This is a genomic window from Pseudomonas sp. NC02, assembly GCF_002874965.1.
Classification (GTDB): Bacteria; Pseudomonadota; Gammaproteobacteria; order Pseudomonadales; family Pseudomonadaceae; genus Aquipseudomonas.
The window spans coordinates 4,336,738-4,393,641 of sequence record NZ_CP025624.1; the positions used below are offsets into that span (position 1 = coordinate 4,336,738).

Here is a 56,904-nt window from a genome sequence, read left to right on the forward strand (position 1 = left end):
CGCCAAGCAACAGCTTGAAGAAGAGGCTGCGCGCTTCCGTCCGGAAGACTGGGGCATGAAGCGCTCCGGCACCAACGAGGACTACATGTTCCTCAACCTGGGCCCGAACCACCCTTCGGCTCACGGTGCCTTCCGCATCATCCTGCAACTGGACGGCGAAGAAATCGTCGACTGCGTACCGGACATCGGCTACCACCACCGTGGTGCCGAGAAGATGGCCGAGCGTCAGTCGTGGCACAGCTTCATCCCGTACACCGACCGTATCGACTACCTCGGCGGCGTGATGAACAACCTGCCGTACGTGCTCTCGGTCGAGAAGCTGGCCGGCATCAAGGTGCCGGACAAGGTCGACACCATCCGCATCATGATGGCCGAGTTCTTCCGGATCACCAGCCACCTGCTGTTCCTGGGTACCTATATCCAGGACGTCGGCGCCATGACCCCGGTGTTCTTCACCTTCACCGACCGTCAGCGTGCGTACAAGGTCATCGAAGCCATCACCGGTTTCCGCCTGCACCCGGCCTGGTACCGCATCGGCGGCGTCGCCCACGACCTGCCGCGTGGCTGGGAACGCCTGGTCAAGGAATTCATCGACTGGATGCCCAAGCGTCTGGACGAATACCAGAAAGCCGCCCTGGACAACAGCATCCTCAAGGGCCGGACCATCGGCGTCGCCCAGTACAACACCAAAGAGGCCCTGGAATGGGGCGTCACCGGTGCTGGCCTGCGTTCCACCGGTTGCGATTTCGACCTGCGTAAAGCACGCCCGTACTCCGGCTACCAGAACTTCGAATTCGAAGTGCCGCTGGCGGCCAACGGCGATGCCTACGACCGCTGCATCGTGCGCGTCGAAGAAATGCGCCAGAGCCTGAAGATCATCGAACAGTGCATGCGCAACATGCCGGAAGGCCCGTACAAGGCGGATCACCCGCTGACCACGCCGCCGCCGAAAGAGCGCACGCTGCAACACATCGAAACCCTGATCACGCACTTCCTGCAAGTTTCGTGGGGCCCGGTAATGCCGGCCAACGAATCCTTCCAGATGATCGAAGCGACCAAGGGTATCAACAGTTATTACCTGACGAGCGATGGCGGCACCATGAGCTACCGCACCCGGATTCGTACGCCAAGCTTCCCGCACCTGCAGCAGATCCCTTCGGTGATCAAAGGTGAAATGGTCGCGGACTTGATTGCGTACCTGGGTAGTATCGATTTCGTTATGGCCGACGTGGACCGCTAAGCATGAATAGCACGCTTATCCAGACAGACCGTTTCACCTTGAGTGAAACCGAGCGCTCGGCCATCGAGCACGAGCTGCATCACTACGAAGACCCGCGCGCGGCGTCGATCGAAGCCTTGAAGATCGTCCAGAAGGAACGTGGCTGGGTGCCGGACGGCGCCCTCTACGCCATCGGCGAGATCCTCGGCATCCCCGCCAGCGACGTTGAAGGCGTGGCGACGTTCTACAGCCAGATCTTCCGCCAGCCGGTCGGCCGCCACATCATTCGCGTGTGCGACAGCATGGTCTGCTACATCGGTGGCCACGAGTCCGTGGTCAGCGAGATCCAGAGCAAGCTGGGCATCGGCCTGGGCCAAACCACTCCGGACGGGCGCTTCACGCTGCTGCCGGTGTGCTGCCTGGGCAACTGTGACAAGGCGCCGGCGTTGATGATCGACGACGACACATTCGGCGACGTGCAGCCTGCTGGCGTCACCCAATTGCTCGAGGGCTACCCATGACCCTGACTTCCTTCGGTCCTGCCAACCGCATCAAGCGGTCGGCCGAGACTCACCCGCTGACCTGGCGCCTGCGTGACGACGGCGAGCCTGTATGGCTTGACGAGTACCAGGCCAAGAACGGTTACGCGGCCGCGCGCAAAGCCTTTGCCGACATGGCCCAGGACGACATCGTCCAGACCGTGAAGGACGCAGGCCTTAAGGGCCGCGGCGGTGCAGGCTTCCCCACGGGTGTCAAGTGGGGCCTGATGCCGAAAGACGAATCCATCAACATCCGCTACCTGCTGTGCAACGCGGATGAAATGGAGCCGAACACCTGGAAAGACCGCATGCTGATGGAGCAACTGCCCCATCTGCTGATCGAAGGCATGCTGATCAGTGCCCGCGCGCTGAAAACCTACCGCGGCTACATCTTCCTGCGTGGCGAATACACCACCGCCGCCAAGCACCTGAACCGTGCCGTGGAAGAAGCCAAGGCCGCTGGCCTGCTGGGCAAGAACATCCTTGGTTCGGGTTTCGACTTCGAACTGTTCGTGCACACCGGCGCAGGGCGTTATATCTGCGGTGAAGAAACCGCACTGATCAACTCCCTCGAAGGCCGCCGCGCCAACCCGCGTTCCAAGCCGCCCTTCCCTGCCGCCGTGGGCGTGTGGGGCAAGCCGACCTGCGTGAACAACGTTGAAACCCTGTGCAACGTGCCGGCAATCATCGGCGACGGCGTGGAGTGGTACAAATCGTTGGCCCGCGAAGGCAGCGAAGACATGGGCACCAAGCTCATGGGCTTCTCCGGCAAGGTCAAGAACCCGGGCCTGTGGGAACTGCCTTTCGGCGTGACCGCACGCGAGCTGTTCGAGGACTACGCCGGCGGCATGCGCGATGGCTACACCCTCAAGGCCTGGCAGCCAGGCGGCGCCGGTACCGGCTTCCTGTTGCCAGAACACCTGGACGCTCAAATGTACGCCGGCGGCATCGGCAAGGTGGGCACCCGTATGGGTACCGGCCTGGCCATGGCCGTGGACAACACCGTGAACATGGTGTCGTTGCTGCGCAACATGGAGCAATTCTTCTCCCGCGAATCCTGTGGCTTCTGCACCCCGTGCCGCGACGGTTTGCCATGGAGCGTCAAGCTGCTGATGGCCCTGGAAAACGGCGAAGGCCGCGAGGGCGACATCGAGACCCTGCTGGGTCTGGTCGGTTTCCTCGGCCCAGGCAAGACCTTCTGTGCTCACGCACCGGGCGCCGTGGAGCCATTGGGCAGCGCGATCAAATACTTCCGCTCGGAGTTCGAAGCCGGCATCGCGCCTACCAGCGCCGCCGTCCCGCCTCTGGCAAGGCCGATCGTAGTCGGCGCGTAACGCTTAAAAAGGCGAAGGGTCCGTGCCCTTCGCTTTCTCATGTGCTGACGCCTTCAAGGCTGTGTTGATGCACATGAATAACAAGATTCCATTAGCCACGCCCGCTGACACCGGGCCAACGAAGAACTTTGAACCATGGCCACTATCCACGTAGACGGCAAAGAGCTCGAAGTCGATGGGGCAGACAACCTGTTACAGGCGTGTCTGTCGCTAGGCCTCGACATTCCATATTTCTGCTGGCACCCCGCCCTTGGCAGCGTTGGCGCTTGCCGCCAGTGCGCGGTCAAGCAGTACACCGACGAGAACGACACCCGTGGTCGTATCGTCATGTCCTGCATGACCCCTGCCACCGACGGCAGCTGGATCTCCATCGAAGACGAAGAAGCGAAAGTGTTTCGCGCCAGCGTCGTCGAATGGCTGATGACCAACCACCCGCACGACTGCCCTGTGTGTGAGGAAGGCGGCCACTGCCACCTGCAAGACATGACCGTGATGACCGGCCACAACGAGCGCCGGTATCGCTTCACCAAGCGTACTCACCAGAACCAGCAACTGGGCCCGTTCATCTCCCACGAGATGAACCGCTGCATCGCTTGCTACCGCTGCGTGCGCTTCTATAAGGACTACGCCGGCGGTACCGACCTCGGTGTGTTTGGCGCCCACGACAACGTGTACTTCGGTCGCGTTGAAGACGGCACCCTCGAAAGTGAATTCTCCGGCAACCTCACCGAGGTCTGCCCGACCGGTGTGTTCACCGACAAGACTCACTCCGAGCGCTACAACCGCAAGTGGGACATGCAGTTCTCGCCGAGCATCTGCCATGGCTGCTCCAGCGGTTGCAACATCTCCCCGGGTGAGCGCTACGGCGAACTGCGTCGGATCGAAAACCGCTTCAACGGTTCGGTCAACCAGTACTTCCTGTGCGACCGTGGCCGTTTCGGCTACGGCTACGTCAACCGCGAAGACCGCCCGCGTCAGCCACTGCTGGCCGACGGCGCCAAGCTGAGCCTCGACGAAGCACTGGATAAAGCCGCTGACCTGCTGCGCGGTCGCAACATCGTCGGTATCGGTTCGCCCCGCGCCAGCCTCGAAAGCAACTACGCGTTGCGCGAACTGGTGGGTGCCGAGCACTTCTACTCGGGTATCGAAGCCGGTGAACTGGAGCGCATCCGCCTCGTGCTGCAAGTCTTGAACGACAGCCCGCTGCCGGTTCCGAACATGCGCGACATCGAAGACCATGACGCGATCTTCGTCCTCGGTGAAGACCTGACCCAGACCGCTGCCCGTGTCGCCCTGTCCCTGCGCCAGTCGGTAAAAGGCAAGGCCGAAGACATGGCCGACGCCATGCGCGTCCAGCCATGGCTCGACGCTGCGGTGAAAAACATCGGCCAGCACGCGCTGAACCCGCTGTTTATCGCCAGCCTGACCGCCACCAAGCTCGACGACATCGCAGAAGAATGCGTACACGCCGCGCCTGACGACCTGGCCCGCATCGGTTTCGCCGTGGCCCACGCCCTCGACGCCAGCGCGCCTGCCGTAGAAGGCCTGGACGCTGAAGCCGCTGAACTGGCCAAACGCATCGCCGACGCCCTGCTGGCCGCCAAGCGTCCATTGATCATCGCCGGCACCTCGCTGGGTTCCAAGGCGCTGATCGAAGCCGCGGCCAACATCGCCAAAGCCTTGAAGCTGCGCGAGAAGAACGGTTCCATCAGCCTGATCGTGCCAGAGGCCAACAGCCTCGGCCTGGCCATGCTCGGTGGCGAGTCCCTGGACGCCGCCCTGCAAGCCGTGACCGACGGCAGCGCCGATGCGATCGTGGTACTGGAAAACGACCTGTACACCCGCACTGATTCGGCCAAGGTCGACGCAGCGCTGAACGCGGCCAAAGTGGTGATCGTTGCCGACCACCAGAAAACCGCCACCAGCGACCGTGCCCACCTGGTACTGCCCGCCGCCAGCTTTGCTGAAGGCGACGGTACCCTGGTCAGCCAGGAAGGCCGCGCCCAGCGCTTCTTCCAGGTGTTCGATCCGAAGTACATGGACGCCAGCATCCTGGTTCACGAAGGCTGGCGCTGGCTGCATGCCCTGCGCGCCACCCTGCTGAACCAGCCGATCGACTGGACCCAGCTCGACCACGTGACCGCTGCCGCCGCTGCCGCTGCACCGCAACTGGCACGCATCGTCGACGCTGCACCGTCCGCCGCGTTCCGCATCAAGGGCATGAAACTCGCCCGTGAACCGTTGCGTTACTCCGGTCGTACCGCCATGCGGGCTGACATCAGCGTGCATGAGCCACGTACACCGCAAGACAACGACACCGCGTTTGCCTTCTCCATGGAAGGTTACTCGGGTTCGGTCGAGCCACGTCAGCAGGTGCCTTTCGCCTGGTCGCCGGGCTGGAACTCGCCGCAGGCCTGGAACAAGTTCCAGGACGAAGTCGGTGGCCACATTCGTGCCGGCGACCCGGGCACCCGCCTGATCGAAAGCACCGGTGACTCGCTGAACTGGTTCGCCAGCGTTCCGCGTCCGTTCAACCCGGCCCAGGGTACCTGGCAGGTTGTGCCGTTCTTCCACCTGTTCGGCAGCGAAGAGACTTCTTCCAAAGCCGCGCCGGTACAAGAGCGCATTCCAGCCGCCTACGTGTCCGTAGCCAAGTCCGAAGCCGACCGCCTGGGCGTCAACGACGGTGCCCTGCTCAGCGTGAACGTCGCCGGCAAGACCCTGCGTCTGCCGCTGCGCATCGACGAAGAGTTGGGTGCTGGCCTGGTTGCATTGCCAAAAGGCCTCGCGGGGATTCCTCCGGCGATCTTCGGCCTTACCGTTGACGGTCTGCAGGAGGCAGCTCAATGACCTGGTTCACCCCTGAAGTGATCGACGTGATCATCGCGGTGGTCAAGGCCATCGTGATCCTGTTGGCCGTGGTCGTGGCGGGCGCCCTGCTCAGCTTCGTCGAACGTCGCCTGCTGGGCTGGTGGCAGGACCGTTACGGTCCGAACCGCGTTGGCCCGTTTGGTATGTTCCAGATCGCCGCCGACATGCTGAAAATGTTCTTCAAGGAAGACTGGACCCCGCCGTTTGCCGACAAGGTGATCTTCACCCTGGCACCGGTCGTGGCCATGAGCGCCTTGCTGATTGCCTTCGCAATCATCCCGATCACCCCGACCTGGGGCGTGGCGGACCTGAACATCGGCTTGCTGTTCTTCTTCGCCATGGCCGGCCTGTCGGTCTACGCGGTGTTGTTCGCCGGTTGGTCGAGCAACAACAAGTTCGCCCTGCTGGGCAGCTTGCGGGCCTCGGCCCAGACCGTGTCCTACGAAGTGTTCATGGGCCTCGCGCTGATGGGCATCGTGGTGCAGGTGGGCTCGTTCAACATGCGCGACATCGTCGAGTACCAGGCGCAGAACCTGTGGTTCATCATTCCGCAGTTCTTCGGCTTCTGTACGTTCTTCATCGCTGGCGTCGCCGTGACTCACCGTCACCCGTTCGACCAGCCGGAAGCGGAACAGGAACTGGCCGACGGTTACCACATTGAATACGCCGGCATGAAATGGGGCATGTTCTTCGTTGGTGAATACATCGGCATCATCTTGATCTCGGCCCTGCTGGTCACGCTGTTCTTCGGCGGCTGGCACGGTCCGTTCGGCATCCTGCCGCAGCTGGCGTTCTTCTGGTTCTTCCTGAAGACCGCGTTCTTCATCATGCTGTTCATCCTGCTGCGCGCTTCCATCCCGCGTCCACGGTATGACCAGGTGATGGATTTCAGCTGGCGATTCTGCCTGCCGCTGACCCTGATCAATTTGCTGGTGACTGCTGCCGTTGTGTTGTTGAACACGCCAGCGGGCGCGGTTCAGTGAGGATTTGACCCATGTTCAAATATATTGGCGACATCGTTAAGGGTACCGGTACCCAGTTGCGAAGCCTGGTGATGGTGTTCGGTCACGGCTTTCGCAAACGCGACACCCTGCAATACCCGGAAGAAGCGGTGTACCTGCCGCCGCGTTATCGCGGCCGCATTGTCCTGACCCGCGACCCCGACGGCGAAGAGCGCTGTGTGGCCTGCAACCTGTGCGCCGTGGCGTGCCCGGTGGGTTGCATCTCGCTGCAGAAAGCTGAAACCGAAGACGGTCGCTGGTACCCGGACTTCTTCCGCATCAACTTCTCGCGCTGCATTTTCTGCGGCCTCTGCGAGGAAGCTTGCCCGACCACCGCGATCCAGCTGACACCGGATTTCGAGATGGCCGAGTTCAAACGTCAGGACCTGGTGTACGAGAAAGAAGATCTGCTGATCTCTGGTCCCGGTAAAAACCCTGATTACAACTTCTATCGTGTTGCAGGTATGGCCGTTGCCGGTAAGCCGAAAGGCGCCGCACAAAACGAAGCCGAGCCGATCAACGTGAAGAGCTTGCTGCCTTAAGGAAGAAAGATGGAATTCGCTTTCTATTTCGCATCGGGTATTGCAGTGGTGTCCACGCTTCGCGTGATCACCAACACTAACCCTGTGCACGCCCTGCTCTACCTGATCATTTCGCTGATCGCCGTGGCCATGACCTTCTTCAGCCTCGGCGCACCGTTCGCCGGTGTACTGGAAGTGATCGCCTACGCCGGCGCCATCATGGTGCTGTTCGTGTTTGTGGTGATGATGCTCAACCTGGGGCCGGCGTCTGTCGCCCAGGAACGCGTCTGGCTCAAGCCCGGCATCTGGCTCGGCCCGGTGATCCTCGCAGCCCTGCTGCTGGGTGAACTGCTGTATGTGCTGTTCGCTCACCAGAGCGGCCAGGCCATCGGCCACACCACCGTAGACGCGAAAGCCGTGGGCATCAGCCTGTTCGGCCCGTACCTGCTGGTGGTCGAACTGGCTTCGATGCTGCTGCTCGCTGCAGCCATCACCGCCTTCCACTTGGGCCGCAACGAAGCCAAGGAGCAATGACGATGCCTGCTATCCCTTTGGAGCATGGTCTGGCGGTCGCCGGCATCCTGTTCTGCCTTGGCCTGGTCGGCCTGATGGTTCGCCGCAACATTCTGTTCGTGTTGATGAGCCTGGAAATCATGATGAACGCCGCGGCACTCGCGTTCATCGTGGCCGGTAGCCGTTGGGGCCAGCCGGATGGACAAGTGATGTTCATCCTGGTGATCAGCCTGGCAGCCGCCGAGGCCAGTATTGGCCTGGCGATCCTGCTGCAACTGTATCGTCGCTTCCACACGCTTGATATCGACGCTGCCAGTGAGATGCGCGGATGAACATGATCTTTCTGACTTTCGTATTTCCCCTGATCGGTTTCCTGCTGCTGTCGTTCTCCCGTGGACGCTGGTCGGAAAACCTCTCGGCCCTGGTCGGCGTGGGTTCCATTGGCCTGTCGGCAATTGTCGCCGCCTACGTCATCTGGCAATTCAACGTCGCACCGCCTGAAGGCGGTCACTACACCCTGGTGTTGTGGCAGTGGATGTCGGTGGAGGGCTTCAAGCCCAACTTCGCCCTCTACGTCGACGGCCTGTCGATCACCATGCTCGGCGTGGTGGTGGGTGTGGGCTTCCTGATCCACCTGTTCGCGTCCTGGTACATGCGCGGTGAAGCCGGTTACTCGCGCTTCTTCGCCTACACCAACCTGTTTATCGCCAGCATGCTGTTCCTGGTGCTGGGCGATAACCTGTTGTTCCTGTACTTCGGCTGGGAAGGCGTGGGCCTGTGCTCGTACCTGTTGATCGGTTTCTACTACAGCAACCGCAACAACGGTAACGCCGCACTCAAAGCCTTTATCGTGACCCGGATCGGTGACGTGTTCATGGCCATCGGCCTGTTCATCCTGTTCCAACAGGTGGGCACGCTGAACATCCAGGAACTGCTGGTGCTGGCACCGCAGAAATTCCAGGTCGGCGACTTCTGGATCACCCTGGCGACCCTGATGCTGCTGGGTGGCGCGGTCGGTAAATCCGCGCAACTGCCGCTGCAAACCTGGCTGGCGGATGCGATGGCCGGTCCTACCCCGGTTTCGGCACTGATCCACGCCGCGACCATGGTAACCGCCGGTGTCTACCTGATTGCCCGTACCCACGGCCTGTTCACCCTGGCGCCGGAGATTCTGCACCTCGTGGGCCTGGTGGGTGGCGTGACCCTGGTACTGGCAGGTTTTGCTGCCCTGGTTCAAACCGACATCAAGCGTATCCTCGCCTACTCGACCATGAGCCAGATCGGCTACATGTTCCTGGCCCTGGGCGTTGGCGCCTGGGACGGTGCGATCTTCCACCTGATGACCCACGCCTTCTTCAAGGCCCTGCTGTTCCTTGCTTCCGGTGCGGTGATCGTTGCCTGCCACCACGAGCAGAACATCTTCAAGATGGGCGGCCTGTGGAAGAAACTGCCGTTGGCCTACGCCAGCTTCATCGTCGGCGGCGCGGCCTTGTCGGCCCTGCCACTGGTGACCGCAGGTTTCTACTCGAAAGACGAAATCCTCTGGGAAGCCTTTGCCAGCGGTAACCACGGCCTGCTGTACGCCGGCCTGGTAGGTGCGTTCATGACCTCGCTGTACACCTTCCGCCTGATCTTCATCACGTTCCACGGTGAAGCCAAGACTGAAGCCCACGCAGGCCATGGCATTTCCCACTGGCTGCCACTGTCGGTGCTGATCATCCTGTCGACCTTCGTCGGCGCCATGATCACCCCGCCACTGGCCGGTGTTCTGCCGGAAAGCGTCGGCCATGCCGGTGGTGCAGCCAAGCACAGCCTGGAAATCGCCTCGGGCGCCATCGCCATCGCGGGTATCCTGCTGGCGGCCCTGCTGTTCCTCGGCAAGCGCCGCTTCGTCACCGCCATCGCCAACAGTGGCATTGGCCGCTTCCTTTCGGCCTGGTGGTTCGCTGCCTGGGGCTTCGACTGGATCTACGACAAACTGTTCGTCAAGCCGTACCTTGCGATCAGCCACGTACTGCGCAAAGACCCGCTCGACCAGACCATCGGTTTGATCCCGCGTGCCGCCAAGGCCGGTCACACCGCCCTGAGCCGCAGCGAGACCGGCCAATTGCGCTGGTATGCAGCTTCCATGGCGGCCGGTGCCGTCCTGGTAATCGGCGCCATCATCGTGGTCGCGGTCTGACTATGCACATTGCGAACTTTGCGAACTTGCGAAAGGAAACGAGCCCGTCATGATTCTGCCCTGGCTAATCCTGATCCCCTTTATCGGCGGCCTGCTCTGCTGGATGGGTGAACGCTTCGGCGCCACCCTCCCCCGCTGGATTGCGTTGCTGACCATGTCCCTGGAACTCGCGCTCGGCCTCTGGCTGTGGGCCCACGGTGACTATTCATTTGCTCCGGCACCGGGTGTCGATCCCACCTTCGCGCTTGAATTCAAGCACGTGTGGATCCAGCGCTTCGGCATCAACGTGCACCTGGCCCTCGACGGCCTGTCGCTGTTGATGATCCTGCTGACCGGCCTGCTGGGTATCCTCTCGGTACTCTGCTCCTGGAAAGAGATCCAGCGTCACGTGGGCTTCTTCCACCTGAACCTGATGTGGATCCTGGGCGGCGTTGTCGGCGTGTTCCTCGCCCTCGACCTGTTCATGTTCTTCTTCTTCTGGGAAATGATGCTGGTGCCGATGTACTTCCTCATCGCGCTCTGGGGTCACAGTTCTTCGGACGGCAAGAAAACCCGGATCTACGCGGCGACCAAGTTCTTCATCTTCACCCAGGCTTCCGGCCTGATCATGTTGGTGGCGATCCTGGGCCTGGTACTGGTCAACTTCAACAGCACGGGCGTGATCACGTTCAACTACGCCGACCTGTTGAAAACCAAGATGTCCCTGACCACCGAGTACATCCTGATGCTGGGCTTCTTCATCGCGTTCGCGGTGAAGCTGCCGGTGGTGCCGTTCCACTCCTGGTTGCCTGACGCTCACGCCCAGGCGCCGACTGCAGGTTCCGTCGACCTGGCCGGTATCCTGTTGAAGACGGCGGCCTACGGCCTGCTGCGTTTCGCCCTGCCGCTGTTCCCGAATGCCTCGGCCGAGTTCGCGCCGATCGCCATGACCCTCGGTCTGATCGGGATCTTCTACGGTGCGTTCCTGGCCTTCGCCCAAACCGACATCAAGCGTCTGATTGCCTTCTCGTCCGTTTCCCACATGGGCTTCGTACTGATCGGCATCTACTCCGGCAGCCAACTGGCGCTGCAAGGCGCAGTGATCCAGATGCTGGCTCACGGTGTGTCGGCAGCGGCACTGTTTATCCTCAGCGGCCAACTGTACGAGCGCCTGCACACTCGTGACATGCGCGAGATGGGTGGCGTGTGGTCACGTATCGCCTACCTGCCGGCCATCAGCCTGTTCTTCGCCGCCGCATCCCTGGGCTTGCCGGGTACCGGTAACTTCATCGGCGAGTTCCTGATCCTGATGGGTGCCTTCGTGCATACGCCGTGGGTCAGTGCAATCGCTACGTCTGGCCTGGTGTTCGGTTCGGTCTACTCGCTGATCATGATCCACCGCGCATACTTCGGTCCGGCTAAGTCCGACACCGTGTTGCACGGCATGGACGGTCGCGAACTGATCATGGTGCTCGGCCTTGCGGTACTGCTGGTGTTTATCGGCGTGTACCCGCAACCGTTCCTGGATACTTCTGCCGCAACGATGCATGGCGTGCAGCAGTGGTTCGGCACCGCCTTCTCTCAACTCGCTTCGGCCCGGTAAGAGCGCTATGGAATTCACGATCCAACACTTTATCGCGCTTGCGCCGCTGCTGATCACCAGCCTCACCATCGTGGTGGTGATGCTGGCGATCGCCTGGCGCCGCAATCACTCGCAAACGTTCCTGCTGTCCTGTGCGGGCTTGAACCTGGCCCTGCTGTCGATTATCCCGGCACTCAAGGTCGCGCCACTGGCCGTGACCCCGCTGATGATGGTCGATGACTTCGCGCTGCTGTATATCGCGCTGATCCTGGTTGCCACCCTGGCCTGCGTCACGCTTGCCCACGCCTACCTCGGCGAAGGCGGCACCGGCTACCCGGGCAACCGCGAAGAGCTGTACCTGCTGATCCTGCTGGCTGCGGCCGGTGGTATCGTGCTGGTCAGCGCGCAGCACCTGGCCGGCTTGTTCATCGGCCTGGAACTGCTGTCGATCCCGGTCTACGGCCTGGTGGCGTATGCCTTCTTCAACAAGCGCTCCCTGGAAGCCGGCATCAAGTACATGGTGCTGTCGGCTGCCGGTTCGGCATTCCTGTTGTTCGGTATGGCCCTGCTCTACGCAGAAGCCGGCAGCCTGAGCTTCAGCGGTATCGGTCACGCCCTGGCAGCCTCCGGCAGCCCTGCGCCAATTGCCCAACTGGGCCTGGCCATGATGCTGATCGGCCTGGCGTTCAAGCTGTCGCTGGTGCCGTTCCACCTGTGGACCCCGGACGTGTACGAAGGCGCCCCGGCGCCGGTGGCTGCTTTCCTGGCTACCGCGTCGAAAGTCGCCGTGTTTGCCGTGATGGTGCGTCTGTTCCAGATCTCCCCTGCGGCCAACACCGGTGTACTCAGCAACGTGCTGACCATCATCGCCATCGCTTCGATCCTGTTCGGCAACCTGCTGGCGCTGACCCAGAACAACCTCAAGCGTCTGCTGGGTTATTCGTCCATCGCGCACTTCGGTTACCTGCTGATCGCCCTGGTGGCGAGCAAGGGCCTGGCGATGGAAGCCATCGGCGTGTACCTGGTCACCTACGTGATCACAAGCCTGGGTGCATTCGGTGTGATCACGCTGATGTCCTCGCCTTACAAAGGCCGCGACGCCGACGCCCTGTACGAATACCGCGGGCTGTTCTGGCGCCGTCCGTACCTGACCGCCGTACTGACCGTGATGATGCTGTCCCTGGCGGGTATCCCGCTGACTGCGGGCTTCATCGGCAAGTTCTACATCGTGGCCACCGGTGTTGAAGCGCACGAATGGTGGTTGGTCGCTTCCCTGGTACTGGGCAGCGCCATCGGCGTTTTCTACTACCTGCGCGTGATGGTGACCTTGTACCTGATCGAGCCAAACCTGCGCCGTGTGGACGCCGAGTTGCACTGGGAACAGAAAGCAGGCGGCGTGATGCTGCTGGCAATCGCCCTGCTGGCGTTCTTCCTGGGTGTGTACCCACAACCGTTGCTCACCCTGGTGCAGCATGCGGTGATGGCGGGTTGATCGCTTAGTTAAACGCAGCAAGCAAAACGGCGCCTTCGGGCGCCGTTTTGCGTTTCTGGCGTATTAATTTGTTGTCTGACACACAAAGGGAATTTTCCTCGTCGAGATGCCTCCCCTTCCGGCATCACCCTGCCTGGGTCGCTCGTATCGTGGTTGCGTTTTAGGAAACATCCCACAGCAGGGTCACTTGACCCACCGCAGATGGGCCACCAAACTATACGCAGGCTACGTACAGAACATGGATGCTCTATTTATCGAATTGCCGGCCTTTGAGCGGCACCGCGGGGATTATCTGAGTGATGAGTTATTTCACGGCTTTCAACAAGAGTTGATGAGAAACCCGCAAGCGGGCAACGTGATAGAGGGAACCGGCGGGTTACGCAAGGTGCGCTTTGTCGACGAGCGACGCAACAAGGGCAAACGGGGTGGCCTGCGAGTCATCTATTACTGGTGGTCGGGCGGTACGCAGTTCTGGCTGTTCACCCTTTATGGCAAACACGAACAGGACGACCTGAGCGCTCAACACAAAACGGCGCTCAAACACCTGCTGGACAGGGAAATCAAAGCGAGAAAATCTTATGAAACGTGACATCTTTTCCGAACTGGTCGAAGGCTTCGACGCGCTGGCAGATGAACGAGAAGGCAAGGTAACGCTGCGCAGCCACAAGGTGCAGTTGAGCAAGCTGGCACCGCTCACTGCCGACGAAGTAGTCGCTGTGCGTCAACAACTCAATCTGTCGCGCTCGGTGTTTGCGATGTACCTGCGCACCAACACCCGGACCCTGGAAAATTGGGAGCAAGGCCGGGCCACACCCAATGCTCAGGCGGCAACCTTGATTCGGCTGGTGTCGAAGTTTCCGGAGACGGTGGAACGTTTGGCGCTGTTGACCTGATCGATCAATCCAGCCAAGCCCGTCGGCAACGGGACGTTGCCGATGGCTCAAGCCTGCAATCAAATCCTGAACTGCCCCACCAACTGACCCAACCGCTGCCCCAGGTCCGCCAGGCTGCGAGAGGTCTCGGCACCCTGTTGGGTTTCATCGGCCACGCTGTCAACCGCCACCGCGATCTGATGCACGCTGCGGTTGATCTCTTCGGCCACGGCGGTTTGTTCTTCCGCCGCGCTGGCGATCTGCGCGTTCATCGAGTTGATGGTGCCGATCAGTTGCGCCATGGTGTCCAGGGACGCTCCGGCTTCGTTGGCCTGGGCGGACGTGCCGTCGCCGGCATCGCTGGAGCGGCGCATGGATTCCACGGCGGCCTCGGTGCCTTTTTGCAGGCGGTCGATCATGCCCTGGATTTCCTGGGTGCTTTGCTGGGTGCGGCTGGCCAGCGCCCGTACTTCGTCGGCGACCACGGCAAACCCACGGCCTGCCTCCCCTGCCCGCGCGGCTTCAATGGCGGCGTTGAGGGCGAGCAAGTTGGTCTGCTCGGCAATCGAGCGGATCACACCAAGCACGCTGACAATCGACGACACATCCTGCTGCAAGCTGTCCAGGGACACGCCGCTGCTGCGGATGTCGTTCACCAGCGCGTGAATCTGCGCGATGCTGCCATCCACGACTTTTTTCGCGGCCTGGCCTTCGGCGTCGGTTTGCTGCGCAGCGACGGCTGCGCCTTGGGCACTGCGCGCCACTTCATGGGCCGCGGAGGACATTTCGTTGATCGCGGTAGCCACCTGGTCGGTCTCGTGACGCTGGCGCTCCATGGCCTTTTCCGAGCGGTTGGCTTGCTCGGCGACCTGGCTCACCAGGCCGGTAAGCTGGGAGGTCATCTCGGTGATCTGGCGTACCAGGCTGTGGATCTTGTCGACAAAGCGGTTGAAAGAGCCTGCCAGTTCGCCAAGCTCGTCCTGGCTGGTGATGGCCAGGCGGCGGGTCAGGTCACCCTCACCGGCGGCGATGTCGTCGAGGTTGATCTTCATCAGGTGCAACGGCCGCAGGATGGTATTGGCCACCAGCATGCCCACGGCGGCAATCACCAACAGCACCACCACGGCAATGCCGATGATGCTCAGCACCACGCCTTCCATGCGTTTCTCCACCTTGGCCTGAACCTCGGCAACCTGGGCGTCGATGCCATCCAGGTTCACCGAGGTACCGATCACCATGTCCCACTTGGGCAAGTATTCGGTGTAGCCAAGCTTGGGCACCAGCTCGGTCTGGCCGGGCTGCGTCGAGCTGTATTGCAGGTAGTGGGTGCCGTCCTTGCCGACTTTCACCAGGTCGCGGTTGACGTAGACGCCGTTCGTGTCGCGGTTGTCCTTGAAGCTTTTGCCGACGCCGTCCGGGCTGTTGCCCTTGAACAGGCGAATGGTCTCGGAGTCGTAGCCGAAGAAATAACCGTCCTTGCCATAGCTGATGTTGGACAGCAGCTTGACCACTTGCGCCCGTGCGGCCGTATCGCCTTGGGCGGCAGCGTCGTACAGCGGCTTGATGGTGGTCATGGCCACCTCGACGTAACCGCGCAAGGTGGTCTTGGCGTCGTTGAGCAGGTTCTGACGGGTTTCTTCAACCTCGTTACGGGCCTGCTCCCGGAGGATCCAGACCGTGGTCAGGCTGATGATCACGGCAAACAACAACACGGGCAGGACAGCAAGGGACAGTACTTTGGCCTTTAGACTCAGACGCATGGCTCTTCTCTCTTGAGGGACAACTCAAGAGGTTAACGGCTAGTTACAATAAATCTGTAGGACAATCCCGTCAGAGCGTCATCGCGGCAAACCAGCCAAACGCCAGCAGCGGAATGTTGTAGTGCAGGAAGGTCGGCACCACGGTGTCCCAGATATGGTGGTGCTGGCCATCGATGTTCAAACCGGAAGTCGGGCCCAGGGTGGAGTCCGACGCAGGCGAGCCGGCATCACCCAATGCCCCGGCCGTGCCGACGATGCACACGATCGCCAGCGGGCTGAAGCCCAGCTGCACGCACAGCGGCACAAAGATCGCCGCCAGGATCGGCACCGTGGAAAACGACGAGCCGATGCCCATGGTCACCAGCAAGCCCACCAGCAGCATCAGCAGCGCGCCCACACCGCGGCTATGGCCGATAAACGCCGCGGAGGCTTGCACGAGTGTCTGCACTTCACCGGTGGCCTTGAGCACTTCGGCAAAGCCTGACGAGGCGATCATGATGAAGCCGATCATCGCCATCATCTTCATGCCTTCGGTGAACAGGTCATCGGTGTCGCGCCAGCGCACGATGCCCGACACCGAAAAGATCAGGAACCCGGCCAGGGCGCCAATGATCATCGAGTCCAGCCACAGCTGGATAATGAACGCCGCCGCAATGGCCAGGCCGGCCACCAGCAGGGTCAGCGGGTTGTAGTGCACCGCCACCTGCTCGACTCGCTCGATCTTCTCCAGGTCGTACACACGCTTCTTGCGGTAGCTGACAAACACCGCCACCAGCAAACCGACCACCATGCCCAGCGCCGGTAGGCCCATGGCATGGGTGACATTGACCTGGCTGATGTCGACACCGCTCTTGGCCACGTTGGCCAGCAGGATCTGATTCAGGAAGATGTTGCCGAAGCCCACCGGCAGAAACATGTAGGGCGTGATCAGGCCGAAGGTCATGACGCAGGCGATGAGACGGCGGTCCAGCTGCAGTTTGGTCAGCACATATAAAAGCGGCGGTACCAGCAGCGGGATAAACGCGATGTGGATCGGCAGGATGTTCTGCGAGGCGATGGCCACCACCCAGAGCAGACCGATCAGCAGCCATTTGACGTGACTGCCGCCCGTGGCTTCCTGCCGATCCACCAGCAGCAGGGCTTTATCGGCCAGCGCATGAGCCAGGCCGGATTTGGCAATCGCCACGGCGAACGCGCCGAGCAGCGCGTAGGACAACGCCACCGTCGCACCGCCACCCAGGCCGCTGTTGAACGCCTTGAGCGTCGCGTCGATACCCAGGCCGCCGGTCAGGCCACCCACCAGGGCGCCGACAATGATCGCGATCACCACATGCACGCGGGACAAGCTGAGCACCAGCATGGTGCCGACCGCGGCGATTACTGCATTAATCATCGTTACCTCAAGACAGAAAACATGAAAAAAGCACGCACCTGCCCGGGCTGCTGTCGGGAACGGCTGCCGCAAACCAGGTTTTAAGGGAGTTTTATTAGAGGGCGCGCACTTTGCAGCAGGTGGGCGGGCATGTCAAAGCACGACGTCGCAAACAGCTTTAAATTGATCGTTTGAATAAAGAAAATTTCCGAGCGGCCGATACAGGCAGATCGTCTCTGTCGTATCGAAAGGTTAAGGAAGGCTCCATGTCGCTCAGACAGCTGTCCATTCAATGGAAAATTACCCTGCTGGCCGGTCTTTGCCTGCTGGGCATCGTGACCTTGCTGGTAGGTCTCTCGCTGTACCGCATGGCGCAGAGCTCCGACCTGGTCAAGGCTTCCAGTATGGAAATGCTCGACGAAGCCGCCCAGGCGCGCATCGAAGCCCAGGGTGAGGTCCAGGCCTTGGGCATTCGCCAGCAGTTCATGGACGCCTATCAATACGGCCACGGTTTTTCCCGGCAGGTGTTGTTCCTGCGCGAACAGGCCGAGAAACGCTTCCTGGATGCCTTCGACCTGCGCGAAGACCTGACCCGCCAGGTCAAGGCCGCGCTGCAGGCCAATCCGGAACTGCTGGGCCTGTCCCTGGTATTCGAGGCCAACGCACTGGATGGCAAGGACGAACTGTTCGCCAACCAGCAAGAGCTGGGCAGCAACGACAAGGGCCGCTTTGCGCTGTACTGGTCCCAGCCGACTGCGGGCAAGCTGACTTCAATGTCGCTGCCTGAAAGCGACATGTCCGACACCAGCGTCGGACCCAGCGGCGAAAAAGCCAACGCCTGGTTCACCTGCCCGCGCACCACACTCAAGCCCTGCGTGATCGAGCCGTACTTCTATGTGATCGATGGGCAAAAGGTGCTGATGACCAGCATCGTCTTCCCGCTGATGGTCAACGGCAAAGTCATCGCCTCGCTGTCGGTGGACATCAACCTCAACAGCCTGCAAGCCGTCAGCCAGGGCGCCAGCCAGAAACTCTACGACGGCCAGACCAGCGTCAGCATCATCAGCCCGGTGGGCCTGCTGGCCGGCTACAGTCCGGACGCCGGCAAACTCAGCCAGCGCCTGGATGCCGTCGACACCGCCAACGGCGCGCAATTGATCAGTTCGCTTTCCACCAGCACCCAGACCCGCAGCGTGCGCACCGACCACCAACTCAAGGTGCTCGCGCCGTTCCAGCCGATCCCCGATGGCAAGCCGTGGGGCGTGTTGCTGGATGTTCCGGAAAAAGTCCTGGTGGCTCCGGCTGAAGCCCTGAAGTCCAAACTGGACGCCGATAACGCCAAGGGCACTCTGCTGGAACTGAGCCTGGGCCTGCTGGCAGCAATCGTCGGCCTGTTGCTGGTGTGGCTGATGGCCCGCAGCGTGACCCGGCCGATCCTCGGTGTGGCGCGCATGCTGGAAGACATTGCCAGTGGCGAAGGTGACCTGACCCGCCGCCTGGCCTACGACAAACACGACGAACTCGGCGAATTGGCCGGCTGGTTCAACCGCTTCCTCGACAAGCTGCAGCCGATCATTGCCCAGGTCAAACGCTCAGTGCAGGACGCCCGTGGCACCGCCGACCAGTCGGCCGCCATCGCCACTGAAACCAGTGCCGGCATGGAGCAGCAATACCGTCAGGTCGACCAGGTGGCCACCGCCTCCCACGAGATGAGCGCCACCGCCCAGGACGTCGCCCGCAGTGCCGCGCAAGCCGCCCAGGCTGCCCGCGATGCCGATCAGGCGACGCGTGAAGGTTTGACCGTGATCGACCGCACCACCACCAGCATCGGCCACCTGGCGGCGGATATGAGCACCGCGATGGCCCAGGTTGAAGGACTGGCGGCCAACAGCGAGAAGATCGGTTCGGTACTGGAAGTGATTCGTGCAATCGCCGAGCAGACCAACCTGCTGGCACTGAACGCCGCTATCGAGGCCGCCCGTGCGGGTGAAGCCGGTCGTGGTTTTGCGGTGGTCGCCGATGAAGTGCGCAACCTGGCGCGACGTACCCAGGAGTCGGTGGAAGAAACCCGCCTGGTGATCGAGCAACTGCAAAGCGGTACCCAGGAAGTGGTCGGTTCCATGAGCAACAGCCATCGCCAGGCCCAGGGCAGCGTCGAACAAGTGGGCCAGGCCGTGACCGCCTTGCGCCAGATCGGCGATGCGGTAACGGTAATCAGCGACATGAACCTGCAGATCGCCAGCGCCGCCGAAGAGCAAAGTGCGGTGGCCGAGGAGATCAACAACAACGTGGCGACGATTCGGGATGTGACGGAGTCGTTGTCCGAACAGGCGAATGAATCGGCGCGGGTCAGCCAGGCGTTGAACAGCCTGGCGAATCAGCAGCAGGGCCTGATGGATCAGTTCAGGGTTTGATGAGTTGCGGGATACTCCGGCAATCAGCCCGAGTATCCCGTAGCAGCTGTCGAGCCTTGGCGAGGCTGCGTTGGCGGTGTGTCAGGCATACCGCAACGCAGCCTCGCCGAGGCTCGACAGCTGCTACGGTTTGTTTTCAATGGCGGCGTGGCAGGTCGATGATGACCTTTAACCCGCCCAGCTCGCTCTCCTGCAACAGAAGCACCCCGCCCCACACCTCGACAATATCCCGCACGATCCCCAGCCCCAGACCATGCCCGTCAGTCTGCTCATCCAACCGCGTGCCTCGGCTGAACACCTGATCACGCTGGCTCTCGGGAATCCCCGGCCCGTCATCTTCGACAGCCAACCGAAAGCCTTCCGGGGTTTCGCCGATGCTCAACACAATCTCCGCATCCGCCCATTTGCACGCGTTGTCCAGCAGGTTGCCCAACAGTTCCAGCAGGTCTTCGCGGTCCCACGGCAATTGCAAACCGGGCGGCACGCGGTAACTCAAATCCAGGTGTTCGCCGTGGATCATGTTCAGGGTCGCGAGCAACCCCGGTAATTCGCCGTCGCAATCGAACAAGGCACCCGGCAGTGTCTCTCCGGCCAGGCGGGCACGATTGAGTTCACGATTAAGCCGTTGCTGCACCTGCTCCAACTGTTCCCGCAGCAGCTTGCTCAGTTGCGGATGGTCCTTGAGCTGTTCGCTGGATGCCACGCTCAGCAACACCGCCAACGGGGTTTTCAAGGCATGGCCGAGATTGCCCAGGGCATTGCGCGAGCGCTTGAGGCTGTCTTCGGTGTGGGCCAGCAGATGGTTGATCTGCGCCACCAGCGGCTCCAGCTCCACCGGCACCTGGGTGTCCAGTTGCGAGCGCTGGCCCTGCTGCAGTTGGGCGATCTGGTTGCGTGCGGTCTCCAGCGGGCGCAAGGCGCGGCGCACGGTGACCCGTTGCAGAATCAGGATCAGCAACAGCGCCGCCAGCCCCAGCACCAGGCCGATCTGGCGCATCAGCCGAAAGCTTTCTCTGACGGGTGTGTAGTCCTGGGCCACGCTGATGGAAATCGACTGGCCAAACCGTTTGTAGTCCGAACGCAGTACCAGCAACTGCTGGCCTTCCGGCCCCAACTGCAGGTTGCCCTTCAGCCCGGCGTGGGGCAACTGCGGCAGTTCCTGGTCCCACAGCGAGCGGGAACGCCAATGGGTGTCGGCAAAATCGATACGGAAATAGTGCCCGGAAAACGGACGCTGGTACGCAGGAGACAACCGCTGCTCATCCAGTTGCACACCCGCCGGCCCGCGCACCAGCGCCACCAGCAGGTTCTCGCTGTCGTTGCGCAAGCCGGACTCCAGGTAACGTTGCAGGCCCATTTCGAACAGCCACAGGCTGGTCTGCGCCAGCACCAGGCCGACGATCACCATCACACTGATCAGCCCCAGGCTCAGGCGCCGCTGGATCGACTTCATGCCGGGCTGGCGCCAAACCGATAACCCTGGCCGCGCCGGGTCTCGATCACGCTGCGGCCCAACTTGCGGCGCAGGTGGTTGACGTGGACCTCCAACACATTTGAGTCACGCTCGGTCTCGCCATCGTACAAATGTTCGGCCAGGTGACTTTTTGAAAGGATTTGCTCGGGGTGCAGCATGAAGTAACGCAGCAGCCGAAACTCGGCCGCGGTCAGCTGGATCTCCTCGCCATCACGCATCACACACTGGCGACCCTCATCCAGGTGCAAGCCGGCAGCCTGCAAGGTGGGCTGATTGGCGTGGCCATGGGAACGACGCAGCAAGGCCTGGATACGCAGGTGCAGCTCTTCGGGATGGAACGGTTTGCTGAGGTAGTCGTCGGCCCCGGCCTTGAGCCCTTCGATGCGCTCGGCCCAGGAGTCGCGGGCAGTGAGGATCAGCACCGGCGTGGCCAGGCCGGCGGCACGCCATTGCGTCAACACCTCAAGCCCGGGCAAACCCGGCAGGCCGAGGTCAAGGATGATCAGGTCGTAGGGTTCGCTGCGCCCCTGGTACACCGCATCGCGCCCGTCCGCCAGCCAGTCGACGGCATAGCCTTGGCGATTGAGTCCGGCCATCAGCTCATCGGCCAGGGGTACGTGGTCTTCCACCAGCAGCAGGCGCATCAGTCGTCTTCCTTGTCTTTGAGCAGTTGACCGGTGTTGGCATCGAGTTCGATCTCGCGCACCACGCCTTCCACCGTCAATAGTTCGATTTCATAGATATAGCGCACAGGGCGATCCTTGTGCTCTTCAAGCTCGGCGTCCAGCAGCTTGGCGCCCGGGTAGCGCTCGAAAGCCGGGCCCAGCAGATGCTCAAGCGGCGCGATCACGCCCTTCTGGCGCAGGCGCAGCGCTTCATCCTGGCCCAGGTCCCGAGCGGCCAGGCCTGAGCAAAATGCCAGGAGCACCAGCGCCACTTGAACGCTGGTGCGTAGATTTACCTTCATTACGTATCCTGATGATCCTTGAGGACGGCGCCGGTGACAGCGTCCAATTCCAGGTCCCACTCGACGCCCTGGGCGTCGCGCAGTTCAACCTGATAAAGGTATTTGCCGTATTCCTCTTCAAGCTCGGTTTCATGCACGGTGGCGCCGGGATGTTTGGCCAACGCCGTGGCGTTGAGCTTCTCGAAAGACACAATGGTACCAGCGTCGCGCAACTTCAGTGCTTCGTCCGGCCCCAGGTCGCGAGCCTGGGCGACGCCTGCGGTGAGGGCGATGATACTGCTGGCGATCAAGGCTGTGAGGGTTTTCATGGTGAGTCTCCGTTTCGGGATATTTTGCCTACGGGACTCACGGTACTGGATCCAACTTAACTGAAACTGAATTGCCACCATGGCAATTCTCTGCGAGACCTTTGCCTGCAACCGGGCAAGATTTTCTATACTGCCCTGCTCGCGGTAAATGAGACCGGTATGACTGCTATCCATATGAAGTTCCCCGCCTTGACCCTCAAGGCCGGTAAACGCGCTTTTGCACGCATTCGTGAGCAGGGGCTTGCGCCTGCGGACGTCGGCATCCTTCCCGGCGCTGCCGGCGGGCCCAAGGCGCTGGGCATCCAGGGTCTGGACCTGGCGCTGTTTGGTGACTGGCTGCCCCGGGCGCCCCGCGAGCGTGCGCTGATCGGCGCCTCGATAGGCTCCTGGCGGTTTGCCAGTGCGTGCCTGCCCGACCCGGTGCAAGGCCTGCTCGACCTGGGCCGGCTGTACAACGAACAAAGCTTTGCCAAAGGCGTGACCATGGCCGAAGTCAGCCAGAGCTGCGTGCGCATGCTCGATGACTTGCTGGCCGGCCGCGATGCCCGCGTGCTCGACAACCCGCACTACCGGCTGAACATCATGGTGGTCAAAAGCCATGGCCTGCTCGCCGACGATCATCGCGGTCGGCTTGGTTTGGGGTTGTCCTCGGTGATCGCCGACAACCTGAGGGGCCGCGCGCGGTTGTCCCGGCACTTCGAACGGCTGATCGTCCACGATCCACGCCAGGCGCCACCGCTGCATGCGCTCAAGGATTTCCCGTCGCGCTTCCTTGATCTGGAACCGGGCAACCTGCGCCAGGCCTTGCTGGCGTCGGGCTCGATCCCCATGGTGATGCAAGGCGTACGCGACCTGCCGGGTGCAGGCCAAGGCACTTACCGCGATGGCGGCCTGCTGGACTATCACCTCGACCTGCCCTACCACGGCGATGACATCGTGCTGTACCCGCACTTCACCGACCGGGTCATTCCCGGCTGGTTCGACAAAGGCTTGCCGTGGCGCCGCGCCAATCAACAGGGTTTGCAGGATGTCCTGCTGCTGGCGCCGTCGAAGGAATACCTGGCCCGCCTGCCCCACGGCAAACTGCCGGACCGCAGTGACTTCAAGCGCTTCATGGGGGATGACCCGGGCCGCAACAAGTACTGGCAAACCGCAATGAGCGAAAGCCAGCGGCTGGGGGATGAGTTTCTGCAACTGGCCGACAATGGCCAATTGGGCGAACGCCTGCTGGCTCTCTAGCGCCCTCTCCGTAGCAGCTGTCGAGCCCAAGCGAGGCTGCGTCGGCAGCACCTCGGTTTGTCAGACAAATCGCAAACGCAGCCTCGCCATGGCTCGACAGCTGCTACGCGGTATGCGCGCGGCCGCGACAAACTGTTAAACTCGCCGCCTGCCAGACACCTCACCGAGCTGAAAAACCCTGTGGAAATCTTCAAAGAGTTTACCTTCGAGTCCGCCCACCGCCTGCCCCACGTTCCGGAAGGCCACAAATGCGGGCGCCTGCATGGCCATTCGTTCAAGGTGGCGATCCACCTCAGCGGCGACCTCGACCCGCACACCGGCTGGATCCGTGACTTCTCGGAGATCAAGGCGATTTTCAAGCCGCTCTACGAACGCCTCGACCACAACTACCTCAACGACATCCCGGGCCTCGAAAACCCCACCAGCGAAGTGCTGGCCAAGTGGATCTGGAATGAACTGAAACCGCTGTTGCCGGAACTCAGCGCGATTCGCATCCATGAGACCTGCACCAGCGGCTGCATCTATCGCGGCGAATAAGCCGGCGATGTAAAAAACCACCCTTGCGGTGGTTTTTTTATGCCGGTGACTCCCTTACAGTCGTGGCCTCTTGTACAGGAAGCGCTGCGATGCCAACCCATATCCGCCCCGCTACCGGCGACGATATCGCCGCAATTGAAGCGATCGTCCACGCCGCCTACTCCCCTTACATCCAGCGAATCGGGCGCAAGCCAGGGCCGATGCTGGATGACTATCGCCAGCAGGTCGCTGCAGAACGGGTGCATGTGCTGGAGAGTGCGGGCCAGGTCCGCGGCTTTGTCGTACTGATTCATCACGATGAGTACCTGCTGCTGGATAACCTGGCCGTCGACCCCGGTGCCCAGGGCTTGGGTTACGGGCGCCTGTTGCTGGGCTTCGCGGAAGGCCAGGCCAGGCATGGCTCCATCCGTCTCTACACCAATGAAGCGATGACCGAAAACATCGCGCTGTACACCCGCAAAGGCTATGTGGAAACTCACCGGGCCGAGGAAAACGGCCTGCGTCGGGTCTACATGCAAAAAGACCTCACCGCCTCGCACTGAAGGAGCTCCCATGGAAAACACCTGGCTGGCCCAGGCCAAGCGCCTGCAAGCATTGGCCTCCACGGGGCTGCACTTCTGCACCGATGACTTCGAGCGCGAGCGCCTCGAGGAAATCGCCCAGATTGCCCACAGCATGCTGGCGCAATTGGGCGAAGTACCGCTGGAGCGCATCACCGGGCTGGTGCCGGATTTTGCCAAACGTTATTCGACGCCCATGATTGATGTGCGGGGCGCAGTGATTGACGGTGACCGGATCCTGTTGGTCCGCGAACTCACGGATGGCTGCTGGGCATTGCCCGGCGGTTATGCGGATATTGGTTTGTCGGCGGCTGAAAACATCGTCAAGGAAATTCGCGAAGAGGCCGGGCTGACGGTCACGGCCAAGGCGCTGTACAGCGTCACCCACAAGGCCAAAGGCTTGTACCGGCCGGATATCCGGGACTTCTACAAACTCTACTTTCTGTGCGAACGGGTTGATCAACTGGCGCCGGCGGCCGGTTTCGAAACCACCGAAGTTGGCTTCTTCAGCCTGGACGATCTGCCGCCGCTGTCCCGTGGCCGCACCATTGAAAGCGACCTTGAGGCCGCTTTTGCCTTTCATCGCGGGCAGACCACTCACACCCTGTTCGATTGAATAACGGGTGATCCAATTTGTATCACCCTGCACCGCTTTCGCGCCTGAGTGGGCAGAAAGACCAATCCCGCCTGCGTGTTTCACCTGTTTGGCTATAAATACTGTGCAACCTGCACAGTCCTGACCGTGCGCCCGTCACTGCCTGGCACTTGGCACGACGGGTGCAATAGGCCTGCGTCACTCATTCAGGGAGAACGGCACATGACGCAGAACGAACCGGGCAATGACTACCCTCTCAGCGAGGTGCCCATGCATGCCCGCAAAGGCCTGGCCTCCACCGCCATGGTGCTGCTGGGCTTTACCTTTTTTACCGCGACCATGTTCGCCGGCGGCAAGCTGGGGGTGGCCTTCAGCTTTACCCAGATGCTCGGCGTCGTGGCCCTGGGTAACCTGCTGTTGGGTATCTACGCCGCAGGCCTGGGTTACATCGCGTTCAAGAGCGGTTTGAACTCGGTGCTGATGGGGCGCTTCTGCTTCGGTGAAGTGGGCAGCAAACTCAGCGACTTGATTCTCGGTTTTACCCAGATCGGCTGGTACGCCTGGGGCACCGCCACCGCAGCCGTAGTACTGGGCAAGTATTTCGAGTTGAGCCAGGGCAGCGTACTCGGGCTGATGGTGCTGTTTGGCATGGTGTTCTGCGCGACGGCCTACGTGGGCTATCGCGGGTTGGAGATTCTGTCCTACATCGCCGTGCCGGCCATGGGTATTTTGTTGTTTCTGTCGATGTGGGTCGCCACCGTCAAGGTCGGCGGGCTCGATGGACTGCTGGCGGTGGTGCCGACCGGTGAGCTGGACATGTCCACGGCTATCACGCTGGTGTTCGGCACCTTTGTCAGCGGCGCGACCCAGGCCACCAACTGGACGAGGTTCTCACGCTCGGCCAGGGTCGCGGTGCTGGCCAGCCTGATCGGCTTCTTTATCGGCAACGGCTTGATGGTGTTGATCGGTGCCTATGGCGCCATCGTCTACCAGCAGCCCGACGTGGTCGAAGTGTTGCTGCTGCAAGGCTTCGCCATGGCGGCCATGGCGATGCTGTTGCTGAATATCTGGAGCACCCAGGACAACACCATCTACAACTTCGCCGTCGCCGGCTGCAACCTGCTGCGCACCAAGCGCCGTAAAACGGTGACCCTGGCCGGTGCGGTAATCGGCACCCTGCTGGCGTTGCTGGGCATGTACGACATGCTGGTGCCCTACCTGATCCTGCTGGGCACGGTGATCCCACCGATTGGCGGGGTGATCATGGCGGATTTCTTCTATCGCTACCGCGGCCACTATCCGCGCCTGGCCGATACACGCCTGCCGGCCTTCAACTGGCCAGGGCTGATCGCCTATGCCGTGGGTACGGTGCTGGCCTTTCATTCACCCTGGGTGGCGCCATTGGTGGGGATCGTGGCGGCGTCCCTGACCTACATCGTGCTGACCAGCGTATTGCGGGTGCGGGCACCTTTGGCTGACGTCCAGGCATGAGCCTGACAGTCGCCGATGTGCTGGCCTTGCCCGGCCTTGAATCGATGTGCCTGCGGGCCGGGGAAGCCGGCCTGGAGAACACGGTGCGCTGGCCCTATGTCGCAGAAAACAGCGGCATTGCCGAATGGGTGCTGGGGGGCGAACTGGTGTTCGTCACCGGTATCAATCACCCACGGGACGAGGCCAATCTGTTGGTGCTGCTGGACGAAGCCTGTCAGCGCCAGGTCGCCGGCCTGGTGATCCTCACGGGGCCGGACTATATCCAGGCGATTCCCCAGCGTTTGCTGGAAGCGGCGCAAGCGGCGGGCATGCCGCTGATCGAACAGCCTTACTCGTTGAAGATGGTACTGGTGACCCAGGCCATCGGTTCGGCGTTGATCCAGTCGCAGCAGTTGGGGCGCTCGCGACACGATGTGCTGGAGCGCCTGCTGGCCGGTGATTATCAATCCCTGGATTTGCTGCTGCACCGCGCTGCGCAGTTGGACATGCCGCTGGCCGGCCATTGGCAACTCGTCCAGTTGCAACTGGACGGCAGCGACGCGCTGTTTGCCCAAGGTGAGGCGCCAGTGGTCGAGGCGCAGCTTGCCCGACAACACGATGCGATTACCCGCCGTCTGCGCCAGTTTTCTGCGCAGCATCCGTCGCGCCCGCCCGTGCTGGGGCGTGCCGGACAATGGACGTTGCTGCTGCCTGCGATAGACGCGGGTGCGGCATTGGCCAACCGTCAGTTGTTGGCGGGTTGGTTGAAGGCACTGAATCTGCGCCTGGCACCGTTGAAACTGTTTATCGGCCTGAGTGCTGCCGCGCACCCACCCGCGCGCCTGGCCCAGGCCCTGGATGAGGCGCGCCAGGCATTGGCCGCTGCGCGACGGTTCAGTGAACGCGCCGGGCTGTGTGTCTACGATGAGTTGGGCGTGCTCAAGCTGCTCAGTGGCGTACGTGATCGCGCCCTGCTCGATCAGTTCCTCAACGAACGCTTGGGGCCGCTGCTGCGCCACGACCTGCACCATGGCCCAAGCCTGATGCCGACCCTGGAGGCCTGGTTCCACGAGAATGGTAACCTTGTGGCCGCAGCCCAACGGCTGGCGGTTCACCGCAACACCCTGACGCACCGCGTCCAGCGTATCGAAGCCCTGTGCGGGCTGACGCTGGACAATGCTTATGACCGCCTGGACATCGGCATCGCGCTGATGATCTGGCGGCTGTCTGCCTGACTGTTTTTTGCCAAGAGGAACTTGCCCATGCACATCATCAACGCCCGCCTGCGCAACCGTGAAGGCCTGCATGATCTGCACCTGGAACACGGCCGGATCGCCAGCATCACCCAACAAGGCGCTGCCCCCCTGGCAGGCCCCGACGACCTGGACGCCGCCGGCAACCTGGTGGTCCCGCCTTTCGTCGAGCCGCACATTCACCTCGATGCCACCCTGACCGCCGGCGAGCCGCGCTGGAACATGAGCGGCACCCTGTTTGAAGGCATCGAGTGCTGGGGCGAGCGCAAGGCCACCATCACCCTGGAAGACACCAAGACCCGCTCCAAAAAAACCATCCAGACCCTGGCCGCCCATGGCATCCAGCATGTGCGCACCCATGTCGACGTCACCGACCCGGACCTCACCGCGCTCAAGGCCATGCTTGAAGTACGCGAGGAAAGCGGCCACCTGATCGACCTGCAAATCGTCGCGTTCCCCCAGGAAGGCATCGAGTCCTACCGCAATGGCCGCGAGCTGATGGAAGAGGCCATTCGCCTGGGCGCCGACGTGATCGGCGGCATCCCGCACTTTGAATACACCCGTGACCAAGGGGTGAGTTCGGTGAAGTTCCTGATGGACCTGGCCGAACGCACCGGTTGCCTGGTCGATGTGCATTGCGACGAAACCGACGACCCACACTCGCGCTTTCTTGAAGTGCTGGCCGAAGAAGCCCGCAGCCGTGACATGGGCGCCCGCGTGACTGCCAGCCACACCACGGCCATGGGCTCCTACGACAATGCTTACTGCGCCAAACTCTTCCGCCTGCTGGGGCATTCGGGCATCAGCTTTGTCTCCTGCCCTACCGAAAGCATCCACTTGCAGGGCCGCTTCGACACCTTCCCCAAACGCCGCGGCGTGACCCGGGTCAACGAACTGCTGGAGGCTGGTATGAACGTCTGCTTCGGCCAGGACTCGATCGTCGACCCTTGGTACCCCTTGGGTAACGGCAACATTTTGCGGGTGCTGGAAGCCGGGTTGCATATCTGCCACATGCTTGGCTACCGCAACCTGCAAAGTGCCCTCGACCTGGTCACCGACAACAGCGCCCGGGCGATGGCCCTGGGGGATCGTTATGGCCTGGAACCTGGACGCCCGGCGAACCTGTTGATCCTGTCTGCAGACAGCGACTATGAAGTGATTCGCAGCCAGGGCTTGCCGTTGTATTCGATTCGAGCGGGCAAAGTGTTGATGAAACGCCGGCCGGCGCAGGTGGAGTTTTTGTAGGCTCATACGATTGAATCTATATCGAGGGTTTGTGGCTTTCCCCAGCCATCATCCGATTGTGGCGGGATGCTCGCCACTTGGGTGAGTACGCGATTTTGCGGGTGAGCGAACCAGCGTTTCAGGCTGGATTGCAGGGTTGGGGATGAAGCGTGGCTGCCGTAGACGTCGCGGGCCTGGAGGCGGCGCCAGCGGAGGGTTGCCAGGCGGTCGCGACTACTTTGCAGACGATCAGCTTCGATGCTCAAGGCCTGGATATCTTCATAACCACGCTGATTGGTCGGTCGATAGCGGTCCAGTTCTCGTTTTTTCTCCCGCAGTTGTTGCCGCATGCTGATCAGCGCTTTTTCGATCAGCTCAAATTCACTCGCAGTCACCAGTGTTCCGTCGGCGTCCACGGTTTGCTGCCAGCGGCGTAACGTCGCCCAGGCTGCCGGGATGTAGCTTGCGGTCATAAAGTGCTGCTTGTATTGGACTAGCTGCTTGATCAGGTTGGCCCGGTCCGGCATATCACCGCTGAGTTGAATCGCGCGATTGCATGCAGCTTCTTCGATCGACTCACACCCGGGGTTCCACAATATTGAAGACTGTGTGCCGTCGGGCAAGGCAATCGGCATGAAATGCTGCTGGGAGCCGTGATGCTGATAGGCGTTCCCGCCCACCCGCACCAACCCAAGTGCGAACAGCAGGCCAGCAGGTGCAGGATTGCTGAACAGGGTAACAAGCCCGGGAATCCAGAGTTTGGCAGTTGTGTTCATCCAGGGTGCCGGGACGCTGGGTACCGGGTCGTTATGATTGACGATGCGGTGATGCACCAAAGATGAAGCACCGTCAGTGAACTCAGAGTCGGCAACGCGGGGAGCGCCATAGGTGTAAAGAAGGATGTTGCGGTCGTAACCTGGAATTCGCCTAAGAGACTCTGCCAGCAGCAGTGCTATGGCGCCGCCGAGACTATGGCCACAAATTATGATGCGCTGGCCTATGTAGAACCGGTCGAGGTAATGCAGCGCAAAATCACGCATCGCCCGATACGCGCCATAAAAGCCCTCATGAACCTTACCAACACCCTCGACAAAAGCGACCTGGTGAGCATTGGCATCCCTCAGCCCATCGGAACGGCTTGCAGTGCCCCGCACTGCGATCAGGATCACATGGTCGTGATGGCTGATAAACGCCTGAGTATCAGTGCCATTCTCCTCGTCATCAAAAAAATGCAGCTTCGCTGGGTGGGCCGGGGACTCTCCTTGCTCCGATCGATTTTGCTCATACAACTCAGGATCAAAAGGCAACACCTCGAATCGTTGCGAGTACGGCACGTCTTCATACACGGGATAAAAGTGTTCCACCTGGTCGGAATCGAACTTCCAAGCCTCCTGATAGCCCGACAGTTGTTCGGAAAAAAAATTGCCCACACTGGGCTCTATGGGAAAGCTGACCTGGTCCATCGGCGGAGTCGACGGTTCCTGCCCAAAATCGCAATAACTCAAGGTAGCCATAAGCGCCAACTGATAAAGGTTCAAGGCACAGAACTGGTCTTCAATCGACAACAACGGGCGTAACGCACGCAGCGGCCTTACCTCCAGCACAGTGTGCAGGTCAGGAAATAAAACCAGCCCTGTCAGCTTGGGCTGAGGGGGGCCAAACCCAAGTTCAGCCAGCATGCGGAGCGCATGCCGCGGTGGTCGATGGGTTCTGGGCGCCAAGGGAGGCAAATGAGCAGTGTGCAAGACCAAGTCACTGACCTCGACTTGATAGAATTTGCCTGTTTCCCGCCCTGCCGGGTTTCGCTCGACGCGCTCCCCGTCTACACGTGAAAACCGCGTCTGTTCGGCTCGTACCTGAAGCTCGGTGATAGGCAGTGGATAACAACCACGCGTTTGCAACGTTGCGTAGTAATCCCCGCTCATTTCATATGGCGCATCGAAGATCAGAACCACAGGCCCTCGATATGGGTTGTCCAACTTTGCGAAACCGTTTCCATCCAAACGACCTGCATATTGTTGACCTGTGCTGTCAAAAACCTTGTACGCAAGACCCCCATAAGCGTTTCCGTCACCTGATTCGTCCACCAGACAAAAACTCAGCCAACATCCACGCACTGCACAAGCCGGCATTTTCCCGCTGAAAAAGGGTTGTTTCCATTCTGTAAGCGCCATCGCTGAATATCCTTATTCAGTAAAAGTTAAAGATAAGTACGCTCCCCATCAGATTTCCCCAAACACGAGCCTCACTGTTTTGCCGTTCAACTCATCACGCTGCACACGACCACCCGTTGCTGTCGTTGGCGGCAGTCCTCTTGCATCCACCAGGTTGCATTGAAATACGTTATCAGTCGCCTGCGTTGGCCCTGCCGGCCTGAGTAACCACTGACAGGCCCCCGGCACCTCCAAGGTACCTTCCCCCGGCATTCGAGACATATGGGGTTCAACCCAATCATGCACACCGATAAACGCAAAATCCCCCCCACTGTCCGACAAGTGCTCAGCCGACTTCGCATAGACATCAAACGTCATGTAACGCAGCACTAACGGACACCCGTTCACCGTCTCCGTCAGAGGCAACTCGAAGCTCGCCCGATTCGCCACCGACTTCTCAAGAGCGTCGAATATCTTGATCTCTGGCAGATCACCTGGACGCCATCGTAAAGTGCAAGTCTCACCTGTTCCGGGGACGTAAGTTGCATCGCCTCTGAGTCTGTAATTCGCCGGCAAATCGACCTCCAAAGTGAAACTATCAGCAGGCTTCATCACACAACCGGAAACACCCAGCACACTGCAAACGAATACCCCTCGCCACACGCCCGACATAAATCCCCTACGCATCCTGCTGCTCCCGCTCCACCCGACGCCACTCCCCAACCACCCGCTGAAAATGATCCTCCGCCACTTCCCCACGCATCGGCTGCCATCGAATAAGCACGTCCCCAGTGGCTTCCAACAACCGCCGCACCACCAAAAACTCCAGCTGTTCCGGCCTGTCCCATTGCCAGGCCCGCGCTTGCTCCAGCACCTGCGCCAACCAGACTCTCGGGTCTTGAAACTCAACCAGTGCGCTCAACGCCTCGCTGTACTCGGCCAGCAGGTAACGCAGGATATTGGCTTGCAGAATCACTCCCGCCTGGGGATTCGGCACCTCCAGCCACGGCGCAGGATCGGGTACCGGATACGCCCCCGGAGCCGGGTTATCGACACAACTCCAACGCTCACCCTGCCAGTAACACACGCCGATCAGCGGCCCGAGAAAAACAGGCCAGTCCCGAGCAGGCAGGTGAACCAAGGCCCGCGCCAAGGTGCGGTTATCGTGGAAGCGGTACAGCGCCTGACTGCCCGCCGTTCCCACCACCAACCTGTCGCGCCAGTGCCGGGTAACACCCGATAAATCATCACCAGCCAGGCTGCCCAACCAGCCCCAATTACGCTGGGGGTTTTGCAGCAAACCCACCAATGCGGGCTCGCTGACATGGTCGAGCAACAGGAGCATCGGCCCATCCGCTGCCATTTCCGATGCGACGGTTTCACCATAGAGGCAGCGATACTCAGCGACCGTGCGTGTCGCCAGCAGTACCCCACGCGCATCGCTTTCACCCTGTAGAACCAGGCACAGCCGGCGCCCTGCCTGCTGCTGTTCAGCCATCCACTGGCCAGGCGCGATCTCCATCAAGCCGCCCTCCCCGTGGATTCGCACAGGCCTTCACGGCAGCGCTCGCACACTGGACAGAAGTCCGCATCCAGTCTTCTGGCCAGCTCCATGACTACGCCTTGGATAACCGAAACCTTCGGCCCATCCGCTGCAAATGCGGACGAAGCAGCCACGTCACCCGGTCCAACTGGGTTGGCTGTGCGAATCACGGCAGGCGCACCGCCCAACGTGATCGGCCGACTGCTGAAAATCCCGCCAGCCTGAATCAGCAAATGCTCACCACCGGCCTTGAAGCTCAACTGCGCACCGGCATCGATAACCAGGTTGGCCCCCGCCTTCAGATGGACCTGTTGCCCCGCTTCGATCACCAGGGTCTGGCCGACAAGGGTCTGGCTGTTGCCCTGCACGTGCAAGTGATCATCAGCCCCAAGCCGAACCTTGCGGTCGCCGGCGATGCTGCGGTGTTCCTCGTCTTCCAGGGTGGTGGCACTCAAGCCGTGGATGGTTTCCCGACGTTCGCCCACCACCTCCAGCCGACTGTCGTGGCCGACCTGCTGCTCCAGATCGCGTTGGGCGCGCAGGTAGATGAGTTCCTGGCCGCTGCGGTCCTCGAGGTGCAGCTCGTTGGCCCCCGTCCCGCCCGGCGAACTGCGGCTGCGTAGCACACTGCGGGTCTTGTGTTGGGGCAACGGATAGGCAACAGGCTGCAAGGTATTGGGCAGGCAACCATTGATCACTGGCCGGTCTGGATCACCTTCCAGGAACGTCACCAGTACCTCCATGCCCACACGCGGGATCATCACCGCGCCATAGCTGTCACCCGCCCATCCGGACGCCACACGCACCCAGCAGCTGCTCTTGTCGTCGTGCTGGTCCAGGCGGTCCCAATGAAAGCGAATTTTCACCCGGCCGTGAGCGTCGCAATGCACGTCTTCACCCTCGGGCCCGGTGACGGTTGCGGTCTGGCTGCCGCTGATACGCGGTTTGACGTGCTTGAGCGGCGGGCGGTAAGCGGCGCGCCAGGGCGTTGCGGTAAATCGATTGCGATAGCCGTGGAATGCCTCGACATCCACCACCGCCTCCTCCAGCACCTGCGGTTGATAGCCTTCGTGACGCACGCCGGTGATCAGCCACAAGTCATTACAGGTGCGGTCCGGATGGCCGCGCAGTTCCAGGAAATGCCCGCTGCGCAAAGCCGGCTGGTCACTGCGGCCCAGGGCCCGATGACGGTCGCGTTGATGACGTTCCAGGCCACGCCGGGCCAACTGCGAACCTCGCAGATGCCCCGTGAATCCCGCAGGGTATTGATAGTCTTCAAGTGCCGGGAAAGATCCGGCCTGCTCCTGCAAGCGCAGCGACGGATGTTCGAAGTCGTAGTCACGCCGAACAACCTGAGCACTGCGCGTGGCCAGGCGCACATCGAAACGCTGGATCACCAGCGTTTCGGCAGCCGGGCCTCCGGCCGGGCAGTAGCGTTGCGCCGGCAAACGACGAAACACCGTCTGGTCATCACCCAACACCAGTACATGGGCGTCTGCACTGTGGCGAAAGTGGTAGTGAATGCCCTCTTCCTCGCACAGCCGCTGGATAAAGTGCAGGTCGGTTTCCGCGTATTGCACACAGAACGTACGCGGTGGGTAAACCACCGGCCCCAGTTCGAAGGTATAGGCATCAGCAAGGATGCCGTGCTGCTCAAGCACTGCCGCGATAATTTGCGGCACGCTGCGCTGCTGGAAAATCCGCTGGTCGCAACGATGGGCCAGGTACGCCACGCGCGGCGCAAGGGTGAGGTGGTAGCGGGTCAGCCGCTGCCCCGGGCCTTCCCGGCCAATGCTGTAGATTTGCCCGTGCAGGCCTTCACCGGGCTCGCCAAAATCCAGATAGGCCGGTTGGTGAAGTAACTTCTCCAGATCCAGGCTGGGGTTTTCACTGACCCACTGCACTTCAATAAAAAAAGGCTGGTCAATCGTTTCGCTGCCTTTAAAAGCCAGCACCTGAAATGCCTGGTTCATTCCTGCAACGACCAGTTTGAAACGTGACGAAACAAGCGTATTGAACATCCGTTGTTACCCGCCATTCATTGTCGAGCTGAAATAACTTCTCCCGTAAAACGCAGATAAAGCCACTCAATTCGAAGCCGATAAAAAGTGCCTGAACCCCAGGAATACTAGCGATTTCAGGCGAAATTCGGCCGCTTCAAAATAAAAAAGAAGATTCGCACACCGATATTGGAAGGGTCTTTTATAAATACAGAAATGCAGTTAAACAGCCAGTACTGACTAACGGGAATACTCTTACACCACCATTCACCAGAGCTGCTTATTTATAGAGAAACAGCTGACAAAGATGATTAAGCCCGCCACTGCCTTTTTCAAACTTCCTGCAGCCGCGCAGTCCCGAACAGGCTAACGCTCAGCAACTCACCCGGCTCTGCTTGCAACCGTACGGGTGCGGTACCGCCCGGCATCACCACCGCCACCTGACCCGCCGTCACCCATCCTACAGACCAGGCGGCGCATGCCACCGCACTGGCGCTGGTCCCGGAGGACGCCGTGGGCCCCTCACCACGCTCAAACACTCGCGCGATCACGCGATTGCCTGAATCCCGGGCGACCCATTGCAGGTTGACCCCGGAAATACAAGGTTGGCCGGCCCCGGCAGGTGGTGCGAAAGCAATCGCCCTCAGCGGATCGAACCAGGCTGATCGATGCAGCTGGGCGTTGTCCGGCAACGCTGACGCGTCCTGTACCAGCGTCACACAATGCGGGTTGCCCACACGCACAAACTGGCTGTGATTCCACTCGGGGTTGAGCGCAGCCAGTGGCGAAACATGGCTCACCTCAGTTCCCTCAAGCGAGACCGCGCCCACACCAACAGCCCCTACCGCCAAAGGCCCGAACTCGGGACGCCCCAGCGCCAGCCAAAAGCCTTGCACCTGTTCGTACTCCGCCGGCTCAACCCGCGTAACCACCGGCGACAGTGCGTCTGTCTTGTCGTGATGCACCCGCAACTCACAGCCTTGCGCCATCAATCCCTGGTCGGTCAACGACTGGGCGAAGATCGTCAGGCCATTGCCACTGCGTTCGGCCAGGGAACCGTCGGTGTTGACGATCAACAGGTCAAAAGGCGGCGCGGCCTGGAACGGCCCCACCAACAAGCCGTCACAGCGATGCGCCTTGGCCTCTGCCGGGCGCGGCAACTCATCCCAACCGCACTCGGCGGCAATCGCCGCCAATGCCCAAACACCTCGGGTGCCAGCGGCCAAGTCGGCACGGTCCGGCACGTCGATACCCTTGCTGCGTAAATGCTCCGGGCTCACTACGCCGTAGATATTGCCGCGGGCGTCATAGAAAACGCTCATTGCGCTGCCCGCATGAAAATCCGTACCACCTCTTCCAGGTGCTTGCGCATCGCCTGTCGCGCACCCTCCACGTCTCGCTGTTCCAGTGCATCGAGGATCTTGCGGTGCTCGTCTTCCGAGCGATGGGGCATGTCGTCCGAGGTGTAATGCGCCTGCAACCGCTGGAACATGCTGCCGTAACGATGCCCCAGCAAGTGCGCAATCATCAACGCATACGCCGGATTGCCCGAGGCCTGGGCGATGCGAATGTGAAACAGGCGATCGCCCGGATGGGTATGGGAGCCGTCGCGGTTGTCCTGCACATTACGCTCGAAGGCCTCGCGGATCCCCGCCAGCTCTTCGTCGGTGGCATGTTTGGCGGCCAGGGCGGCGGCTTCCGGCTCAATCAGGCGACGGGCCTGGAGCAGGGAAAACGGTGGAATCTCGGCATTGAAGTCGACGTGCAGGTTGAGTTCCGGATCGAACTCTTTCCATTGATCCCGGGTGGCCTGGGCCATCACCGGTTCCTGGCTGACTGTCGGTTGCACGGGTTCACACACCAGCACGCCGTTGCCCACCCGCACATCTACCAGGCCGATCACCTCCAGGGCAATCATCGCCTCACGCACGGAAGCGCGACTCACGCCCAACAGTTTGGCGAGTTCACGCTCAGCGGGAAGTCGACTGCCCGGCGGAAATTCTCCGCTGTCGATCAACGCTCGCAACTGGTCGGCAATCTGTCGATAAAGACGTTGGTTATCAATTACTTGAAATGGCATCTAGGCTCAGCTCGATTCATGCACAGCACGGTCAAAGCGATCAACCCGCAAAAAAGCCGCTTGTTGACCGGGATGACCCATGCTAAAAATTGGATCAATGGCCTGACCATTGGATCGTTTCCAGTGTGCTGATCATAGCAAACCCACCAGGGTTCGCTATGCCGCAGATGCAGGTGTTTCACGCCCTCAATGGCCTGACCATTGAGCCAATAACAATAATCAAGGGAGTCTGTCATGGACCTCACCGGTAAACGCGTGCTGATCACCGCCGCCGCCCAGGGCATTGGCCGCGCCAGCGTCGAAGCCTATCTGACGGCAGGGGCCGAAGTGATTGCAGCCGACATCAATCAACAGGCGCTCGCCGGCTTGCCGGGTGCGCAAACGGTGGTGCTGGATGTCACCGACGCCAGCGCCATCCAACGCCTTGCCGCCGAGATCGGCCCTCTGGACGTGCTGTTCAACTGCGCAGGCGTGGTGCATGCCGGCAATATCCTCGAATGCCCGGAAAGCGACTGGACGTTTGCCCTGGACCTGAACGTCACCGCCATGTACCGCATGATCCGCGCGTTTCTGCCGGGGATGCTGGCGGCGGGCGGCGGCTCGATCATCAACATGTCGTCGGTGGCCTCCAGCCTCAAGGGCGTGCCCAACCGCTTTGCCTATTGCGCCAGCAAGGCGGCCGTCATCGGCCTGACCAAATCCGTCGCGGCCGACTTTGTCACCCAGCGCATCCGCTGCAACGCTATCTGCCCGGGCACCGTGGAGTCGCCTTCGCTGCAGCAACGCATCGTCGAACAAGCCCGCCATGAAGGCCGTCAACAGGACGAGGTGTACGCCGCCTTCACCGCGCGCCAGCCGATGGGACGCCTGGGCACGCCCCAGGAAATTGCCCAGCTGGCGCTGTACCTTGGCTCCGATGCCAGCGCGTTTACCACCGGCACCACCCAGATCATTGACGGCGGCTGGAGCAACTGACCGCCCACTTCCAATAAGAGGATTGCTCATGAAATTGCTGCGCTATGGTGAAAAAGGTCAGGAACGCCCGGCCCTGCTTGACGCTGATGGACGTCTGCGTGACCTGTCCGCCCACATCAGTGATATCGCCGGTGACGCCCTGCTCCCGCAAAACCTCGCTCGCCTGCAAGAACTCGACCCCGCGAGCCTGCCCCTGGTACCGGGCAATCCGCGTTTGGGCGCCTGTGTCGGCCAGGTAGGAAAATTCATCTGCATCGGCCTGAACTACGCCGATCACGCTGCCGAAACCGGCGCCCCCATCCCTGACGAACCGATCATCTTCAACAAGTGGACCAGCGCCATCGTCGGCCCCAACGACACCATCGAAATCCCCCGCCACTCCACCAAGACCGACTGGGAAGTGGAGTTGGGCGTGGTGATCGGCCAGGGTGGCCGCTACATCGAGGAAAGCCAGGCCATGCAGCACGTGGCCGGCTACTGCGTGATCAACGATGTCTCCGAGCGCGAGTTCCAGCTGGAACGCGGCGGCACCTGGGACAAGGGCAAGGGCTGCGACACCTTCGGCCCGCTCGGCCCCTGGCTGGTCAGCCGCGATGAGATCGCCGACCCGCACCAACTGTCGATCTGGCTGGAAGTCGACGGCCACCGCTACCAGAACGGCAACACCCGCACGATGATTTTCCAGATCCCCAAACTGATCAGCTACCTCAGCCAGTTCATGAGCCTGCAACCGGGGGATGTGATTTCCACCGGCACCCCGCCCGGTGTCGGCCTGGGGATCAAGCCAGTGCCGGTCTACCTCAAGCCCGGGCAAAAAATCCGCCTGGGTATCGAAGGCCTCGGCGAACAGAACCAGACCACGGTCGACGCCTGACAAGAACCAAGGAGCCGTTCATGACCACCATTACCGCGATTCGCGTCGAAGATATCCGCTTTCCTACGTCCCAGTCCCTGGACGGTTCCGATGCCATGAACCCGGACCCGGACTACTCGGCCGCCTATGTGATTTTGCAGACCGACAACCCGGCCCTTGAAGGCCATGGCCTGACCTTCACCATCGGCCGTGGCAACGAGATTTGCTGCGCGGCGATCCAGGCCATGCAACCGCTGCTGGTGGGCTTGACCCTGGAATGGATCGCCGAAGACATGGGCCGTTTCTGGCGGCATGTCACCAGCGACAGCCAGTTGCGCTGGATCGGCCCGGACAAGGGCGCCATCCACCTGGCCACCGGCGCGATCGTCAACGCCGCGTGGGATTTGTGGGCCAAGGCCGAAGGCAAGCCCCTGTGGCGCCTGGTGGCCGACATGAGTCCGGAACAGCTGGTGCGCTGCATCGATTTCCGCTACATCACCGACTGCATCACCTCCAGCGAAGCCCTGGCCTTGCTGCGCCAACGCGCCGAAGGCAAGGCTGAACGCATGGCCGACCTGCAAGCCAATGGCTACCCCTGCTACACCACCTCGGCCGGCTGGCTCGGTTACGGCGACGAAAAGCTGCGCAGGCTGTGCCAGGAAGCGGTGGATGCCGGCTTCAACCACGTAAAGCTCAAGGTCGGCCACGACTTGCAGGATGACCTGCGGCGCGTACGCATCGCCCGCGAAGTATTGGGCCCGGACCGCCAATTGATGATTGACGCCAACCAGGTGTGGGAAGTCGACACCGCCATCGATTGGGTGCGCGAATTGGCGTTTGCCAAGCCGTGGTTCATCGAGGAACCCACCAGCCCCGACGATATCGAGGGCCATCGCAAGATTCGCCTGGGCGTGGCGCCGGTCAAGGTCGCCACCGGCGAGATGTGCCAGAACCGGATCATCTTCAAGCAATTGATCATGCGCGAAGCCATTGATGTGGTGCAGATTGACGCCTGCCGCCTGGGTGGGGTGAACGAGGTGCTGGCAGTGATGCTGATGGCGGCCAAATATGGCCTGCCCGTGTGCCCGCATGCCGGCGGTGTCGGGCTTTGCGAGTACGTGCAGCACCTGTCGATGATCGACTACCTGTGCATTGCCGGCACCCACGAAGGCCGGGTGATCGAGTATGTCGACCATTTGCACGAGCATTTCGAGGAACCTTGCGTGGTGCGCGGTGCGGCCTATCTGCCGCCGAAGGCGCCGGGCTTTTCGATCCAGATGAAAGCCGCGTCCCGGGAGCAATACCGCCACCGGCCGTGAGCTGAACCGCAATTTGAATGGACGGAGCACAATAACAATGTCGTCCCCATCACCTTTGAGGCTCGATGCGCACCAGCATTTCTGGCGCTACCGGGCCGCTGATTATCCGTGGATCGGTACGGCTGAGGCTGACCTGCGGCGGGACTTTCTCCCACAGGACTTGCGGCCGTTGCTCGACGCTGCCGACCTGGATGGCTGCATTGCCGTGCAAGGCCGCGCCGGTGAGCAGGAAACCGACGCGCTGCTGGAAATGGCGCGGCAGCACCCATGGATACTCGGCGTCGTCGGCTGGGTCGACCTGTGCGACCCACGCCTGGAACAGCACCTGGAACAGTGGCGCGACGCACCGGGACTCAAGGGCTTTCGGCATCAGATTCAGGATGAGCCTACGCCTGCCAGCTTTATGGCTGACGCGAAGTTCTCCCGTGGCCTGCAACACCTGCAGCAACAAGGCTACGTCTACGAAGTGCTGATCCGCTGCGCCGACCTCGACGCCGCGACAGCCCTGTGCCAGCGCCACGACCGGCATCATCTGGTGCTGGACCACCTGGGCAAACCGGACATCGCCAACGGCCCCGTCGGTTGGGCCGAACACCTGGCGCCACTGGCCGCCCTGCCCCACGTCAGTTGCAAGCTGTCGGGCCTGCTCACCGAAGCCGGGCCCGAGCAACGCAACGCCCGAGCCCTGCGCCCCTACATCGAACTGGCGCTGGAATTGTTCGGCGCCGAGCGCCTGATGTTCGGTTCGGACTGGCCGGTGTGCCTGCTGGCCGGGGAATACCAGGGCACCTGCCAATTGCTGCAACAAACCCTCGGCCCACTGTCGCCCGATGAACAGCAGGCCATCTGGGGCGGCACGGCCCAGCGGGTCTATCACCTTGAAGGAAACTGCCCATGAATCTGCATTTGCAGGACCGCGTGATCATCATCACCGGCGGCGGCTCGGGGATTGGCGCCGCCATTTCCCTGGGGTTGATTGCCGAAGGCGCAATCCCGGTAATTTTCGGCCATCAACCGTTGTCACCGGCCTTCGCGGCCGAGCTTGAGCAGCACGGTCAAAGCCACTTCATCCGTGTCGAGTTGCGCGATGAGGACGCCTGCCGCGCAGCCGTCAACGAGGTGTTGCAACGCTTCGGACGCATCGACGGCCTGGTGAACAATGCCGGGGTCAACGACAGCGTGGGCCTGGATGCGGGCCGTGCAGCGTTCGTCGAATCCCTGGAAAAGAACCTGATTCATTACTACTTGATGACCCACTTGTGCCTCGATGCCCTCAAGGCCAGCCGCGGGGCAATCGTGAATATCAGCTCCAAGACGGCCCTCACCGGCCAGGGCGGTACCAGCGGTTATACCGCCGCAAAAGGTGCGCAGCTGTCACTGACCCGGGAATGGGCCGCCTCCTTGCTGGAGTTCGGCATCCGGGTCAATGCCGTGGTGCCCGCCGAGGTGCTGACGCCGCTGTATCAACGCTGGATCGACGGCTTCGACAACCCCGAGGCCAAGCTCGCCGCCATCGTCGAAAAAATCCCCTTGGGCAAACGGATGACCACTCCCGAGGAAATTGCCGACAGCGTGCTGTTCCTGCTCTCACCCCGCGCCTCCCACACCACCGGACAGTGGCTGGTGGTGGATGGAGGCTACACCCACCTCGACCGGGCGCTGACATGAGCGGCCAACGTTACTGCCTGGCGCTGGACCTGATCGACGATGCGGCATTGATCGCCGAGTACCAGCAGCTGCATCGACGCATCTGGCCTGCCGTGGCAGAGCATCTGCGCAGCCAGCAAATCCTGGAAATGCAGATCTGGCGCCTGGGCACGCGGCTGTTCATGGTCATGGACACCGCGGCCGGGTTCAGCTTCGAAGGGCTGGACCACGCTGCACGCGCCAACCCCGACGTGCAAGCCTGGGAAACCCTGATGTGGCGCTTCCAGGCCCCCACGCCGTGGACTGACCCCGGCGGCAAATGGCAGCCCCTGGAGCAGATTTTCTGCCTTACCGACCAACCCTGATACCCGCTGCATCGCACGCCTTGATCCCATAAAAACAACAGGAGAAGCGTCATGTTAAGCAAAGATACACACCTGCCAGGCACCCGTGCCGTGCCGACCTATCGCTGGGCGCTGATGCTGGTGACCAGTCTGTTTTTCCTCTGGGGCTTGTCCTACGGTTTGCTCGACGTACTGAACAAGCACTTCCAGGAAGTCCTGCACGTCAGCAAGGCCCAGTCCGGGCTGTTGCAAAGCGCCTATTTCGGCGCGTACTTCCTGATTGCCCTGCCGGCCGGGTTGTTGATGGACCGCCACGGCTACAAGGCCGGGATCCTGCTGGGCCTGTGCCTGTATGCGGCGGGCGCGCTGCTGTTCATGCCGGCGGCTGCGGCGGCGAGCTTTCCGTTTTTCCTGTTCGCGCTGTTTGTCATCGCCTGCGGCCTGGGCTGCCTGGAGACCGCTGCCAACCCCTATGCCACCGTGCTGGGCGAACCCCAGGGCGCCGAGCGGCGGTTGAACCTGGCGCAATCATTCAATGGCCTTGGCCAGTTCTTCGGCCCGCTGATTGGCGGCGCGATGTTCTTCAGCGCCGGCAGCACACCGGCCTCGGACATGAGTTCGTTGCAGACCACCTACGTGGTGATCGCGGTTCTGGTATTGCTGGTGGCGCTGCTGATCGCCCGCACGCCGCTGCCGGATTTGCGCGCGCAGGAACAGGCCCTGCAACCGACGGCCGGCAAGGGTCTGTGGCAGCACCGGGAGTTCGTCGGTGGGGTGATCACGCAGTTTTTCTATGTGGCGGCCCAGGTCGGAGTCGGCGCATTTTTCATCAACTACGTCACCGAGCATTGGGCACAGATGGGCAATCAGCAAGCCGCCTACCTGCTGTCGATCGCAATGCTGGCCTTCATGTTCGGGCGCTTTTTCAGTACCTGGCTGATGGGCCGGGTCAGCGCGCAGAAGCTGCTGCTGATTTATGCGCTGATCAATATCGCGTTGTGCGGCCTGGTGGTGATCGGCCTGGAAGGTATCTCGGTGATCGCGCTGATCGCGGTGTTCTTCTTCATGTCGATCATGTTCCCGACGCTGTTCGCCATGGGCGTGAAGAACCTCGGGCCGCACACCAAGCGCGGCAGTTCGTTCATGATCATGGCGATCGTCGGCGGCGCCCTGATGCCCTACTTGATGGGCAAGGTGGCGGACAACAGCACGGTGGCGCTGGCTTACCTGTTGCCTATGGGGTGTTTCGTGATTGTGGCGGTGTATGCCCGTAGTCGCTTGCGCCATCCGTGAAGTACCGCCCCGGCGTCGTCCCGAACGTACGCCGGAACATTGCAATAAAGGCACTGACGTTTTCATAACCCAGGTCCAGCGCAACCCGGGTCACGGGTGCATGCGCCGCCAGCAACTCCAGGGCGCGCAACAACCGTGCGCGCTGGCGCCACTGGCTGAAGGTGAACCCGGTCTCGGCAACAAACCGCCGGGCCAGGGTACGCGGCGAGACACCGGCCCACTGCGCCCAGTGTTCCAGCAGGCGGTTGTCGTCGGGACTGTCGGCCAGCGCCTGGGCGATGCGCAACAGGCGCGGGTCCCGGGGCAGCGGCAAGCCGAATGGCTCCTGGGGCAACCCGGCGATTTCATCAAGGATCACCTGGGCGATCCGTGACTGAGGCGGCTCGAGCAGCGGCTGGCTCCAGGTTGCCGCGCGCCTGACGGCTTCCAGCAACAAGGCCGACGTGGCGATAACGCACGTCTGTCGGGGCAGCCCTGCACATGCCTGGGGTTCGACATACACACTCCAGCCATCAAACGGCCCGTGGGAACGCAAGGCGTGGGAACAATCGGGGGCAATCCACACCGCGTGGGTGGCCGGTACTACCCAATGCTGGTGCGCCGCCTGCACCGACAACAACCCGCGCTGGGCTCCGAGCAATTGCCCGCGGGCATGCTGATGAAGGGCCGTGGTGCGTGCTACCGGACTGCTGCGCAACGTCGCCACCAGCAACGGACCGCCGGTCGCATTGGCGAGCTGGGCTGAAACGAGTGTTGACGGCATATGGCAGCTTTACCGTATTGAATGACCTGGATAAGGCAGTGTAGCCATTTGCGCACGCCCAGACTGCGGATTCATTCATTGAGGGCTCCGCCATGCGTGCAGAAGACGTGCTTCCCGACCATCTCGACCAAGGCCAATTCAATGGCGTGACCGTGCGCAAGGGCACGGTGGGCGCATTCCTCGCCAACGCCAGAACCTGGTGCGATCCGGCCACCCCGGACGAGCAGCGCTTGCTGGCCGAACAGGACATCCTGCAAGCCCTCCCCGCCCTGCAGGCCCTGGGCCTGTTTGAAGTGTTGCAGGTGCGGGATGCGAAACTGGCGCGGCTGCTGAAGTGAGAGGATCGGCCTGGAAGGTGGTAATCCGTCGCTGGAAGCCCGGGGTTCACCAGTTCTCGCGGGGATTACGCACCTTCCAGGCCACCTCGCACCTCAAGTGGTTACTTGTCCTACGAACTGATAGTGGTTGGAAAGGCCCGTCGCGTTCCATGATCCTGGAAAAAATGTTTGGCCCTGTGTTCAGGCATGCCAAGGGAACCCGGCTCGCTCGATACGGCCTGATGTGCAAGGATGTTGCGCTGCACATCGTTCGTTGAACGCAAAACCAAGGATTTTTCATGACCGCCATCAGCACCCCAGCGCCCGTGGTACCCGGGCGGCTGGAACAAATGTCGACCCGCATCGCGTTTTTCATCGCCGGCTTCGGCATCGCCGCCTGGGCACCACTGGTGCCTTATGCCAAGGCCCGCGCCCAACTCAATGAGGGCACCCTCGGCCTTTTGCTGTTGTGCCTGGGGGTGGGCTCGATGATCGCAATGCCGGTCGCCGGGGCCCTGGCGTCGCGCTACGGTATCCGGCGAGTGGCCACCGGCGGCACCCTCCTGATCTGCCTGGGCCTGCCGATGCTGGCCACCGTCACCTCGATTCCCTTGCTGATGGCCGCACTGTTTGTGTTTGGTGCCGGCCTGGGCACGGTGGACTCCACGGTCAACCTGCAAGCGGTGATGGTCGAACGAGCCAGCGGTAAGACCATGATGTCGGGCTTCCACGGGCTGTTCAGCCTGGGCGGGATCGTCGGGGCGGCAGGTGTCAGCGGGCTGCTGGGGTTGGGCTGGTCGCCGTTGCAGGCCACCCTCGCCGTGATCGTCGTCATCGTAGTGGCCTTGCTCAAGGCCGGGCCACACCTGCTGCCTTACGGCAGTGAAAGCTCCGGGCCGGCCTTTGCCGTGCCCCACGGCGTGGTGCTGTTTATCGGCTGCCTGTGCTGCATCGTGTTTCTTGCCGAAGGCGCCGTGCTGGACTGGAGCGCGGTGTTCCTGAGCGCCGAGCGCGGCCTTGACGAAGCCTATGCGGGCCTTGGCTACGCAGCCTTTGCCTTGACCATGACCGTCGGGCGCCTTACCGGCGACAGGATAGTTCGCCGCCTGGGCGCAACCCGGGTGATTGTATTCGGTGGCGCGCTCGCCGCCGGCGGCATGCTGTTGGCGACGCTATTACCTGCGTGGGAAACCGCCCTGCTGGGGTATGCTTTGGTCGGTGCCGGGTGTTCGAACATCGTACCGGTGCTGTACACCGCCGTCGGCAAGCAGACCGTCATGCCGGAACACATTGCGGTGCCCGCCATCACCACCCTGGGCTACACCGGCATTCTCGCCGGCCCTGCGGTGATCGGCTTCATCGCCCATGGCAGCAGCTTGAGCACTGCCTTTGTGCTGATTGCCGTACTGCTGATCGGTGTGGCGATCAGCGGGAAAATACTGCGGGTCTGACCACCCAGCCCCATCACGCCTCGTATATTGAGGCGTCAACCCGGGGTCATTTGGCTTTCTGGAGTTCCAGCCAGCGATCAAGGGTTTTGTTGCTGAGCCAGCCCGCCTGGTGATGGCTGCCGAAAATTCGCCGACCGCTGTCGGCGGTGTTTTCCAGCGACCGCAACAAGCCCGGCCGGTCCACAAGGTTTTTCGCCATATACACCTGCTGTTCGTCGTATTTCTTCTTCGGTAGCCCCGTGGCCGGGTCCAGTACAACTTGGCCATGGCTGTCGAGCTCATCCGGGTCTTTGCTCATCATCGCCAGCACCTCGATATTGACGTAGCAGATCTGCTCGAAAAACCCCATGCGGTCCCGCGACCGGTCCCGTAACTCGGTGAACATTTCCTTGAACAGACGGACGAGATCGGCATTGTTTTTTGTGTGGAAAGGGTCCGGGCTGAAGGCACTGGGATCGCTGTTGCCGAACACGACGTTCTCGGCCTGTGCCAGGCTTTCGCGGGTGATGTAGCCGTCCTGGTCGAGGATCGCATCGATCAGGCGCGGGCGCTGGATGATCGCCTTGGCAAGCAGGATAGCGCTGTCGGCCTCTCGGCTGGCACCGAGCTTTTTACTGGCGATTCGTTGCAGTGAAGACAGCTTCAGTCCGTCAGTTCTCATGGAGTTTTTTCAGCATGGCAAATTGGGCGTTCGCCGCGCTCACCAAATCGCTGTCCGGCAAACGAATGTAGGGATTGGGCCCGCGGAGGCGGCTGGGCACTTCGTTCTGAAGCCCCAGGTGTTGCAGCAGACTCCTGCAGTGACTCTCCCCCCGCAAAGGAGGCCGATAGCCTGATGAGCGGACAGGCGCCCCGCCGGATTGATGGCTGTGCTTTCGCGCAGCCTCACCGGGTTCACTTGAAGCGGCGTGAATTGCCCGTGTACCGCCGTCCAGTGCCGGGGCAATACAGGGTGTAGCACCGAGGTGCTGGCAGACCGACCCGCCGTTGATTGTCATGATTCATCTCCACCATTTTCCGGTTCCACATTGACCTGGTCATCATCCCGGCAATCGCCGTATCGCTCAGGTGAAAACAGGCCAAAGGTGTGTGGTGTGCCGGTGGCAATGGTTCCGAGATAGAGCAGCGTTCCAATGACAACATGTAAAAACCGAAGAATCAGTCGGCTTTTCGAGACCCTGGCCAGGTCGGTTTCGTCTCCTGCCAAAGGCCTTTGATCGCTGCGACCATGGCGCCCATCACCGCGCGCAACGGGCGTAACCCAGGCGCGTGGGAGGCAGGCAACTGCCCGTGCGGCAACATGCCTTTGATGAAGTCGTCAGCCGCCGGGGCCTGGAATGTGTGCTGCCCGGTGAAGTTCTTCACTCGCCGGGCTTCGGCGCCCTCTTCGCACCGTTTGCCCGGTGCGGCAACGGGGGGCGGTTGCAGGGTATCGCTGCCCGTCGGCGCAAGACAGGCTGGCTGATAGCCAGGATTGTGCGATCCACACGAAGGTGTAGCCATGTCTGAGCCCTGGCTGAGAGTTTGAAAGCAGCGGATTGAGCAAGGCAGGTCATCACGCCGCGAGAGGGTCGCGGCGTGATCGAGCTAAAACAGGTTCAGAGAGAGGTGGCGCAGGCCGGCTCTGCCGATCTTGCCGTCATACCGGTCAAGAGAGTCCATCAGCGTTAACAGGCTTGAGCGCTGAGTGACTTCCTTGGCCAACTCGATGAGCCGCTGTTGCTTTGGGTCGCTCGACGACGATGCGGCCAATTTTTTCAAATCTTTGATACTGATGGAGCGGCTCCAGATACCCTTCAGGGCGTCGAAGTCCTTCAACATCTGTTCGGCGAGCTGTTTGTCGGTCTTGTACTTCAAGGCGTTGCCGGAGTCGAGCACGGCGTTGAGGTCCCGCCGGGAGATTCGACCATCCAGATCACCGGTCCTGCCGGCTCGGTCAAAGGCTTGTATTACGTCTGGGCGTCGCAGCAGTTCCCGGGCCAACAGAATGTTCTCATTACGGTCCTGGTCGTTGGTCAACCGTCTGCCCGCCATCTCCTCCAGGCTTTGTTTTGTGATGAAGGGCTGGCCCGGCACCGTGAACGCATCAAATTTGTTCTTGAGGAGGTTCCCCAGTTGATCGGGGGTTTGCCTCGAAAAGTGTGGGTCCGGGCGACCGTATCCCGGGTCAGGCTTGCAGGGGGTCGGACGGCAGTGTCCGGGAAGAGGCCTGAGTGGAATGGAAGGGTCAGGACGACCATAACCGGGGTGAGGCCGGAACGGATTGAACAGCTTGTGCAGAAAGTCCTGAAGCTGTCCGATCAGCCCGCCCAGGAACGAGTTTGCATAGGACGCCCGGAATGAGTTGTTGGCGGCACCATGGGGATCCATCGTGCTCTGCGTCGTCGTCCAATTCGAATATCCCGGGCCGATCCCATTCTGTGGCACGTTGAAGCTGATGTGGATCGACCCCTGCCCGGAGCGTGAGCGTGACTGCGTCGATGTGGCGGCATCAGTATGCGGCTGCGCGGCGTTATCAGAGGGGTTGGCAACAGTTGAGTTGGATAAGGTTACCGACATAGGCATCTCCAGTTCGGCGTATTGACACGATTCACTCCCGGCTCAAAGACACCTCGGCGATACAAGGTATCCCATGGAAAGTGGGCACCTCCTTGTGTGGTAGACCTGTCGGATTCAGTTCCTGCGGACGCAGAAAATCGTTAGAAAAAGAGTAGGAAGAAGGGCTATGGCGAGGGAGCTTGCGCCCCCTCGTCACTGTCGATACCTGGGATCAGGCACGCATCAGAAGCCGACGCTGGCCTGCACGAAGAACGTGCGCGGTTCACCCAGGTAGATCCCGGAGTTGTTGTCGCTGGAGCGGGTGTAGTGTTCCTGGTTGAACACGTTTTTTACCCCGACGCCCAGCTTCAGGTTCGACAGTTGCGCACCGAAGTCATAACCGCTGCGCACGTTGACCGAGACGTAGCCGGGAATATCCCCGTACTGGCCATCAGCAGTCGGCTGGGTGATGTAGGTGGTACCGGTGCCCGGCGCACGCTGGCCGGACTGGGCATAGACGTCCAGGTTGTGGGTCCAGTGGTTGATGTCGTAACGCAGCCCCAGGGTGGCCACTTCACGGGAGTACAGCGGCAAGTCGCGGCCCTTGAAGGCAACGTCGCCTTCGGAGGTGGCCCTGGTGTAGGTGAAGCCGGCGTTGGCGGTCAGGCCGTCCAGGCGCGGGTCGAGGTTCGACAGGTCGTAATGGGCCGACGCTTCGATGCCCTCGTGCTTGGTAGCGCCGAGGTTGGTCCAGCCCACATCGTTGCTGACGTATTGCAACTCGTCCGAGAAGTCGATGTAGAACAACGTCACTTCGCCGCCCCAGACGCTGTCGTTGTAGCGGGTACCGATTTCGTAGGTCTTGGCTTTTTCCGGGTTCAGGCCGTTCGCGGTCTGGTCGCCGTTACCGCCCTGGCCCAGCTGGAAGTATTGCAGGCTGCCGAAGGAGGTTTCGTAGTTGGCAAACAGCTTCCAGGCATCGGAGACGTGGTACATCACGCTCAAGGCCGGCAGCGGTTCGTTGTTGTGGATCTCGCGACGTTTCTCCTGAACCGTGGCGCCATTGAGGCCTACCACCGGACGGTCGTGCCATTCGGTGCGGATCTGCTCAAAGCGAATGCCCGGGGTGACGGTCCATTTGCCGATATCAATCTTGTTGTCGATATAGAACGAGTTGGCCTCGGTGCCACCGGTACGGTCCTGGTACACGTGGCCGTCACTCTGGCCCACGGGCGTCGGCACGTTGTTGACCAGCGCCAGGCTGGTGGCCTGCTCGTGCATGCCTTCCTTGAGGTAGCGATAACCGACGCTGACTTCCTGGGTGCTCGGCCCCAGGTCAAATACATGGGACACACGCGGCTCGATGCCGAAGGTGTAGTAGGTGCGCGGGTAGGAACCCAGGGTCTTCAGGTCGCGGTTGGCGATGTTGCTGCCGCGGAAACTGTCGGAATAGTAGGTCAGCACTTCAGCCTGGGTGCGGTCGTCGATCTGCCGGATGTACTTGAAGGACATATCCTTGCGCCGGCCATTGAAGTTGTCCCAGTCACGTACCGATTGATACGGGTTGGCGTCGTACTGCTTCTGGGTCAGGCCGCCGGGCATGTCGGCGCTGGCGTCGTAGTAGTGGAAATTCAGCGAGAAATCGTCTTGATCGGTCGGCGCCCAGTGGGTCTTGAAGATCACGTCGTCGATGTCGTTGGAGTTGTTGTGGTCGCGGTAACCATCGCCCTTGGTCCCGGAATACAGCAACGCAGCACCGATACCGTTGTCGGCGGTGCCGCCGATGAAGGCGTTTTCAATGTGTTTCCAGCCGCCGTGGGCCGCGGTTTCCAGGGTGGTGCCGACTTCGCCGGAGAATTTTTCCGGGATGGCCCGTGTGACGAAGTTGATCACGCCGCCGACGTTCTGTGGTCCATAACGTACGGAGCCTGCGCCACGCACCACGTCGATGCTGTCGAGGTTGCCGGAGGAAATCGGCGCCATCGACAACTGCGGCTGGCCGTAGGGTGCAAACGCTGCCGGTACGCCGTCGATCAATACCGTGGAGCGTGGCGACAGACGCGAGGTCAGGCCGCGTACCCCGACGTTGAGGGAAATATCACTGCCACCGGTGCCGTTGGCCTCCTGTACCTGCACCCCGGGAATGCGCCGCAGCACGTCACCGACGTTCATCGCGCCCTGCTCCACCATGGCTTCACGGCGCACCACGGTGCGCGCCCCCGGGTGGTTCTGCACCACTTGGGCATTCGCGTCGCCGAGCCAGTCGCCGACCACCTTGATGTCGGTGGCACCCAACTCCAGCGGCGAACCGGCTTCGCCGGTGCCCTTGCCCAGCGGGCGCAGGGTCACGGAGCCCGCATCGATCTGGTAATCCAGGCCGCTGCCCTGCAGCAACTGGCGCAGCGCTTGTTCGGGCGACAGGTTGCCGTCGACGGCCGGGGCTTGTTTGCCGGCCACCATGTCGGGGCTGAAGAACACTTGCAGCGACGTCTGCTGACCCAATTGGCTCAAGGCCGAACCCAGGGACTGGGCCTGGATATGAATGCCATCGTCAGCATAGGCCGCCGGCAGTGCGGCGCTGACGGCCAGCGCCAGGGCGAGGGGTGCCCAGCGGGATGATTTATTGTTTTTCATGGCGAGTTTTTTCACGTCGAACGTAGTCCTGTGATCGCAAGAGAGTGCGGCTGTTAATGCAAACCAGTTGCAGTTGCACAAGAAGACGAAGAACTCGAAAAAAACCTGAATCTATCGCGAAATTATTTCCTGGCTACCGTCCGGCAAGGTGCGCAAGGCCACCGGAAGAATGTGCGGCAAGGCCTTGAGCAAGGCGTCGGTGTCGGTGGATTTGAACACGCTGGTCAAGCGCAGGTTGCTCACCGCGGGCGCGCTGACCCGCAAAGGTTGCTCGCGGTAACGTGAGACCTCCCGAGCCACTTCGCCGAGAGTGGCGTTGTTGAACACCAGTTTGCCGGTGCGCCAGGCCGTGAGCTCTTCAGGGTTGACGGCGTAGGCAGCCGCCACCTGGCCCCGGGTATCCACATGGGTGCCCCGACCGGCCGTGAGCATCACGATGTCATCGGATGAGCGCCCTTGCACTTTGACCGTACCGGCCTCGACCACCACGCGGGTCTGGTCGTCATCGCGGCGCACGTCGAAACGCGTACCGGTGACCGTCACCTGCCCTGCCCCGGCGTCCACCACGAAGGGCCGGCTGGTGTCGTGCTCGACGCTGAACATGGCCTCGCCCTGCTTGAGCTCGATGCCGCGCTGGCCTTTTACATAGTGCACGGCCACCACGCTGCGGCTGTTCAAGTCCATCAGCGAGCCGTCGGGCAACGCCACCTGCCGGCGCTCCCCCAACGCAGTGCGGAACTCGGCGTTGTACGTCGCCGGATGATCCAGGCCACTGAACAACCCCAGGCCCAGGGCCACCGCCAGCACACTTGCAGCCACTGCATAACGCAGCACGGGCCGGCGCTTCGCACGCGGCTGCGGGGCATCGCACAACGCCTGCAAGCGCGCCTTGGGCACCAGGTCGGTGGCACTCCACAAACCTTGCAGCACATCAAATTCGTACTGGTGCTCGGCATGCTCTGCACGCCAGGCATCAAAACGCTCGCGTTCTTCTGCGCTCAATGGGCTGTCCTGCACACGCACAAACCATTGCGCCGCCTCGTCGCGGGCCGTCGCGCTGCCGCAGGCACACTCACGGGTATCCATCATGGAAGATCCTGTTTCAAAGCGGGCATTGGTCATGGTGCCATCGCATCCAGGCGGTCACGTAGATGCCGCAGGGTGCGGATCATATACTTTTCCACCATGTTTTTAGACAGGCCCAGGCGTTCGGCGATTTCCTGCTGGGTCAGGCCCTCGATTTTCTGCCAGATGAAAATCTTGCGGCAATTGAGCGGCAGCTCGGCCAGGGCTCGCTCGATGGAATCCGCCAGCTGGATCGCGTGCATGAAATGCTCCGGGTCGCCACTGTGGGGCGAACTCTGATCAAAGGCTTCCAGGGCCATCGCCTCCCGCCGGTCCTCGCGGCGATAGGCGTCAACGGCGATATTGCGCGCCGTTTGATGCAGATAGGCGCGAGGTTGCTCAACCTTGGTGGCGCTGGATTCAAGCACCCGCACAAAAGTGTCGTGGGCCAGGTCTTCGGCCTGCTGACGGTTTCTCAGGCGGCGCGTCCAGGTCCCGATCAACTCTTCGTAGTGCTCGAAAAAGCCTGTTCTGCGGGGCGGCTGAGGAGTCATCAAGGAAGCACTGGGGAGGCGGGGTGTGAATAGTAATGCTTCCTATTAAGTGGAGCAATGCTACCCGTCAGCTATCAATCACCCGCTGCAAATGAATCGCCAACTCCGTGGCAAACCGCCGTTCCGGCGTTTCCACATCAATCCCGAACAACTCCTGGATCCGCGCCAGCCGGTAGCGCAGCGTCGTCACATGCACTCCCATCGCGTCCGCGCATGCCTGGCTGCGGCAGCTATCCCGCAGATACGCCGTCAGGGTTTCCAGGTACGGCGTCTGGTGCTTGCGGTCATGGGCGAGCATGGCGCCAACGCTGTCGTTGACGAAGGTGCGGATGTCTTCTCCGCCCACGGCCGCGACGAAGATCGGGATCGGCCCGAAATCCTGATCGGAGATCGGCCCGCTGCGGCCGAACGAGCGGGCAATCTCGATCAGCCGCCGGCAGCGCTCCCACGCGGCAGGATAATCCGCCAGCGCCCGGCACACCCCGCTGGCCAGCAGGATCGGCTCGGCACCCAGGTAGTGCGCCAGGTCATCGGTAATCTGCCGTTTGATTTTGCTCAAGCGCTCGCCTTCCGCCGGCACCAGGCACACCAAACCGTTGTCGACAATGATCACCGTGGCCTGCATCCCTGCACGCTGCAGGATGCGCGCGACGTTGTGGTGCAGGTTCTTCGCCTCCCGGGCCTTGGCGCCGTAGTCGACGATGATCATCTGCTGCGCGGTGCTGAAGCTGATGCCCAGCCGCTGGGCGCGCTGCTGGATGTCATCGGCATCGCGCCAGCGGCCCTCGAGCACTTCGAGCAGCAGCTCGGTCTGGGTCCGGGTTTCAAAACGAAAGCGGATAAAACTGCGCATCATCTGCACGCTCAAGGCGAACTTGGCGCTTTCCAGCATCAGCAGGTCCAGCTCGTTGACCGGCGCCGCCACCGGGAACAGCACCAGCGCGCCCACCAGTTCGTGGTCGACCATCAACGGTTCGATCTGCGCCCGCAGGGTGAACTGGCGCTGGCCATCGTCGAGGAACAGGTTGACCGTACTGCGCAGGGCGCTGCGCAAACTTTCCTGGGCGGCCTTGGTGATCTGCACGCTGAGCACCCCGGCGACTGCGGCCTGCCAGGCATTGTCGTCAAACAATGCGGGATCCGGGGAACGCCCCGCCACCACCTGGTTGGCGGTGAAGTCCACGGCGATCACCGGGTTGGGCAACTGGTCGCCGACCATCAGCGACAACGATGTCACCGAACCGCCGCCCAATACGTGTTCAAGCATCGTGGTATGCACATGCAACGCCTGCTGCAGGCGCTCGGCGGCGCGGCGTTCGGCTTCCAGCTGGCGCTGGCGCTCCACGGCAATGGCGCCCAGGTGGATGATCATGCCGAGGAACACCCGGTCTTCTTCCGAAACGTCCATCAGCGTGCGGGAAATCACACTGAGCACCATGGGCCGGCCGTCGAAGTCGGTGCAGTTCATCGGCATCACCATCACCGTGCGGTAATCGCGCTCCAGGGATTCGCGGCGGTAGCCGGGGTACTCGCATTCGCGCACATCGCGGATGAACACCGCCTCGTTGCGTTGCAGGGCGGTCATCACCGGGCTGGAAGACAGCTCCCAGCAATCCACCAGCGGGCGCTGCACCAGGGTCGGGTCATGGCGGGCGATCACGTGGCCGAAGCCGGCGTCCATGTCGATGGCCATGATCGAACTCATGGTCCAGTGGGTGTGGCGGCAACTGGCGTACACCAACTGGTGCAGCATCGACTGCAGGTCACCGCCGGAGTTGATCTGACTGGCCACATCGCGCAACGACAGTATCTGCATTTCTCGATTCAAGGCGCTCACCCGAACATGGAGGTCACGGCAGCCACGTTGCCTGCCAGGCCCGCCTGATACTTGCTCCGGTTCAGAGCAATGTCCAGTGGATTTGCACTGCGTAACCACGGAAGACGCTGCTGCCCAACGCTCCTAGCCTAAGGCCACAACCAACAGCCAAAAGGGCGACGAGTGATCATGAATCTGGAAAATCTGGGCGTCAGGAAGTACTGCACCTTTATCGAAGAAACCTTTATCGAAGGCGGCAAGGACGCCGGCAAACCGATCACCCTGATCGTGGTGGCAGCCGTGTTGAAAAACCCTTGGGCCGGCCAGGGCTTCGTCGAAAACCTGCGTCCGGAAATCCTGCGCCTGGCCCCCGGCCTGGGCCATGAGATGACCCGTCGCCTGATCGCCCTGATGCCCGGGGGCAAGGTCGAAGCCTTCGGCAAGGCGGCGGCTGTCGGGGTCAACGGCGAAATCGAACACGCCTCGGGCCTGATCCACACCCTGCGCTTCGGCAACCTGTTCCGCGAAGCCGTGGAAGGCACCGCCTACTTGAGCTTCACCAACACCCGCAATGCACCGGGCGCCCTGCTTTCGCTGCCGATGGTGCACAAAAGCGAAACCGGCAAGCGCTCGCACTTTCTCACCGCCAACTTCCAGGTCGCCGATGCCCCGGGCCCCGACGAAGTGCTGATCGCCATCGGCGCCAGCGACGGCTCCCGTGCCCACCCACGGATTGCCGACCGCTACCAGGACATGGCCGAGATGGAAGCGGAACAACCCAAGGACTGACGTCTGGCTGAAGAACGACGCTCAATTGTGGCGAGGGAGCTTGCTCCCGCTGGGTCGCGGAGCGGCCCCATGAGCCCCGCCATGGTCCGCCTGAAAGAACCCGGTTGCCGTTGTGGGGCTGCTTCGCAGCCCTGCGGGAGCAAGCTCCCTCGCCAAAGCGTTGATGTTTGCCACAGAAATGCCGGAGCACTGCGAAACGAAGCAAAACTTTCGTCTTCGCTACCATTTTTCGACGCAAGCCCACGGTTTCCCTTGCTCGTAGGCTTGCTTCACACCACAAGAACAAAGGAGTACCCCGATGCCGAGCACCGCGATCAGCGCCAACGTTGCAGCCGTCGATCCGGGCGCCTTGCGCCAGGCCTTCGGCACCTTCGTCACCGGCGTCACCGTCATCACCACCCATGACACCGATGGCAACCCGCGCGGCATGACCGCCAATTCGTTTACCTCGGTGTCCCTCGACCCGCCGCTGCTGCTGGTGTGCGTGGGCAAGTCGGCCGCCAGCTACACCGCGTTTGCCAGCACCGAACAGTTTGCCGTGAACCTGTTGCACGAAGGCCAGGTGGACGTCTCCGGGACCTTCGCCTCCAAGTCGCCAGACAAATTCCACACCGTCAACCACGACACCGTGCACACCGGCGCACCGATCCTCACCGACAGCCTGACCTGGTTCGACTGCAGCGTGCACCAGCGCATCGAAGCCGGCGACCACCTGGTGCTGATCGGCCAGGTCCGCGCCTTCGGCACCAGCCCCAAGCTGCCGCTGTGCTTCTGCCGGGGCCGCTACGCGAACATCCAGGACCCGCTGCCGGCCAGTTGGCTGGACTCCCACAAGATGATCATCGGCTACCTGATCGAAGCCGGCGACGCGATCCTGTTTCGCGCCGATGGCCAGGGCGGCTGGACGCTGCCGGTGGCCGGCAAGCGCAAGGGTTTTATCGACGCCGGCGACAGCTCGCTGCCGGTGGAGCTGGAATCGACCTTCCTGTACTCGGCGTTCGATGTCGACGACACCGACCCCGGCTACCTGATCTACCGCGCCCAGCTCGGCCCGTTCGACGCCGAGCTGCCCGACACCCTGCGCTTCTTCCCGCTGGACGCGTTGCCCATCGAGCAGATGCCGGTCAACGAACTGCGCTCGGTGGTGCGCCGCTATGCCCGCGAGCGCCAGAACCAGCAGTTCGGCATCTACACCGGCTCTGCCGCCAGCGGCCGCATCGCGATGCTCGAAAACGCGCCCCTTTGACACGCACCTACAGGACTCCTGCATGAAAACCACGGTCAGCGCCCTTGAGGGCAACCGCCTCAACCTGTTTATCGACGGTCGCTTTGTCGCTCCCGACAGCGGCAGCTATGTCGACAGTTTCGACCCCACCACCGGCCAGTCCTGGTACCAGTTCGCCCAGGCCGATGCCGGCGACGTGGCCCGCGCCGTCGCTTCCGCCCACAAGACCTTCAACGACCCGCAGTGGCGCAACATGACGCCCACCGC

Annotated in this window: 53 protein-coding genes and 2 pseudogenes (2 of these 55 cut by a window edge); 34 read left to right on the forward strand and 21 right to left on the reverse strand. The window is 61.7% G+C overall.

Annotated elements, in window-relative coordinates; translation table 11 throughout:
* The 13 genes from nuoC to C0058_RS20510 form a co-directional block, all read left to right on the forward strand.
* A protein-coding gene (gene nuoC, locus C0058_RS20450) for an NADH-quinone oxidoreductase subunit C/D (RefSeq protein WP_003219570.1) crosses the window boundary here: on the forward strand, positions 1-1,240 show its 3' portion. Its footprint begins 545 nt before the window's first position; 1,240 of the gene's 1,785 nt are visible here — the last part of the coding sequence; its start codon lies off the left edge, out of view; the stop codon is at positions 1,238-1,240.
* Between the two features lie 2 nt (positions 1,241-1,242).
* Complete coding sequence (gene nuoE, locus C0058_RS20455) at positions 1,243-1,740, forward strand: NADH-quinone oxidoreductase subunit NuoE (RefSeq protein WP_003219568.1); 498 nt, start codon at positions 1,243-1,245, stop codon at positions 1,738-1,740.
* Entirely contained in the window at positions 1,737-3,092 is a 1,356-nt protein-coding gene (gene nuoF, locus C0058_RS20460) for an NADH-quinone oxidoreductase subunit NuoF (RefSeq protein WP_003219566.1), read from the forward strand. The genes nuoE and nuoF overlap by 4 nt, the downstream gene beginning before the upstream one ends.
* A gap of 135 nt (positions 3,093-3,227) precedes the next feature.
* Positions 3,228-5,942 (forward strand): NADH-quinone oxidoreductase subunit NuoG, encoded by a 2,715-nt coding sequence (nuoG, locus tag C0058_RS20465; RefSeq protein WP_102369437.1) that lies wholly within the window; start codon positions 3,228-3,230, stop codon positions 5,940-5,942.
* Complete coding sequence (gene nuoH, locus C0058_RS20470) at positions 5,939-6,946, forward strand: NADH-quinone oxidoreductase subunit NuoH (protein WP_003219563.1); 1,008 nt, start codon at positions 5,939-5,941, stop codon at positions 6,944-6,946. Before nuoG ends, nuoH begins: the two co-directional genes overlap by 4 nt.
* An 11-nt stretch (positions 6,947-6,957) precedes the next feature.
* Positions 6,958-7,506 carry an NADH-quinone oxidoreductase subunit NuoI gene (gene nuoI, locus C0058_RS20475; RefSeq protein WP_003174725.1) on the forward strand — a complete coding sequence of 183 codons (549 nt, stop codon included), beginning with the start codon at positions 6,958-6,960 and terminating at the stop codon, positions 7,504-7,506.
* Between the two features lie 9 nt (positions 7,507-7,515).
* Complete coding sequence (gene nuoJ, locus C0058_RS20480; RefSeq protein WP_003219561.1) at positions 7,516-8,019, forward strand: NADH-quinone oxidoreductase subunit J; 504 nt, start codon at positions 7,516-7,518, stop codon at positions 8,017-8,019.
* 2 nt (positions 8,020-8,021) lie between these two features.
* Entirely contained in the window at positions 8,022-8,330 is a 309-nt protein-coding gene (gene nuoK / locus C0058_RS20485; protein WP_003219560.1) for an NADH-quinone oxidoreductase subunit NuoK, read from the forward strand.
* Positions 8,327-10,180 (forward strand): NADH-quinone oxidoreductase subunit L, encoded by a 1,854-nt coding sequence (gene nuoL, locus C0058_RS20490; protein WP_102369438.1) that lies wholly within the window; start codon positions 8,327-8,329, stop codon positions 10,178-10,180. Before nuoK ends, nuoL begins: the two co-directional genes overlap by 4 nt.
* Positions 10,181-10,229: 49 nt before the next feature.
* Entirely contained in the window at positions 10,230-11,762 is a 1,533-nt protein-coding gene (gene nuoM, locus C0058_RS20495; RefSeq protein ID WP_003219558.1) for an NADH-quinone oxidoreductase subunit M, read from the forward strand.
* A 7-nt stretch (positions 11,763-11,769) separates the two neighbouring features.
* Positions 11,770-13,233: an NADH-quinone oxidoreductase subunit NuoN gene (nuoN, locus tag C0058_RS20500; protein ID WP_003219557.1), complete on the forward strand. Its 1,464-nt coding sequence runs from the start codon at positions 11,770-11,772 to the stop codon at positions 13,231-13,233.
* 238 nt (positions 13,234-13,471) lie between these two features.
* Positions 13,472-13,822 carry a toxin gene (locus tag C0058_RS20505; protein WP_102370286.1) on the forward strand — a complete coding sequence of 117 codons (351 nt, stop codon included), beginning with the start codon at positions 13,472-13,474 and terminating at the stop codon, positions 13,820-13,822.
* Complete coding sequence (locus C0058_RS20510) at positions 13,812-14,126, forward strand: DNA-binding transcriptional regulator (protein WP_003219555.1); 315 nt, start codon at positions 13,812-13,814, stop codon at positions 14,124-14,126. The genes C0058_RS20505 and C0058_RS20510 overlap by 11 nt, the downstream gene beginning before the upstream one ends.
* 59 nt (positions 14,127-14,185) lie before the next feature.
* On the opposite strand, the gene C0058_RS33270 is transcribed toward C0058_RS20510, so the two are convergent.
* From C0058_RS33270 to C0058_RS20520, 3 genes and pseudogenes are all read right to left on the reverse strand, one after another.
* The gene (locus C0058_RS33270; protein ID WP_371316601.1) at positions 14,186-15,007 is read right to left on the reverse strand and encodes a methyl-accepting chemotaxis protein; all 822 of its coding nucleotides are present in this window, start codon (positions 15,005-15,007) and stop codon (positions 14,186-14,188) included.
* Positions 15,008-15,043: 36 nt separating this feature from the next.
* A pseudogene (locus tag C0058_RS33275) lies at positions 15,044-15,865 on the reverse strand (cache domain-containing protein); the annotation flags it as partial.
* A 70-nt stretch (positions 15,866-15,935) separates the two neighbouring features.
* Positions 15,936-17,255 (reverse strand): Na+/H+ antiporter family protein, encoded by a 1,320-nt coding sequence (locus tag C0058_RS20520; RefSeq protein ID WP_161635727.1) that lies wholly within the window; start codon positions 17,253-17,255, stop codon positions 15,936-15,938.
* Positions 17,256-18,646: 1,391 nt separating this feature from the next.
* Here C0058_RS20520 and C0058_RS33280 point away from each other — a divergent pair.
* Both C0058_RS33280 and C0058_RS33285 read left to right on the forward strand, forming a co-directional pair.
* Positions 18,647-18,793 (forward strand): annotated as a pseudogene (locus C0058_RS33280) (HAMP domain-containing protein); the annotation flags it as partial.
* 102 nt (positions 18,794-18,895) lie between these two features.
* Positions 18,896-19,651, forward strand: coding sequence for a methyl-accepting chemotaxis protein (locus C0058_RS33285; RefSeq protein ID WP_371136007.1), 756 nt, complete (start codon positions 18,896-18,898; stop codon positions 19,649-19,651).
* 136 nt (positions 19,652-19,787) lie between these two features.
* Here C0058_RS33285 and C0058_RS20530 read toward each other — a convergent pair whose 3' ends face one another.
* From C0058_RS20530 to C0058_RS20545, 4 genes are read right to left on the reverse strand one after another with little or no spacing between them, the layout of a single operon-like run.
* The gene (locus C0058_RS20530; RefSeq protein WP_008432791.1) at positions 19,788-21,104 is read right to left on the reverse strand and encodes a sensor histidine kinase; all 1,317 of its coding nucleotides are present in this window, start codon (positions 21,102-21,104) and stop codon (positions 19,788-19,790) included.
* Complete coding sequence (locus C0058_RS20535) at positions 21,101-21,769, reverse strand: response regulator transcription factor (protein ID WP_003219550.1); 669 nt, start codon at positions 21,767-21,769, stop codon at positions 21,101-21,103. The genes C0058_RS20530 and C0058_RS20535 overlap by 4 nt, the downstream gene beginning before the upstream one ends.
* Positions 21,769-22,092 carry a PepSY domain-containing protein gene (locus tag C0058_RS20540; RefSeq protein ID WP_102369441.1) on the reverse strand — a complete coding sequence of 108 codons (324 nt, stop codon included), beginning with the start codon at positions 22,090-22,092 and terminating at the stop codon, positions 21,769-21,771. Before C0058_RS20540 ends, C0058_RS20535 begins: the two co-directional genes overlap by 1 nt.
* Positions 22,092-22,400: a PepSY domain-containing protein gene (locus C0058_RS20545; protein WP_003219548.1), complete on the reverse strand. Its 309-nt coding sequence runs from the start codon at positions 22,398-22,400 to the stop codon at positions 22,092-22,094. Before C0058_RS20545 ends, C0058_RS20540 begins: the two co-directional genes overlap by 1 nt.
* Before the next feature lie 159 nt (positions 22,401-22,559).
* On the opposite strand from C0058_RS20545, the gene C0058_RS20550 reads away from it, so the two are divergent.
* The 7 genes from C0058_RS20550 (at position 22,560) to codA (ending at position 29,299) form a co-directional block, all read left to right on the forward strand.
* Positions 22,560-23,639, forward strand: coding sequence for a hypothetical protein (locus C0058_RS20550; RefSeq protein ID WP_102369442.1), 1,080 nt, complete (start codon positions 22,560-22,562; stop codon positions 23,637-23,639).
* 180 nt (positions 23,640-23,819) lie between these two features.
* On the forward strand, positions 23,820-24,176 hold the full coding sequence (queD, locus tag C0058_RS20555) for a 6-carboxytetrahydropterin synthase QueD (RefSeq protein WP_003190259.1): 357 nt from the start codon (positions 23,820-23,822) through the stop codon (positions 24,174-24,176).
* 89 nt (positions 24,177-24,265) lie between these two features.
* On the forward strand, positions 24,266-24,718 hold the full coding sequence (locus C0058_RS20560; protein WP_102369443.1) for a GNAT family N-acetyltransferase: 453 nt from the start codon (positions 24,266-24,268) through the stop codon (positions 24,716-24,718).
* A 10-nt stretch (positions 24,719-24,728) separates the two neighbouring features.
* Positions 24,729-25,352, forward strand: a complete 624-nt coding sequence (locus C0058_RS20565; RefSeq protein WP_008432778.1) for an NUDIX hydrolase — start codon at positions 24,729-24,731, stop codon at positions 25,350-25,352.
* A 201-nt stretch (positions 25,353-25,553) separates the two neighbouring features.
* Positions 25,554-26,822 carry a cytosine permease gene (gene codB / locus C0058_RS20570; protein ID WP_003219542.1) on the forward strand — a complete coding sequence of 423 codons (1,269 nt, stop codon included), beginning with the start codon at positions 25,554-25,556 and terminating at the stop codon, positions 26,820-26,822.
* The gene (locus C0058_RS20575) at positions 26,819-28,036 is read left to right on the forward strand and encodes a PucR family transcriptional regulator ligand-binding domain-containing protein (protein ID WP_102369444.1); all 1,218 of its coding nucleotides are present in this window, start codon (positions 26,819-26,821) and stop codon (positions 28,034-28,036) included. Before codB ends, C0058_RS20575 begins: the two co-directional genes overlap by 4 nt.
* 27 nt (positions 28,037-28,063) lie before the next feature.
* A complete protein-coding gene (gene codA, locus C0058_RS20580) occupies positions 28,064-29,299 on the forward strand; it encodes a cytosine deaminase (protein ID WP_003219538.1) in 1,236 nt (411 codons plus the stop codon).
* Positions 29,300-29,301: 2 nt separating this feature from the next.
* Here the strand turns inward: codA and C0058_RS20585 are convergent, their stop codons facing one another.
* From C0058_RS20585 to C0058_RS20610, 6 genes are all read right to left on the reverse strand, one after another.
* Complete coding sequence (locus C0058_RS20585) at positions 29,302-31,452, reverse strand: lipase family protein (protein ID WP_102369445.1); 2,151 nt, start codon at positions 31,450-31,452, stop codon at positions 29,302-29,304.
* 48 nt (positions 31,453-31,500) lie between these two features.
* On the reverse strand, positions 31,501-32,043 hold the full coding sequence (locus C0058_RS20590) for a hypothetical protein (RefSeq protein WP_158660302.1): 543 nt from the start codon (positions 32,041-32,043) through the stop codon (positions 31,501-31,503).
* A 67-nt stretch (positions 32,044-32,110) separates the two neighbouring features.
* Positions 32,111-32,953 (reverse strand): DUF4123 domain-containing protein, encoded by an 843-nt coding sequence (locus C0058_RS20595; protein WP_102369447.1) that lies wholly within the window; start codon positions 32,951-32,953, stop codon positions 32,111-32,113.
* Positions 32,953-34,995, reverse strand: a complete 2,043-nt coding sequence (locus tag C0058_RS20600; RefSeq protein ID WP_102369448.1) for a type VI secretion system tip protein VgrG — start codon at positions 34,993-34,995, stop codon at positions 32,953-32,955. The genes C0058_RS20595 and C0058_RS20600 overlap by 1 nt, the downstream gene beginning before the upstream one ends.
* A 311-nt stretch (positions 34,996-35,306) precedes the next feature.
* A complete protein-coding gene (locus C0058_RS20605) occupies positions 35,307-36,296 on the reverse strand; it encodes a diaminopimelate epimerase (RefSeq protein WP_102369449.1) in 990 nt (329 codons plus the stop codon).
* Positions 36,293-37,054 carry a FadR/GntR family transcriptional regulator gene (locus C0058_RS20610; RefSeq protein WP_102369450.1) on the reverse strand — a complete coding sequence of 254 codons (762 nt, stop codon included), beginning with the start codon at positions 37,052-37,054 and terminating at the stop codon, positions 36,293-36,295. Before C0058_RS20610 ends, C0058_RS20605 begins: the two co-directional genes overlap by 4 nt.
* A gap of 234 nt (positions 37,055-37,288) precedes the next feature.
* Here C0058_RS20610 and C0058_RS20615 point away from each other — a divergent pair, with 234 nt between their 5' ends.
* Genes C0058_RS20615 through C0058_RS20645 form a run of 7 tightly spaced genes read left to right on the forward strand, consistent with a single transcriptional unit; the run spans position 37,289 to position 43,485 of the window.
* Positions 37,289-38,029: an SDR family oxidoreductase gene (locus C0058_RS20615; RefSeq protein WP_102369451.1), complete on the forward strand. Its 741-nt coding sequence runs from the start codon at positions 37,289-37,291 to the stop codon at positions 38,027-38,029.
* Positions 38,030-38,057: 28 nt separating this feature from the next.
* A complete protein-coding gene (locus C0058_RS20620; protein ID WP_102369452.1) occupies positions 38,058-38,903 on the forward strand; it encodes an ureidoglycolate lyase in 846 nt (281 codons plus the stop codon).
* 20 nt (positions 38,904-38,923) lie between these two features.
* Positions 38,924-40,201, forward strand: a complete 1,278-nt coding sequence (locus C0058_RS20625) for an L-fuconate dehydratase (protein ID WP_102369453.1) — start codon at positions 38,924-38,926, stop codon at positions 40,199-40,201.
* 37 nt (positions 40,202-40,238) lie between these two features.
* Positions 40,239-41,099 carry an amidohydrolase gene (locus C0058_RS20630; RefSeq protein ID WP_102369454.1) on the forward strand — a complete coding sequence of 287 codons (861 nt, stop codon included), beginning with the start codon at positions 40,239-40,241 and terminating at the stop codon, positions 41,097-41,099.
* The gene (locus C0058_RS20635) at positions 41,096-41,869 is read left to right on the forward strand and encodes an SDR family oxidoreductase (protein WP_102369455.1); all 774 of its coding nucleotides are present in this window, start codon (positions 41,096-41,098) and stop codon (positions 41,867-41,869) included. Before C0058_RS20630 ends, C0058_RS20635 begins: the two co-directional genes overlap by 4 nt.
* On the forward strand, positions 41,866-42,213 hold the full coding sequence (locus C0058_RS20640; RefSeq protein ID WP_003219515.1) for an L-rhamnose mutarotase: 348 nt from the start codon (positions 41,866-41,868) through the stop codon (positions 42,211-42,213). Before C0058_RS20635 ends, C0058_RS20640 begins: the two co-directional genes overlap by 4 nt.
* A 51-nt stretch (positions 42,214-42,264) precedes the next feature.
* Complete coding sequence (locus C0058_RS20645; protein ID WP_003219513.1) at positions 42,265-43,485, forward strand: sugar MFS transporter; 1,221 nt, start codon at positions 42,265-42,267, stop codon at positions 43,483-43,485.
* On the opposite strand, the gene C0058_RS20650 is transcribed toward C0058_RS20645, so the two are convergent.
* On the reverse strand, positions 43,427-44,248 hold the full coding sequence (locus C0058_RS20650) for a helix-turn-helix domain-containing protein (protein ID WP_168197514.1): 822 nt from the start codon (positions 44,246-44,248) through the stop codon (positions 43,427-43,429). The two genes, C0058_RS20645 and C0058_RS20650, sit on opposite strands and share 59 nt — an antisense overlap.
* A 92-nt stretch (positions 44,249-44,340) precedes the next feature.
* Here C0058_RS20650 and C0058_RS20655 point away from each other — a divergent pair, with 92 nt between their 5' ends.
* Both C0058_RS20655 and C0058_RS20660 read left to right on the forward strand, forming a co-directional pair.
* Entirely contained in the window at positions 44,341-44,586 is a 246-nt protein-coding gene (locus tag C0058_RS20655; protein WP_102369456.1) for a hypothetical protein, read from the forward strand.
* Positions 44,587-44,864: 278 nt separating this feature from the next.
* Positions 44,865-46,016: an MFS transporter gene (locus tag C0058_RS20660; RefSeq protein WP_008432746.1), complete on the forward strand. Its 1,152-nt coding sequence runs from the start codon at positions 44,865-44,867 to the stop codon at positions 46,014-46,016.
* 46 nt (positions 46,017-46,062) lie between these two features.
* Here the strand turns inward: C0058_RS20660 and C0058_RS20665 are convergent, their stop codons facing one another.
* The 7 genes from C0058_RS20665 to C0058_RS20695 all read right to left on the reverse strand — a co-directional run bounded on the left by C0058_RS20665 (position 46,063) and on the right by C0058_RS20695 (position 54,623).
* Positions 46,063-46,677, reverse strand: coding sequence for a hypothetical protein (locus C0058_RS20665; RefSeq protein WP_008432744.1), 615 nt, complete (start codon positions 46,675-46,677; stop codon positions 46,063-46,065).
* Between the two features lie 497 nt (positions 46,678-47,174).
* Positions 47,175-47,519: a hypothetical protein gene (locus C0058_RS33095; protein ID WP_256344310.1), complete on the reverse strand. Its 345-nt coding sequence runs from the start codon at positions 47,517-47,519 to the stop codon at positions 47,175-47,177.
* A gap of 84 nt (positions 47,520-47,603) precedes the next feature.
* On the reverse strand, positions 47,604-48,575 hold the full coding sequence (locus C0058_RS20675; protein WP_102369457.1) for a type III secretion protein: 972 nt from the start codon (positions 48,573-48,575) through the stop codon (positions 47,604-47,606).
* Positions 48,576-48,797: 222 nt separating this feature from the next.
* Positions 48,798-51,203 carry a TonB-dependent receptor gene (locus C0058_RS20680; protein WP_174717788.1) on the reverse strand — a complete coding sequence of 802 codons (2,406 nt, stop codon included), beginning with the start codon at positions 51,201-51,203 and terminating at the stop codon, positions 48,798-48,800.
* A 96-nt stretch (positions 51,204-51,299) separates the two neighbouring features.
* Positions 51,300-52,274, reverse strand: a complete 975-nt coding sequence (locus C0058_RS20685; RefSeq protein WP_008432738.1) for a FecR family protein — start codon at positions 52,272-52,274, stop codon at positions 51,300-51,302.
* Positions 52,275-52,306: 32 nt separating this feature from the next.
* On the reverse strand, positions 52,307-52,807 hold the full coding sequence (locus tag C0058_RS20690; RefSeq protein ID WP_003219490.1) for a sigma-70 family RNA polymerase sigma factor: 501 nt from the start codon (positions 52,805-52,807) through the stop codon (positions 52,307-52,309).
* Between the two features lie 67 nt (positions 52,808-52,874).
* A complete protein-coding gene (locus C0058_RS20695; protein ID WP_102369459.1) occupies positions 52,875-54,623 on the reverse strand; it encodes a helix-turn-helix domain-containing protein in 1,749 nt (582 codons plus the stop codon).
* Between the two features lie 189 nt (positions 54,624-54,812).
* Here C0058_RS20695 and C0058_RS20700 point away from each other — a divergent pair, with 189 nt between their 5' ends.
* The 3 genes from C0058_RS20700 to C0058_RS20710 form a co-directional block, all read left to right on the forward strand.
* Positions 54,813-55,412, forward strand: coding sequence for an amino acid synthesis family protein (locus tag C0058_RS20700; protein ID WP_003219487.1), 600 nt, complete (start codon positions 54,813-54,815; stop codon positions 55,410-55,412).
* 298 nt (positions 55,413-55,710) lie between these two features.
* Positions 55,711-56,658: a flavin reductase family protein gene (locus tag C0058_RS20705; protein ID WP_003219486.1), complete on the forward strand. Its 948-nt coding sequence runs from the start codon at positions 55,711-55,713 to the stop codon at positions 56,656-56,658.
* Positions 56,659-56,680: 22 nt separating this feature from the next.
* Positions 56,681-56,904 carry the 5' portion of an aldehyde dehydrogenase gene (locus tag C0058_RS20710; RefSeq protein WP_087693080.1) on the forward strand. The gene runs 1,288 nt beyond the window's last position, so only the first 224 of its 1,512 coding nucleotides appear in the window; it begins with the start codon at positions 56,681-56,683; the stop codon falls past the right edge of the window.

Excerpts from the sequence above, each read along its gene's own strand:
- C0058_RS20645 (WP_003219513.1), top strand. The coding sequence starts at position 42,265 with ATGTTAAGCAAAGATACACACCTGCCAGGCACCCGTGCCGTGCCGACC.
- C0058_RS20575 (WP_102369444.1), top strand. The coding sequence starts at position 26,819 with ATGAGCCTGACAGTCGCCGATGTGCTGGCCTTGCCCGGCCTTGAATCG.
- C0058_RS20685 (WP_008432738.1), bottom strand. The coding sequence starts at position 52,274 with ATGGATACCCGTGAGTGTGCCTGCGGCAGCGCGACGGCCCGCGACGAG.
- C0058_RS20605 (WP_102369449.1), bottom strand. The coding sequence starts at position 36,296 with ATGAGCGTTTTCTATGACGCCCGCGGCAATATCTACGGCGTAGTGAGC.
- C0058_RS20560 (WP_102369443.1), top strand. The coding sequence starts at position 24,266 with ATGCCAACCCATATCCGCCCCGCTACCGGCGACGATATCGCCGCAATT.
- C0058_RS20505 (WP_102370286.1), top strand. The coding sequence starts at position 13,472 with ATGGATGCTCTATTTATCGAATTGCCGGCCTTTGAGCGGCACCGCGGG.
- C0058_RS20510 (WP_003219555.1), top strand. The coding sequence starts at position 13,812 with ATGAAACGTGACATCTTTTCCGAACTGGTCGAAGGCTTCGACGCGCTG.
- C0058_RS20675 (WP_102369457.1), bottom strand. The coding sequence starts at position 48,575 with ATGTCGGTAACCTTATCCAACTCAACTGTTGCCAACCCCTCTGATAAC.
- C0058_RS20535 (WP_003219550.1), bottom strand. The coding sequence starts at position 21,769 with ATGCGCCTGCTGCTGGTGGAAGACCACGTACCCCTGGCCGATGAGCTG.
- C0058_RS20550 (WP_102369442.1), top strand. The coding sequence starts at position 22,560 with ATGACTGCTATCCATATGAAGTTCCCCGCCTTGACCCTCAAGGCCGGT.
- nuoG (WP_102369437.1), top strand. The coding sequence starts at position 3,228 with ATGGCCACTATCCACGTAGACGGCAAAGAGCTCGAAGTCGATGGGGCA.
- C0058_RS20595 (WP_102369447.1), bottom strand. The coding sequence starts at position 32,953 with ATGGAGATCGCGCCTGGCCAGTGGATGGCTGAACAGCAGCAGGCAGGG.
- nuoF (WP_003219566.1), top strand. The coding sequence starts at position 1,737 with ATGACCCTGACTTCCTTCGGTCCTGCCAACCGCATCAAGCGGTCGGCC.
- C0058_RS20620 (WP_102369452.1), top strand. The coding sequence starts at position 38,058 with ATGAAATTGCTGCGCTATGGTGAAAAAGGTCAGGAACGCCCGGCCCTG.
- C0058_RS20705 (WP_003219486.1), top strand. The coding sequence starts at position 55,711 with ATGCCGAGCACCGCGATCAGCGCCAACGTTGCAGCCGTCGATCCGGGC.
- C0058_RS20530 (WP_008432791.1), bottom strand. The coding sequence starts at position 21,104 with ATGAAGTCGATCCAGCGGCGCCTGAGCCTGGGGCTGATCAGTGTGATG.
- C0058_RS33285 (WP_371136007.1), top strand. The coding sequence starts at position 18,896 with ATGGAGCAGCAATACCGTCAGGTCGACCAGGTGGCCACCGCCTCCCAC.
- nuoI (WP_003174725.1), top strand. The coding sequence starts at position 6,958 with ATGTTCAAATATATTGGCGACATCGTTAAGGGTACCGGTACCCAGTTG.
- C0058_RS33270 (WP_371316601.1), bottom strand. The coding sequence starts at position 15,007 with ATGACCTCCCAGCTTACCGGCCTGGTGAGCCAGGTCGCCGAGCAAGCC.
- C0058_RS20700 (WP_003219487.1), top strand. The coding sequence starts at position 54,813 with ATGAATCTGGAAAATCTGGGCGTCAGGAAGTACTGCACCTTTATCGAA.
- nuoN (WP_003219557.1), top strand. The coding sequence starts at position 11,770 with ATGGAATTCACGATCCAACACTTTATCGCGCTTGCGCCGCTGCTGATC.
- C0058_RS20565 (WP_008432778.1), top strand. The coding sequence starts at position 24,729 with ATGGAAAACACCTGGCTGGCCCAGGCCAAGCGCCTGCAAGCATTGGCC.
- nuoJ (WP_003219561.1), top strand. The coding sequence starts at position 7,516 with ATGGAATTCGCTTTCTATTTCGCATCGGGTATTGCAGTGGTGTCCACG.
- C0058_RS20545 (WP_003219548.1), bottom strand. The coding sequence starts at position 22,400 with ATGAAAACCCTCACAGCCTTGATCGCCAGCAGTATCATCGCCCTCACC.
- C0058_RS20640 (WP_003219515.1), top strand. The coding sequence starts at position 41,866 with ATGAGCGGCCAACGTTACTGCCTGGCGCTGGACCTGATCGACGATGCG.
- C0058_RS20655 (WP_102369456.1), top strand. The coding sequence starts at position 44,341 with ATGCGTGCAGAAGACGTGCTTCCCGACCATCTCGACCAAGGCCAATTC.
- C0058_RS20625 (WP_102369453.1), top strand. The coding sequence starts at position 38,924 with ATGACCACCATTACCGCGATTCGCGTCGAAGATATCCGCTTTCCTACG.
- C0058_RS20540 (WP_102369441.1), bottom strand. The coding sequence starts at position 22,092 with ATGAAGGTAAATCTACGCACCAGCGTTCAAGTGGCGCTGGTGCTCCTG.
- C0058_RS20630 (WP_102369454.1), top strand. The coding sequence starts at position 40,239 with ATGTCGTCCCCATCACCTTTGAGGCTCGATGCGCACCAGCATTTCTGG.
- nuoM (WP_003219558.1), top strand. The coding sequence starts at position 10,230 with ATGATTCTGCCCTGGCTAATCCTGATCCCCTTTATCGGCGGCCTGCTC.
- C0058_RS20690 (WP_003219490.1), bottom strand. The coding sequence starts at position 52,807 with ATGACTCCTCAGCCGCCCCGCAGAACAGGCTTTTTCGAGCACTACGAA.
- C0058_RS20590 (WP_158660302.1), bottom strand. The coding sequence starts at position 32,043 with ATGAAGCCTGCTGATAGTTTCACTTTGGAGGTCGATTTGCCGGCGAAT.
- C0058_RS33095 (WP_256344310.1), bottom strand. The coding sequence starts at position 47,519 with ATGGCTACACCTTCGTGTGGATCGCACAATCCTGGCTATCAGCCAGCC.
- C0058_RS20610 (WP_102369450.1), bottom strand. The coding sequence starts at position 37,054 with ATGCCATTTCAAGTAATTGATAACCAACGTCTTTATCGACAGATTGCC.
- nuoK (WP_003219560.1), top strand. The coding sequence starts at position 8,022 with ATGCCTGCTATCCCTTTGGAGCATGGTCTGGCGGTCGCCGGCATCCTG.
- C0058_RS20665 (WP_008432744.1), bottom strand. The coding sequence starts at position 46,677 with ATGAGAACTGACGGACTGAAGCTGTCTTCACTGCAACGAATCGCCAGT.
- codA (WP_003219538.1), top strand. The coding sequence starts at position 28,064 with ATGCACATCATCAACGCCCGCCTGCGCAACCGTGAAGGCCTGCATGAT.
- nuoL (WP_102369438.1), top strand. The coding sequence starts at position 8,327 with ATGAACATGATCTTTCTGACTTTCGTATTTCCCCTGATCGGTTTCCTG.
- nuoE (WP_003219568.1), top strand. The coding sequence starts at position 1,243 with ATGAATAGCACGCTTATCCAGACAGACCGTTTCACCTTGAGTGAAACC.
- C0058_RS20650 (WP_168197514.1), bottom strand. The coding sequence starts at position 44,248 with ATGCCGTCAACACTCGTTTCAGCCCAGCTCGCCAATGCGACCGGCGGT.
- C0058_RS20660 (WP_008432746.1), top strand. The coding sequence starts at position 44,865 with ATGACCGCCATCAGCACCCCAGCGCCCGTGGTACCCGGGCGGCTGGAA.
- C0058_RS20695 (WP_102369459.1), bottom strand. The coding sequence starts at position 54,623 with ATGCAGATACTGTCGTTGCGCGATGTGGCCAGTCAGATCAACTCCGGC.
- C0058_RS20600 (WP_102369448.1), bottom strand. The coding sequence starts at position 34,995 with ATGTTCAATACGCTTGTTTCGTCACGTTTCAAACTGGTCGTTGCAGGA.
- codB (WP_003219542.1), top strand. The coding sequence starts at position 25,554 with ATGACGCAGAACGAACCGGGCAATGACTACCCTCTCAGCGAGGTGCCC.
- C0058_RS20635 (WP_102369455.1), top strand. The coding sequence starts at position 41,096 with ATGAATCTGCATTTGCAGGACCGCGTGATCATCATCACCGGCGGCGGC.
- C0058_RS20615 (WP_102369451.1), top strand. The coding sequence starts at position 37,289 with ATGGACCTCACCGGTAAACGCGTGCTGATCACCGCCGCCGCCCAGGGC.
- nuoH (WP_003219563.1), top strand. The coding sequence starts at position 5,939 with ATGACCTGGTTCACCCCTGAAGTGATCGACGTGATCATCGCGGTGGTC.
- C0058_RS20585 (WP_102369445.1), bottom strand. The coding sequence starts at position 31,452 with ATGGCGCTTACAGAATGGAAACAACCCTTTTTCAGCGGGAAAATGCCG.